The organism is uncultured Cloacibacillus sp. (assembly GCF_963926575.1).
Classification (GTDB): domain Bacteria; phylum Synergistota; class Synergistia; order Synergistales; family Synergistaceae; genus Caccocola; species Caccocola faecigallinarum.
Genome location: NZ_CAWUXW010000004.1, coordinates 170,323 through 226,793, shown reverse-complemented (window position 1 = coordinate 226,793; position 56,471 = coordinate 170,323). Strand labels below are relative to the sequence as shown.

Annotated in this window: 54 protein-coding genes (2 of these 54 only partly in view); 25 read left to right on the top strand and 29 right to left on the bottom strand. The window is 60.1% G+C overall.

Going from position 1 to position 56,471, the window contains the following annotated elements; translation table 11 throughout:
- The 3 genes from dnaN to ABGT66_RS11070 form a co-directional block, all read right to left on the bottom strand.
- Positions 1–1,130: the 5' portion of a DNA polymerase III subunit beta gene (dnaN, locus tag ABGT66_RS11080; RefSeq protein WP_300261207.1), read on the bottom strand. Its footprint begins 22 nt before the window's first position; 1,130 of the gene's 1,152 nt are visible here — the first part of the coding sequence; the start codon lies at positions 1,128–1,130; its stop codon lies off the left edge, out of view.
- 230 nt (positions 1,131–1,360) lie between these two features.
- Complete coding sequence (dnaA, locus tag ABGT66_RS11075) at positions 1,361–2,719, bottom strand: chromosomal replication initiator protein DnaA (protein WP_346690674.1); 1,359 nt, start codon at positions 2,717–2,719, stop codon at positions 1,361–1,363.
- 634 nt (positions 2,720–3,353) lie between these two features.
- Complete coding sequence (locus ABGT66_RS11070) at positions 3,354–4,073, bottom strand: LmeA family phospholipid-binding protein (protein ID WP_346690672.1); 720 nt, start codon at positions 4,071–4,073, stop codon at positions 3,354–3,356.
- Positions 4,074–4,336: 263 nt separating this feature from the next.
- Between ABGT66_RS11070 and ABGT66_RS11065 the strand changes: the two genes are divergently transcribed.
- From ABGT66_RS11065 to ABGT66_RS11030, 8 genes are all read left to right on the top strand, one after another.
- Positions 4,337–4,870, top strand: a complete 534-nt coding sequence (locus ABGT66_RS11065) for a chromate transporter (protein WP_294192243.1) — start codon at positions 4,337–4,339, stop codon at positions 4,868–4,870.
- Positions 4,867–5,400 (top strand): chromate transporter, encoded by a 534-nt coding sequence (locus ABGT66_RS11060; protein WP_294192242.1) that lies wholly within the window; start codon positions 4,867–4,869, stop codon positions 5,398–5,400. Before ABGT66_RS11065 ends, ABGT66_RS11060 begins: the two co-directional genes overlap by 4 nt.
- A gap of 477 nt (positions 5,401–5,877) precedes the next feature.
- Complete coding sequence (gene dctP, locus ABGT66_RS11055; RefSeq protein ID WP_346690709.1) at positions 5,878–6,837, top strand: TRAP transporter substrate-binding protein DctP; 960 nt, start codon at positions 5,878–5,880, stop codon at positions 6,835–6,837.
- Positions 6,838–6,938: 101 nt separating this feature from the next.
- Entirely contained in the window at positions 6,939–7,532 is a 594-nt protein-coding gene (locus tag ABGT66_RS11050; RefSeq protein ID WP_346690670.1) for a TRAP transporter small permease subunit, read from the top strand.
- On the top strand, positions 7,529–8,845 hold the full coding sequence (locus ABGT66_RS11045) for a TRAP transporter large permease (protein ID WP_346690669.1): 1,317 nt from the start codon (positions 7,529–7,531) through the stop codon (positions 8,843–8,845). Before ABGT66_RS11050 ends, ABGT66_RS11045 begins: the two co-directional genes overlap by 4 nt.
- A 166-nt stretch (positions 8,846–9,011) precedes the next feature.
- A complete protein-coding gene (locus ABGT66_RS11040) occupies positions 9,012–9,281 on the top strand; it encodes a hypothetical protein (protein ID WP_346690667.1) in 270 nt (89 codons plus the stop codon).
- Between the two features lie 219 nt (positions 9,282–9,500).
- The gene (locus ABGT66_RS11035; RefSeq protein ID WP_346690665.1) at positions 9,501–10,655 is read left to right on the top strand and encodes an aminotransferase class I/II-fold pyridoxal phosphate-dependent enzyme; all 1,155 of its coding nucleotides are present in this window, start codon (positions 9,501–9,503) and stop codon (positions 10,653–10,655) included.
- Between the two features lie 38 nt (positions 10,656–10,693).
- The gene (locus tag ABGT66_RS11030; protein ID WP_346690664.1) at positions 10,694–11,707 is read left to right on the top strand and encodes an ornithine cyclodeaminase family protein; all 1,014 of its coding nucleotides are present in this window, start codon (positions 10,694–10,696) and stop codon (positions 11,705–11,707) included.
- 114 nt (positions 11,708–11,821) lie between these two features.
- On the opposite strand, the gene ABGT66_RS11025 is transcribed toward ABGT66_RS11030, so the two are convergent.
- Genes ABGT66_RS11025 through ABGT66_RS11010 form a run of 4 tightly spaced genes read right to left on the bottom strand, consistent with a single transcriptional unit; the run spans position 11,822 to position 16,534 of the window.
- Complete coding sequence (locus ABGT66_RS11025) at positions 11,822–12,886, bottom strand: MBL fold metallo-hydrolase (protein ID WP_346690663.1); 1,065 nt, start codon at positions 12,884–12,886, stop codon at positions 11,822–11,824.
- A gap of 2 nt (positions 12,887–12,888) precedes the next feature.
- Positions 12,889–14,550 (bottom strand): iron ABC transporter permease, encoded by a 1,662-nt coding sequence (locus ABGT66_RS11020; protein ID WP_346690661.1) that lies wholly within the window; start codon positions 14,548–14,550, stop codon positions 12,889–12,891.
- Positions 14,551–14,565: 15 nt separating this feature from the next.
- A complete protein-coding gene (locus ABGT66_RS11015) occupies positions 14,566–15,561 on the bottom strand; it encodes an ABC transporter substrate-binding protein (protein ID WP_346690659.1) in 996 nt (331 codons plus the stop codon).
- 1 nt (position 15,562) lies between these two features.
- Positions 15,563–16,534 (bottom strand): ABC transporter ATP-binding protein, encoded by a 972-nt coding sequence (locus ABGT66_RS11010; RefSeq protein WP_346690657.1) that lies wholly within the window; start codon positions 16,532–16,534, stop codon positions 15,563–15,565.
- A 259-nt stretch (positions 16,535–16,793) separates the two neighbouring features.
- Here ABGT66_RS11010 and ABGT66_RS11005 point away from each other — a divergent pair, with 259 nt between their 5' ends.
- Entirely contained in the window at positions 16,794–17,465 is a 672-nt protein-coding gene (locus ABGT66_RS11005) for a hemolysin III family protein (protein ID WP_346690655.1), read from the top strand.
- 93 nt (positions 17,466–17,558) lie between these two features.
- Here the strand turns inward: ABGT66_RS11005 and ABGT66_RS11000 are convergent, their stop codons facing one another.
- The 3 genes from ABGT66_RS11000 to ABGT66_RS10990 are packed head-to-tail and all read right to left on the bottom strand — an operon-like array spanning position 17,559 to position 19,870.
- A complete protein-coding gene (locus ABGT66_RS11000; protein ID WP_346690654.1) occupies positions 17,559–18,362 on the bottom strand; it encodes an XdhC/CoxI family protein in 804 nt (267 codons plus the stop codon).
- Positions 18,363–18,381: 19 nt separating this feature from the next.
- Positions 18,382–19,431 carry a molybdopterin-binding protein gene (locus ABGT66_RS10995; RefSeq protein ID WP_346690652.1) on the bottom strand — a complete coding sequence of 350 codons (1,050 nt, stop codon included), beginning with the start codon at positions 19,429–19,431 and terminating at the stop codon, positions 18,382–18,384.
- A 7-nt stretch (positions 19,432–19,438) separates the two neighbouring features.
- A complete protein-coding gene (locus ABGT66_RS10990; protein WP_346690651.1) occupies positions 19,439–19,870 on the bottom strand; it encodes a Fur family transcriptional regulator in 432 nt (143 codons plus the stop codon).
- A 511-nt stretch (positions 19,871–20,381) separates the two neighbouring features.
- On the opposite strand from ABGT66_RS10990, the gene ilvN reads away from it, so the two are divergent.
- From ilvN to ilvD, 4 genes are all read left to right on the top strand, one after another.
- Positions 20,382–20,870, top strand: coding sequence for an acetolactate synthase small subunit (ilvN, locus tag ABGT66_RS10985; protein ID WP_300261256.1), 489 nt, complete (start codon positions 20,382–20,384; stop codon positions 20,868–20,870).
- Between the two features lie 65 nt (positions 20,871–20,935).
- Positions 20,936–21,946 carry a ketol-acid reductoisomerase gene (gene ilvC / locus ABGT66_RS10980; RefSeq protein ID WP_294192219.1) on the top strand — a complete coding sequence of 337 codons (1,011 nt, stop codon included), beginning with the start codon at positions 20,936–20,938 and terminating at the stop codon, positions 21,944–21,946.
- A gap of 104 nt (positions 21,947–22,050) precedes the next feature.
- Positions 22,051–23,736: a biosynthetic-type acetolactate synthase large subunit gene (gene ilvB, locus ABGT66_RS10975; protein ID WP_303146507.1), complete on the top strand. Its 1,686-nt coding sequence runs from the start codon at positions 22,051–22,053 to the stop codon at positions 23,734–23,736.
- Between the two features lie 23 nt (positions 23,737–23,759).
- Entirely contained in the window at positions 23,760–25,424 is a 1,665-nt protein-coding gene (gene ilvD / locus ABGT66_RS10970; RefSeq protein WP_346690648.1) for a dihydroxy-acid dehydratase, read from the top strand.
- Positions 25,425–25,553: 129 nt separating this feature from the next.
- Here ilvD and ABGT66_RS10965 read toward each other — a convergent pair whose 3' ends face one another.
- The 13 genes from ABGT66_RS10965 to ABGT66_RS10905 all read right to left on the bottom strand — a co-directional run bounded on the left by ABGT66_RS10965 (position 25,554) and on the right by ABGT66_RS10905 (position 40,683).
- On the bottom strand, positions 25,554–25,922 hold the full coding sequence (locus ABGT66_RS10965; RefSeq protein ID WP_346690647.1) for a hypothetical protein: 369 nt from the start codon (positions 25,920–25,922) through the stop codon (positions 25,554–25,556).
- Positions 25,923–25,944: 22 nt separating this feature from the next.
- Entirely contained in the window at positions 25,945–26,406 is a 462-nt protein-coding gene (locus ABGT66_RS10960; protein ID WP_346690645.1) for a GNAT family N-acetyltransferase, read from the bottom strand.
- A gap of 127 nt (positions 26,407–26,533) precedes the next feature.
- Positions 26,534–27,160 carry a cyclodeaminase/cyclohydrolase family protein gene (locus ABGT66_RS10955; protein ID WP_346690644.1) on the bottom strand — a complete coding sequence of 209 codons (627 nt, stop codon included), beginning with the start codon at positions 27,158–27,160 and terminating at the stop codon, positions 26,534–26,536.
- Between the two features lie 13 nt (positions 27,161–27,173).
- Positions 27,174–28,091 (bottom strand): glutamate formimidoyltransferase, encoded by a 918-nt coding sequence (gene ftcD, locus ABGT66_RS10950; protein WP_346690643.1) that lies wholly within the window; start codon positions 28,089–28,091, stop codon positions 27,174–27,176.
- Positions 28,092–28,259: 168 nt separating this feature from the next.
- Complete coding sequence (locus ABGT66_RS10945) at positions 28,260–29,750, bottom strand: TolC family protein (RefSeq protein WP_346690641.1); 1,491 nt, start codon at positions 29,748–29,750, stop codon at positions 28,260–28,262.
- A gap of 13 nt (positions 29,751–29,763) precedes the next feature.
- Positions 29,764–32,907: an efflux RND transporter permease subunit gene (locus tag ABGT66_RS10940; RefSeq protein ID WP_346690639.1), complete on the bottom strand. Its 3,144-nt coding sequence runs from the start codon at positions 32,905–32,907 to the stop codon at positions 29,764–29,766.
- A 3-nt stretch (positions 32,908–32,910) separates the two neighbouring features.
- The gene (locus ABGT66_RS10935) at positions 32,911–34,143 is read right to left on the bottom strand and encodes an efflux RND transporter periplasmic adaptor subunit (RefSeq protein WP_346690637.1); all 1,233 of its coding nucleotides are present in this window, start codon (positions 34,141–34,143) and stop codon (positions 32,911–32,913) included.
- A gap of 72 nt (positions 34,144–34,215) precedes the next feature.
- The gene (locus ABGT66_RS10930) at positions 34,216–34,839 is read right to left on the bottom strand and encodes a TetR/AcrR family transcriptional regulator (protein WP_346690635.1); all 624 of its coding nucleotides are present in this window, start codon (positions 34,837–34,839) and stop codon (positions 34,216–34,218) included.
- 455 nt (positions 34,840–35,294) lie between these two features.
- Entirely contained in the window at positions 35,295–36,581 is a 1,287-nt protein-coding gene (locus ABGT66_RS10925) for a TRAP transporter large permease (protein WP_346690634.1), read from the bottom strand.
- 5 nt (positions 36,582–36,586) lie between these two features.
- Positions 36,587–37,012, bottom strand: coding sequence for a TRAP transporter small permease (locus ABGT66_RS10920; protein ID WP_346690632.1), 426 nt, complete (start codon positions 37,010–37,012; stop codon positions 36,587–36,589).
- 55 nt (positions 37,013–37,067) lie between these two features.
- Positions 37,068–38,045 carry a DctP family TRAP transporter solute-binding subunit gene (locus tag ABGT66_RS10915; RefSeq protein WP_346690630.1) on the bottom strand — a complete coding sequence of 326 codons (978 nt, stop codon included), beginning with the start codon at positions 38,043–38,045 and terminating at the stop codon, positions 37,068–37,070.
- A gap of 153 nt (positions 38,046–38,198) precedes the next feature.
- Entirely contained in the window at positions 38,199–38,534 is a 336-nt protein-coding gene (locus ABGT66_RS10910) for a cupin domain-containing protein (protein WP_346690628.1), read from the bottom strand.
- A gap of 7 nt (positions 38,535–38,541) precedes the next feature.
- Positions 38,542–40,683 (bottom strand): AMP-binding protein, encoded by a 2,142-nt coding sequence (locus tag ABGT66_RS10905; RefSeq protein ID WP_346690627.1) that lies wholly within the window; start codon positions 40,681–40,683, stop codon positions 38,542–38,544.
- Positions 40,684–40,850: 167 nt separating this feature from the next.
- Between ABGT66_RS10905 and ABGT66_RS10900 the strand changes: the two genes are divergently transcribed.
- The 4 genes from ABGT66_RS10900 to ABGT66_RS10885 all read left to right on the top strand — a co-directional run bounded on the left by ABGT66_RS10900 (position 40,851) and on the right by ABGT66_RS10885 (position 42,411).
- Positions 40,851–41,495: an acetyltransferase gene (locus ABGT66_RS10900; protein WP_300261288.1), complete on the top strand. Its 645-nt coding sequence runs from the start codon at positions 40,851–40,853 to the stop codon at positions 41,493–41,495.
- Positions 41,496–41,504: 9 nt separating this feature from the next.
- Complete coding sequence (locus ABGT66_RS10895) at positions 41,505–41,669, top strand: hypothetical protein (RefSeq protein WP_346690624.1); 165 nt, start codon at positions 41,505–41,507, stop codon at positions 41,667–41,669.
- Between the two features lie 132 nt (positions 41,670–41,801).
- Entirely contained in the window at positions 41,802–42,080 is a 279-nt protein-coding gene (locus ABGT66_RS10890; protein WP_346690622.1) for a type II toxin-antitoxin system Phd/YefM family antitoxin, read from the top strand.
- Entirely contained in the window at positions 42,073–42,411 is a 339-nt protein-coding gene (locus ABGT66_RS10885; protein ID WP_346690621.1) for a type II toxin-antitoxin system RelE/ParE family toxin, read from the top strand. Before ABGT66_RS10890 ends, ABGT66_RS10885 begins: the two co-directional genes overlap by 8 nt.
- 22 nt (positions 42,412–42,433) lie before the next feature.
- On the opposite strand, the gene ABGT66_RS10880 is transcribed toward ABGT66_RS10885, so the two are convergent.
- The 3 genes from ABGT66_RS10880 to ABGT66_RS10870 form a co-directional block, all read right to left on the bottom strand.
- Positions 42,434–43,330: a hypothetical protein gene (locus tag ABGT66_RS10880; protein ID WP_346690619.1), complete on the bottom strand. Its 897-nt coding sequence runs from the start codon at positions 43,328–43,330 to the stop codon at positions 42,434–42,436.
- A 117-nt stretch (positions 43,331–43,447) separates the two neighbouring features.
- A complete protein-coding gene (locus ABGT66_RS10875; RefSeq protein WP_346690618.1) occupies positions 43,448–44,425 on the bottom strand; it encodes a hypothetical protein in 978 nt (325 codons plus the stop codon).
- A 133-nt stretch (positions 44,426–44,558) separates the two neighbouring features.
- Complete coding sequence (locus ABGT66_RS10870) at positions 44,559–45,899, bottom strand: MATE family efflux transporter (protein ID WP_346690616.1); 1,341 nt, start codon at positions 45,897–45,899, stop codon at positions 44,559–44,561.
- Between the two features lie 244 nt (positions 45,900–46,143).
- On the opposite strand from ABGT66_RS10870, the gene ABGT66_RS10865 reads away from it, so the two are divergent.
- Positions 46,144–46,683 carry a biotin transporter BioY gene (locus ABGT66_RS10865; protein WP_346690614.1) on the top strand — a complete coding sequence of 180 codons (540 nt, stop codon included), beginning with the start codon at positions 46,144–46,146 and terminating at the stop codon, positions 46,681–46,683.
- 11 nt (positions 46,684–46,694) lie between these two features.
- Here ABGT66_RS10865 and ABGT66_RS10860 read toward each other — a convergent pair whose 3' ends face one another.
- The 3 genes from ABGT66_RS10860 to rarD form a co-directional block, all read right to left on the bottom strand.
- Positions 46,695–47,240: a hypothetical protein gene (locus ABGT66_RS10860; RefSeq protein WP_346690613.1), complete on the bottom strand. Its 546-nt coding sequence runs from the start codon at positions 47,238–47,240 to the stop codon at positions 46,695–46,697.
- Between the two features lie 36 nt (positions 47,241–47,276).
- Entirely contained in the window at positions 47,277–48,125 is an 849-nt protein-coding gene (locus ABGT66_RS10855) for an NAD(P)-binding domain-containing protein (RefSeq protein WP_346690611.1), read from the bottom strand.
- A 314-nt stretch (positions 48,126–48,439) separates the two neighbouring features.
- A complete protein-coding gene (rarD, locus tag ABGT66_RS10850; protein ID WP_346690609.1) occupies positions 48,440–49,381 on the bottom strand; it encodes an EamA family transporter RarD in 942 nt (313 codons plus the stop codon).
- Positions 49,382–49,536: 155 nt separating this feature from the next.
- Between rarD and ABGT66_RS10845 the strand changes: the two genes are divergently transcribed.
- The 7 genes from ABGT66_RS10845 to ABGT66_RS10815 all read left to right on the top strand — a co-directional run.
- Entirely contained in the window at positions 49,537–50,736 is a 1,200-nt protein-coding gene (locus tag ABGT66_RS10845) for a M20 family metallopeptidase (RefSeq protein WP_294192170.1), read from the top strand.
- A 33-nt stretch (positions 50,737–50,769) separates the two neighbouring features.
- Positions 50,770–52,251, top strand: a complete 1,482-nt coding sequence (locus ABGT66_RS10840) for an AMP-binding protein (RefSeq protein WP_346690607.1) — start codon at positions 50,770–50,772, stop codon at positions 52,249–52,251.
- 5 nt (positions 52,252–52,256) lie between these two features.
- A complete protein-coding gene (gene citC, locus ABGT66_RS10835) occupies positions 52,257–53,297 on the top strand; it encodes a [citrate (pro-3S)-lyase] ligase (RefSeq protein WP_346690605.1) in 1,041 nt (346 codons plus the stop codon).
- Positions 53,294–53,806, top strand: coding sequence for a citrate lyase holo-[acyl-carrier protein] synthase (locus tag ABGT66_RS10830; RefSeq protein ID WP_346690604.1), 513 nt, complete (start codon positions 53,294–53,296; stop codon positions 53,804–53,806). Before citC ends, ABGT66_RS10830 begins: the two co-directional genes overlap by 4 nt.
- Positions 53,807–53,913: 107 nt before the next feature.
- Positions 53,914–54,396, top strand: coding sequence for a cytidine/deoxycytidylate deaminase family protein (locus ABGT66_RS10825; protein ID WP_294192163.1), 483 nt, complete (start codon positions 53,914–53,916; stop codon positions 54,394–54,396).
- A gap of 46 nt (positions 54,397–54,442) precedes the next feature.
- Complete coding sequence (locus tag ABGT66_RS10820; RefSeq protein WP_294192160.1) at positions 54,443–55,081, top strand: response regulator transcription factor; 639 nt, start codon at positions 54,443–54,445, stop codon at positions 55,079–55,081.
- A 1-nt stretch (position 55,082) separates the two neighbouring features.
- A protein-coding gene (locus ABGT66_RS10815) for a sensor histidine kinase (protein ID WP_346690602.1) crosses the window boundary here: on the top strand, positions 55,083–56,471 show its 5' portion. 9 nt of this gene lie beyond the right edge of the window; only the first 1,389 of its 1,398 coding nucleotides appear in the window; it begins with the start codon at positions 55,083–55,085; its stop codon lies off the right edge, out of view.

Below are 56,471 nucleotides of genomic sequence, written 5' to 3'. Positions count from 1 at the left end.
GCCTTAAGCTCCTCCTCCGAGAGGTTGATCGGCGCTATGAGGCAGAGGAAGTCGTCGCCGTCGCCGCGCCGCACCGACATGTGGCCCGACTGTCCGTTGAACGAAAGCTTGACCTGCGGGTCGCGCAGCACCTTGAGCGCTTCTAGGAAGAATTTCGAGTTGACCGCGATGCGCAGCTTGTCGCCCGTCGTCTCGGCCTCTATCTCTTCCTTCGCCTGTCCGAAGTCGGGCGCCTTGCCGCGCAGCACGAACGGACTCTCCGGCGCCATGTCGAGGACCACCATCCTGTTGAAGTCGCGCACTATGACGTCGACGCGTTCGAGCGCGGAGATGAGCTCGCCGCGGTCCGTCAGCACGTCGAGCGTGCTGTGCTTAGGGAGTATCTTCTCGTAGGGCGGGAATTTCGACTCGACGCGGCGCACCGTGAATTCGAGCGTCTCCGTCTTGAAATAGAACTGCGCTCCGTCGAAGAGCACCTTCACTTCTGTCTCCGGCGTCAGCGAGCCGAGTATCCTCTGGAGCTCCTTTATCCCCTTCATCGGAAGCAGGGCCGACTCGCCCTCCTTGCCGTCGAGCACTGGAGCCGCCGAGAGGGCGAGCCTCCTCGTGTCCGTCGAAACGATGTTGAGCCGCGACGAAATTATCTGCAGGTTAGCCGACGAGAGATAGAGCGGGAATTCCTCGCCAGCCGAGGCCGCGAGCGTGCCTTCGTCGAGAACCTTCGCAAGCTCGCCCGCCGGTATCGAACAGAAAACGTCGGCCTCGTCCGACGAGGGCAGAGCGGGGAACTCGCTGACCGGATAGGTCGAGAAGTTATATTTGCTTCTGCCCGCCTTGAGGACGACCTTGCCGCCGTCCACGTCGAGGGTGAACTCCTCGCCGGGGGCCTTTTTGAAGAGGTCGCTGACCATCTTTATCGGGAATACGGCCTCGCCCGGTTCGAGCACGGTGACGCCGGCCGCGCGGCAGATAACGGAGGTCTTTATATCCGTCGCCTGGAGTATCACCGATTCCGCCGACGCCTTTATCAATATCGACGAGAGTATGCTGACGGTGCCTCCCGCGGAAGTGCTTCTTTCGGCGAGGCTCCAGCTTCCGAGAAACTGTTTTTTATTTACCGCTAGTTTCATAGGTTAGACCTCCTAGTAATACATCTCTTTTATATTTAAAACCGTAATAGCAGTAATAGGCGCTGTGTAAATGTGTAAAACTCATATTTTTCCTTGTCCCGCGCCGTTTTTTCGTGTGGAAAAGTTTTTACGTTCGTCACAAACTTATACACATTATCCACATCGCATTTGTGAAAAACCCTGCGCGAAAAAACTGCCCACAAAATAGAGCACCTGTTTTTTCAGCTTTTTCAGAGCTTATTTACAATGTTATCCACAAAAGATCTGACCCTCATGTCGCTTTTGATCGTGTCTGAAATTCTTCTGCACGCGTGTATCACGTTCGTATGATCCTTCTTGTTGAACGCGTAGGCTATCTGTATCAGAGGTTCGTTCGTCTTGTTGCGCGCTATGTACATGGCGACCTGGCGCGCGAGCGCGACCTCGGCCGTACGCTTGTTCGATAAAAGGTCTTCAATCGTCAGGCCGAATGTTTCGGCGGTCAGCTGCTGTATAAGGCCAATCGTGACCTCCGTCCCGGGCGCGCTCTTTATTAGGTCCTTGAGCCAGAGCGAGGCGTTTTCGATAGTTATCGGCTCGTGGTTGAGGTCGGCGCAGGCGACGATTCTGTTCAGAGAGCCTTCGAGCTCCCTGATGTTGCTCGGGATGTTCTGCGCTATGAACATGATGACCTCTTCAGGAATGTTGCGGTATCCCTTCATCTCGACCTTTTTCTGAAGTATCGCGACGCGCGTCTCGAGGTCCGGCGGCTGTATGTCGGTGACGAGGCCCCACTCGAAGCGTGAGACGAGCCTGTCCTCTATGCCCTGTATGTCCTTCGGAGGGCGGTCTGAGCTTATGACTATCTGTTTCTTCGCGTCGTGAAGCGCGTTGAAGGTCCAGAAGAATTCCTCCTGCGTCTGCTCCTTGCCCGCGATGAACTGAACGTCGTCGATCATAAGAACGTCGAGCTCGCGGTAACGCGCGCGGAATTCCTGCGTCGTGTTGTTGCGTATAGAGCCGATCAGGTCGTTCGTGAACTTTTCGGCGCTCACGTAGAGTATTTTAGTTTTCGGGTTCGCGTCTTCGATATGGTGGCCGATCGCGTGCATCAGGTGCGTCTTTCCGAGTCCGACCTTTCCCCATATAAAGAACGGGTTGTAGGTGTTTCCGGGCGACTCGGCGACTGCCAGGCTCGCGGCGTGCGGAAGGCGGTTCGACTTGCCGACGACGAAGGTCGAAAAGACGTAGTTAGGGTTGAGGCCGTTCTTGCTCGCCGTCCTCTTGGGAGGCTGCTCAGGCTCATGCTGCGGCTGAGAGACCCTGCTCGGAATTTTTTCTTCCTTGCCTTCGTGGTTCTCCGACACAGAGAATCTCAGCTCCGAGGCGAAGCCTGTTTCGGCTATGAGCTTCTGCATTCTGTCCATGTACCTGTTTCTTATCTGCTCCATCGCGAACGGCGTCGCGACGTCCACGAGCAGCACGCCGTTCGCAAGCGACACCGGCATGCAGGTCTGAAGGTACATTTCGACCGTTTTGTCGTCTTTGCCTATTTTGTCGAGGCAGTATTTATAAAATTCGTTCCACACTAAATCCGCATCGTTAGCCATTCATGTCACTCCAAAAAAGAAGAGAAACGATTAATATTCTTCTTCAACAGATTGTATCATGAATCTATGAAAGGCAAGACAGTTTTTTGCTCTGCCCTACGCGGCACCGTTGATTTCTTAATCGTCGCAATTAGAGATAAAAAATACACAATACTTATTCACATATCCACATAGATAATCACAGTAAAATGTGCAGAAATATAAAATCTAGTCTGCAAGCCGTTTTACAGACGAAAATCTAAAAATCTGAAAATTTGACGAAGGCTGATATTCTGCTTTGAATGTAAAAATAACGTAAGAGCCGCCAGTTATGGCGTGTATTCTCAATTTGTGCATAAAAGATATACGTATGGTTGTTTTATAAGCGATTGGTGTAAACATATAATTGCGTTTATCTTGCGCTTGGGCAGGCGCTTTTATAGGTTCCGGAGCATGTTTATCAACTGCGCTGTGAAAGTTATTAACACGATGTGGATAAAAATTGTGTGTAAGTATGTGTAATTCCGAAAACTGGAAAATTAAGCTATTAAATAGAGTGAATAAAGATTGACTAACGCTGATTATAGCGGCGCAAAAAAATCCGGCTCTCAGCAAAGCGCGGGAAGGCCGGATTTTTTACTGCATTTGGTTTTTCTTACTTTTCCCAGCGCCAGCTTTCTCCTGTTTTGGCTTTGCCGGGATTGCCGGACATCGTCACCGCGTCGTTCGTCATCCTTATTCTGCTGAATTCTACCGGGAACGGTATTTCCGAGAACGAGAGCAGCGGGTTCACTCTGTCGGTCACGAGCTCAGTTATCGTGTCGGACTGGCGCTCGCCTTCGGCGTATATGACTGTGTCTTCAAGGTACACGCCGTCGCTTTTCAGCCCCAGCTTTCCTTCGGCTTTGAGGTCGAGGTCGAGCTTCAGCACAAGCAGCTCCGCCTCGAAGCGTCCCTTGGCCTTGTAGCCTTTCGGCGTGAAGTCGAAGGCGAGGCCGGAGAATCCGCTAGCCGCTTCGCCGCTCGCGAAGTATTCGTTGACGTCGCGCTCGGCGAGGGTTATCTCTCCCTTCGAGCTCTCTATGCAGCTTATTATCTCTTCGCCTGTTTCCGCGCTTTTCATCGCCTCCGGGTCTATCGCCGCGTCGAGCTTGATTTCCTTTATCTTTATTCCGGATATCACGGCTCCAGCGCATTCGGCCCACGCCCTTTTCCCGTCGTTTGACACTGTGACGCTTACGCGGTCGGGGCTGAACTCGTTCCTCAGCGCCTCGCCTATCTTGCGCGCGGCGTCAGCTTCGGCCGTTCCGGCGCTCGCTTCTCCCGCGATCATAATTGCGGCCGCAGCCAGCGCCAGTATTTTTTTATTGAACATTTACAGCACCTTCTTATTCTAAGATACGCCGATAATTTTACAATATAACGGGCGCTCGGGCGAGGCGGCGAATATCCGCGCCGCTTTCCGCTATTTTTTCAGTCGTTTGCACAGCGTAAAATAAGCAAAAAACGTTATCCAATTCGCAGCGAGTATTTTATAATCTGATATATCTGTTTTACAATGCCGTTTTATTCGTCGGTATCGGATTTTCAGAGATGTTATATAATATGTACGGGGTTGGTATAACAGAGGGTTGAAATATGAGCTTGTGGGAATTGTTCGTATTCTTTTTCAGAATAAGCGCGGTGACCTTCGGCGGCGGGATAGTCATCCTCGGCATGGTTCAGCTTGAACAGGAAAAACGCGGTGACATCGACCCCGAGGTTTTCGCCGACATGGTAAGCCTAGCGGCTTCTATGCCTGGGCCTATCGCGGTTTCTATCTCATGGCTCATGGGGAGACATTACAAGGGACTTGCCGGCAGCCTCGCGGCCGCAGCGGGCGCAGTCCTGCCTCCGTTTCTGATAATCCTCTTTCTGTCCCCGCTGATAATTAAATATTCGGACGTTCCGGCCGTAATGGGATTTTTCCGCGGCGTCCTCGCCGGGACGAGCGCGATAATCCTGCTTGTGATAATCGACAACGTTAAAGGCGCGCTCTGGGGCAAATGGTGGAACTTTGTCCCCTACCTGCTCGTCATCTCTACGATAGGAGTGTTCCACGTTCATCCGTTCGCCGCTATGGCGGGTGTGCTTGCTCTTCAGTACGCGCGTGAGAGGGCCGCAGCGAGATGACGAAGATTTTCGAGCTCGTATGGGCCTTTTTGCAAGTCGGGATAACGGCCTTCGGCGGCGGGCTTTCGACGCTGCCGCTGATAGAGTACCAGCTCGTCATTAAGAACGGCTGGATGACCGGCGACGGCTTCAACCAGCTGGTCGCGATATCGCAGGTTACGCCCGGGCCTATAGCGATAAACGCCGCGACCTTCGCGGGCTATCAGCAGGCGGGATTCTGGGGGTCGCTAGCCGCGACGCTCGCGCTCGTATCGGCTCCGGTGGCCGCGCTCTGCGTCATTCTCGCCGTGCTGAAGCGTGTTTCGCCGGACGGCAGCAAAAAGTTCAAAGCCATGCTGCGTCCCGTCGTCGCCGGGCTGCTGACGCTGTCGGTCGTCTCGCCGTTTATGGCGACCTTGGAAAACGGATGGAAAGCCGCCGCGCTTTTCTGCGCGGGCGTGCTTCTCATAAAATATTGTAAATTCGTCAAAGATTATCCGTCTGTGATGCTCCTCTGCTTCGGCGTATTCGGAGCGGTATTTTTGCAGTAAGAAATAAAAAATTTTTTCTGGCGCTGAAGCTCGGACGGGATAATAATTGCCGGTATATGTCTGAAAGTTTTATATATTTTATATAAATTTGTCAGACTGATCGTAAATGTAAGTATTTTTCGTACCTTGACAGAGGAATAGCGGATTTTACAGCTTTGTATTCACTGCCGCGGAGAGATATTTGAACTTTCGTTATTGAAATATCAACCTGCGTGCGTTGAATTTAAAAAGCGGCGTAAAATTGTGTAAAAAATATTTGACAAGCGGCGTCATTTATTGTAACGTAATTTGTACGCACTACTGTCAATTTACACAATTTTATACAGTGCGGGAAACTGTGCAGAAGGAGGGTTGTATAGTTCGGCTACACTGCCGGTGCAAGCAGCGTTTTCTTATCAGCTGACTGATGACATGATTCTGAAGGGAGAGTTTTTCATGAAGAGATTTGCGCTTATGCTCGCTGCAGTATTTATTTTTGTGGCCTTGGCAGGCCCCGCAACCGCCGCACCGATCGTCTTCCGCTTCGCCGGACAGTCGCCGCCGGAGCACATGGCGACTAAGACCATGGAGGCGATGGCGAAAGAGATCAACGAAGGAACCGACGGCCGCGTCGAGATAAAGACTTATCCGGCCGGACAGCTTGGAAACTATACGCTCGTTATGGAAGAGATGATGCGCGGGACGGTCGACATGGCCTGCATGTCGCTCGCGACCGACTTCGACCCGCGCCTCGAAATGACCTACGCAAACGGATTCGTCACAGGATACGATTCAGCGAAGAAGGCTCTGACGCCCGGCGCATGGTTCCCGACCAAGCTCAACGAGTTCCTTAACTCCGTAGGCGTCCACCTGATCGGCTCCTACGTCGAAGGCTTTATAGGCATCGCTTCGACGAAGCCTCTTATCGAGCCGCTCAACCCGAAGGTGGACAAAGGCGTGCTTACGCGCGTTCCGAACATGGTTTCGTACATGACCGGGGCCAAGGCTATGGGCTTCCGCCCGATTACGATACCGTATCCCGACGTTTACCAGTCGATGCAGACCGGCGTCTGCGACGCGGCCGACGGATACCCGACGGCAGCCGCCTACACGATACTCGGCGACGTAGTCAAATACTGGTACGCGACGAACTACTCCATGGAATATCTCGGAATAATGGTCAGCGACAAGTCGTGGCAGAAGCTGACGCCGGAGGATCAGCAGGTCTTCCGCGACGTGGCTAAGAAGTACACGCTGCTCTCGATAGACAACGCCCAGGCCGAGGACGAGAAGTACATGGACCTCATGGAAAAGCGCGGCGTCAAGGTCTTCAGATACACCGAAGAAGAGCTCCGCCCGATCAAGGAAGCCTGCATGGCGACCTGGGAGGAAATGGGCAAGGCAGGAGTCGGCGTCGAGCTCATGAAAGAGTTCCGGGAGAAAATGAGCGAGCTGTAAGCTCTGGAGAGAGAGAAAATCAAAATACGCACGCAAAATTTTCCTGAGGGGACGGCTATGCGTCCCCTCGGGGATTTTCGTGTCTGAAAGGAGTTTATTAAATGTCTGACGAAAAAAAGACCGAAGCCCAGGCCAGCTGCGCCTGCGCCGAAGAGACGGAAGTTGTCAACGTAAGGCAGCCGAAATGTCTTTTTGACAAGATCACCATTTCTTTCTATTCGGTCGTATGCTTCGTGATGTCGATACTGCTGATGGTCATCATCACGGCCGCGACCCTGATGCGCTACATCTTTGAAATGGACCTCTACGGCTACGAGGAATGGGTCAAGATATTCGCCTTCTGGCTCTATTTCATGGGAGCCGGATACGGAGCCTTCGCCGGTACGCACATCTCCGCCGACCTCATCAGCTCCTATCTGAAGGACGGAATATTCAAGAGGACGCTCACCTTCGTGAAGTGCCTTATCACGCTCGGCGTCACGCTGCTCTTCACGAAATACGGCTGGGACTACTTTATATTCGGTTTCCTCGGACCCCTCGGCACCGGCGTCGCCATTCCGCGCACCGTCGCTTGGAGAATCCCGCTCTGGACCGCTTATGCAGCGATATTTCTCGGCCTGCTCTCCATGTCCTATTACTTCCTCTGGGATACGATAAGGGCTGCGCAGGCGCTTTTTGGAGGTAAGAGCAAATGATTTATGTAGCGCTTGTAATACTTATTTTCTGCCTTACGATAGGCGTTCCCGTTCCCGTCAGTTTCATGTCCTCCTGCGCGTGGCTGATCTTCTTCGGCGGCGCGAACGGAGCCGGATATCCCGCGACGCAGCTCCTGCCTTACGGTTTCACGCAGATGAACTCCGTTTCGCTGATAGCGATAGCGATGTTCATCCTCGCCGGCGGCATCATGGAGCGCGGACGCATCGCTGAAAAGCTCATCGACATGGTCGACGTCTTCGTCGGACATATCCGCGGCGGACTCGGCATCGTCGCCGTCATCTCCTGCGCCGTGTTCGGCTCCATCTGCGGAGCCGCCTGCGCGACGCTCTCCTGCATCGGCGCCATCATGTTCCCGCGCCTCAAGCAGGGCGGATACCCGATGGGCCACGCCTGCGCGCTTATGGCTAACGCCTCGCTGCTCGGACTCCTCATCCCGCCGAACGCGACGCTCATCATCTTCGCCTGGATAAGCGGCATCTCCGTCCTCTCCTGCTTCCTTTCGACGGTCGGACCGGGCTTCGTCACGATAGCGCTGCTCAGCGCCATCAACGTCTGGATGCTCCGCAACAACAAGGAAGTCTTCGTCGAAGTCAAGCGCACCCCGAAGGAGCGCATGGACATGTTCATGAAGCGCGGACGCCTCGCGATTCCGGCGCTCGTCATGCCCTTCATGGTCCTCGGCGGAATCTACGGCGGCGTCATGACGACGACCGAAGCCTCCGCCCTTGCAGTCTTCTACTGCATCCCGATAGGACTTTACGTCTACAAGGGACTTTCCTGGAGAGGGCTCTTCAACATCGTAGTCGAAAGCGCCATCACGACGGGCGTCATCATGGTCATGCTCTACTCCGTCTCGATGCTATCGCGCCTCTACATCCTTGAAGACCTGCCGGGCCGCGTCCTGCACCTCTTCTACTCCATCTCGACGAACCCGATCGTCGTCATGATGATGATCAACCTCTTCCTCGTACTCATGGGAATGCTGATGGACGACATCAGCGTCGTCGTCCTTACGACGCCGATACTGCTCCCGATAATCCTCGACCTCGGCTTCAACCCCGTTCACTACGCGGCCATCGTCGGAGTCAACACGGCCCTCGGATGCATCACGCCGCCGGCCGCCCCGGTCCTCTACCTAAGCGGACGAGTGGGAGGAGCGCCAATCAACGAGATAATGAAGCCGGCCCTCACCTTCATGCTTCTCTGCTGGGTGCCGGTCCTCATCGTCACAGCCTACATCCCGAAGGTCTGCCTCTTCCTGCCGCACGTCGTCCTCGGTGTGCCTTGGTAAGATAGCGCGGACAGACCGCACGGAAACAAAAAAAACATGGCCGTCCCTTCGCGGGCGGCCTTGTTTTTTTTGCCCGCGCTCCGCGCTTCCGCATTCCCGCGCTTTTTCCGCGGCGCGGATAAGCTATAATATTTCCCGAAAACAAGGATAAAAGGGTGTGGAAAAAATGTTCTTCAGAGACCTCTTCGCATCGCTCTGCTTTATATTCTTCGGCCTCGCGCTCGCGACGCAGCATCCGTATCTGTTCTTCGGCGCGATGATGTGCGGCTGCCTCGCGCTCACCGCGAAGAAAAAACAGTGGCCGAACCCGTCATGGTCCGACGCCATCTACGACAAATTTGAAAACTGGGTCTACGACAAGGCCGAAGGGCCGCAGCGCGAATTTGCCGACGGCGAGAAAATAAAGCCCCTGCCTCCGCTCGACGACAAAAAATAAAGCCGCGCCGTCAACTCCGTTCGGCCTGATAAAATTCCGCGCCGTCCGCGCGAGCCGCAAACATTCAGCGGCATCGTCCGGACGGAGTTTTTTATATGCTTTTGCCGTAATTTTTGCTCGCCGCGCTATTGAAATAAGCCCCAGTATAGTGTAAGAATAAAGGACTGAATCACGATTTTTCTGCATAATCACGGACGTTGACGAAAGGGGACGCGGACGATGGACATAGCTCGCTTTGAACTTGAATTCTGGCTCAATCCGCTCGACGACAAGGCGGAGTATAACTTCGGCTCAAGCTGCTGCAAGCCCGTGACGGTCGGCGAAATGCTCGAGCTGACCGGGACGGACAGGGAGGAGTTCTTCCGCGAGGTCGAGGGCATGAGCCTCCACTACGGATACTTCGACGGGATGCCGCGGCTCAAGCGCGCGATAGCGGCGCTCTACGACGGGAGCGTCGCGCCCGAGATGGTCATTTCCGTCCACGGCGGCACCGGCGCGAACTCGATAGTCTGCCAGGCGCTCTGCGGCCCCGGCATGAACGTCGTCTGCGTCCTGCCGAGCTATCAGCAGCACTACTCGATACCTGCGGCGCTCGGCTCCGAGGTGCGCGTCTACAACTGCGGAGAGGGCGAGGAATACCGCGTGGACCTCAAAAAAATCCGCGCGATGGTAGACGGCGGAACGAAGATGATATGCCTGACGAACCCCGGAAACCCGACCGGCTACTGCTTCACGAGGGAAGAGCTCGAAGAGATTGCCGCGACGGCGCGCGAGGTCGGGGCCTACGTGCTTTGCGACGAAATATACCGCGGCCTCAGCGGGGAATACATGCCCTCGATGTGCGATATTTACGAAAAGGCTATAGTGACGAGCAGCACCAGCAAGGTTTTCTCAAGCGCTGGAACGCGCGTCGGCTGGATAGTAACGCGCGACCTCTCGGTAAAAGAGGCGATAATGAACTGCCGTTCGTACAACAGCATCTGCGAAGGGCCGATAAACGAGCTCATCGCCGCGATAATCCTCGAACACAAAGATGTTTTCTACGAGCGCAACCGCAAAATAGTAGGCGAAGCGCGCGCGGCGCTGAACGAGTGGCTCAAGGGGCAGCCGCATCTTCGCCTCGCATGCGACAGCGCGGGGCCGACCTCGTACATATACTATGACTACGACGTGCCAGCGCAGAAATTTGCCGAAGACCTGCTCGCGAAGAAGAGCGTCCTCGTCTGCCAGGGCGGCTGCTTCCAGCAGGAAAAGAGCTTCCGCATCGGCTACGGCTTCGGCGACGTCGAATATTTCAAGGCCGGGCTCGCGCGCCTCGGCGAGTACCTCAAGGAGCTCGACGGCGAGGAACGCCGCCGCGAGCGCACGCGCTAGATAAAATTTCGTAAAACGACAGAAGGAGGCATAAATCCATGAAAATGATGTTCCTGAGCCGCGCCGACATAGAAAAGGTGCTCGACATGAAAAGCACGATAGAGGGCGTGCGCGAGGTCTACCGGCTCAAATCGCTCGGGCGGACGGCGGTCTGGCCGCTCATCTCATACGATTTCGACGACCCGCACGGCGTCATGGACATAAAGTCCGGCTGCGTCTTCGGCGAAAACGTACACGGCCTCAAGATGCTCAACAGCTTCCCCGGCAACGCGCGGCGCGGCCTGCCGGTATTCACCGGCGTCCTCATGATATTCGACTCGGAAACCGGCATACCGCAGGGCGTCATGGACGCCTCCTTCATCACCTGCATGAGGACCGGCGCGGCGGGCGCTCTCGGCGCGAGCCTTCTCGCGCGGCCCGAATCGCACAGGCTCTTCATACTCGGCGCGGGCCGTCAGGCGATGTTCCAGATAGCCGCCTCGCTGCTGCTCATGCCGAAAATCGACGCCGTGCGCATATCCGACCCGCTCGACGCAGAAAACGCGCGCCGCTTCGCCGCGGAATGCCGCGAGCGCCTCGCGCATGACTTCGGCATAGACACATCGGCCGTCGCCTTCGAAGCGGCGGAGAACACAGCCGCGGCGCTCGCCGAAAGCGACATAGCGATAACCGTCACGCCCGCGCGCTCGCCGGTAATCAAAAAAGAATGGGTGAAGCCCGGCCTGCACCTGAGCTGCGTCGGCGCGGACATGCCCGGCAAAGAGGAGATAGAGCCGGAAATCTTCACTGGCGCGCGCATCTTCACCGACGACACGCCGCAGTGCCTGAGATGCGGCGAACTCGAACTCGCCGCCGCAAAGGGCGCCGTCTCCGAAAAAGACATAGCGGGCGAGCTCGGCGACGTAATCGCCGGAAAAACCGCGGGCCGCACCTCGCCCGAAGAAATCACAATCTTCGACGCGACCGGCATAGCGATGCTCGACCTCGTGACAGGCAAAAAAGCGCTCGAACTCGCGAAGGAAAAGGGATTGGGACAGTACGTGGAGCTGTAACCGTGGAAATTAAGAAAATCCCGTAAAACAAGCCGCCGCCGTCTGTCAGAATTGACGGCGGCGGCGGCTTTATATTGTCTTGACCTGTCGGACGGCGCAGCGTCCGCCCGTTTTTTACAGAACGATTTCCGGCTCCGCGGAAAATTCCGGCGAATGGTACGGAATAGTTCTTTCAAAGTTATTTTCCCGTATCAGCCTGAGATACTGGGCGCGATTGAGATGTACCGGATAGCGCAGCAGCTCCATTTCGCCGCTCGCTATCAGCGCTTCGCTGAACGAGCCGCGCTCGACCGTGCCGGTCATCACGCATCTGCCGCCGAGAGAAATTACCTGCTCGGCCGTTCTGCGTGCCTCTTCGGAGCGAAGCTGCGGATCGCAGACGAACGCTATCCCGTTTGTCTGTCCGCTGTAAATCTGCGGCTCGGCGTTGATTTTAACGGGACGATACCAGAAGCCTCCGGCCCGCTGCGCCGCGAGATTTTCAATAAAAAGCTTGTCCGCGTAATAATCCGCGCCGCTCAGTCGGTCCGAAAGCAGCTTCAGCAGCTCCAGCCCGCGGCCGTACTTCGGCACGGGGAACAAAACCAGCCCGTGCGCCGCCAGCAGCTTCTCCGTTTCGTCTATTATGCGTTCGCACGAAGCCTCGTAGGGCGTTTCGTCCATGCCGTAGGCGCAGTCAAGCACCGCCGCGCCGGCCTGCTCGCCTCGGATTGCGTCGCAGATGTATGTCATCGAGTCCTCCGTATAGTCTCCGGAGAAAAGGACGGACTTTTCGCCCTCTGAGAAACGGTACCAGACGCTTCCTGCGCAGTGCCCGCTTCTTCCCCAGCGGACGGAAAGCGCGGCAAACCCTCCGCGTCCGCCCGGGCATATCGTTTCGAGCGTGAAGGAGTTCGCGGCTTTCGTCGGGAGCTGCCGCAGCGTTTCTCCCGCTGCGAAGACGGGGCCGGAAAAGCCGCGCTCCGCGAGCCACGGCAGCGCTCCCGTGTGGTCCGCGTGAGAATGCGTCAGAAACACCGCGTCAAGCCCATCGATTTGCTCCTGCGAAAGACGCGGGTATCTGTCGTCCGGGCTTTCGGCCATAACGCCGCAGTCCACGAGGAAGCAGACGCTCTCGCCGCGCACATAAAAGCAGTTGCGCCCGTGTTCGCCTACGCCGCCGGCAAAATAGAGTTCCATCTTTAAGCTCCTTTGCGCTTTCCTATAAAGCGATTGAAGGCAAGCAGCGCCGTCGTGGTGATCAGCACGCAAAGCACCGCCATAGCCATGCCGAGCGATACGCTGCCCTGCTCGAACTCGCGGTTGATGTACGTCGAAACGACGAGCGTGTTCGGAGGCGCGATGAGGCTCGCCGTTACCAGTTCGCGGAAGGCGATTATGAAAATCATCATCCATCCGGCGAATACGCCGCGCGAAATCATCGGCAGCGTCACGCGGCGGAACACGTAGCCCGGAGTGCCGCCGAAGACGCGCCCGGCCTGTAAAAGGCTATCGTTGATCTGCGTGAAGGCCGAGGTGACGTACTGCACGGTGTACGGCACGTAGAGCACCACATATGCGAGCACCATTATTCCGATAGTGTTGTAAAGCGGCACGAGCTTGTAAATAGCGTTCCAGAACAGCATGATGCCGATTACCAGCACGATGCTCGGCAGCATTTCCGGCAGCAGAGCGACGCATTCCAGAGCTTTCTTAAAAAATCCCGTCGACCTGCGCACGGCGACCACGACTGCTGTGCCGATGACGGAACAGATCGTCGCCGACGATACCGCGAGAAAGAGGCTCTTCCAAATAGAGCTCAGAGCCTTAGGTGTAGTGAGCAGCTCGTGATAATGCGCTAGGGTGAAGTTCCCAGCCGCGAGGCCGTAGCCCCTGAGCTTGATGAGCGACGTGGAAATGATGGAGAAATACGGCACTCCGATGGCGACGGCGACGACGAACGCCACCCACAGCCACGCCGCGGCCTCGCCGAGCCGCGAGAGGCGCGTCCGCGCGGGGCGGCTGCCCTTACCGCCGACCAGACGGTAGCTCGAACGGCTCGTGATGTAGTTCTGCAGCATCCACATAGCCATGCAGATACAGACGAGAATAGATGAGAGGCTCGCCGAGCTGCTGAAATCGATGGGCGCGGTGGTCGAATAGCGGTGGATGTCAGTGGTGAATACGTAAAATCCGATGCGGCGTCCCAGCGTGTACGGCGTGCCGTACTCGGAAAGCGTCTTGACGAAGACCAGCAGCGCGCCGATAGCGTAATTGCCAGTGAGCAGCGGCGCGAATATTTTGCGCGTCCGCATCGCGGCGTCCGCGCCGAAAACGGCCCCGCTCTCCTCAAGGCTCGCGGGTATGTTCAGCATCGCGTTCTTGAGCATCGTCATGAGGAACGGGAAAACGTGCAGGCTCATGACGAGTACGAGCCCGCCGAAGCAGAAAAAGCTCTCCGACCATGCGCCGGTCGCCGGGAAAAGCTGCTGAAACAGGCCGCGCTTCTGCATGAACAGAATCCAGCCCATCGACGCGATGTAGGGCGGCGTCATGAACGGAATCATAAAGACGATGTCCAGCCATCCGTGCCTCGCAAGCTGCGTGCGGGCCAGAATGAAGGCCGTCGGCACCGCTATGACGGTGGAGCAGAGCACCACGCATATGCCGAGAAGCAGGGAGTTGTATATAGTCCGGACGTTTTCAGCGCTCGCAATCGTTCCCCATGCCTGATATAAGTCAAGGCGGCCATCTACGATGACCGCCTCGGCGAATACCGTGACAAGGGGGCAGAGAATCAGTCCGGTGAGGAGCGCCAGCAGAAGCGCGAGCGGCAGACTCTTTTTCACGTTGATTTGGTTCATGCCCCTCCGTCCGCCTTACTTGCAGAGATTGTTGAGCTTATCAGCCGTCTCGGAGGCGACGCCCATCATCTTGTCCCAGTCCGTCGGGATCTGCGGGATTTCGTCAAGGTTCGTGCGGTTCTCGCACTTCACGTCGCTGCGGCCAGGCAGCAGATAGGCGTCCGCCACGAGCTTCTGAGCCTCGTCGCTGAACAGGAAGTCGACGAACGCCTTCGCGTTGTCCATGTTGGGCGCCGTCTTGAGTATCATAGCGGGACGCGGGTTGACTACGGTGCCGGAGGCGGGGTAGTAGATTTTGAGCGGCTCGCCCTTCGCCATCGAAGAGTAGGCGTTGTAGTCGACGCCTGCGATAAGGATGCCCTTCTCGCCGGTGGTGACCGCCTCAAGCGCGGCTCTGTTGGCTCCGGGAACCGTCAGCCCGTTGGCGGCCCAGCTCTGCATTATCGCTTCGCCCTTGTCGAGGCCGGTGACGAGCCCCGCGAGGAAGTCCTTGCACGCGCCGGATTTTTTGGGGTCGGGGATGGCGGTCATATCCTTATATTTGGCATCCGCAAGCTCAGTCCAGTCGGCGTTCAGCTCGGGAACGACAGTCGTGTTGTAGATGACGCCGACAGCCGAGGCGCTGTAGCCGAAGAGCGTCGAATCGCCGTCGATCCAGCCTTTGTTGACCTTGCCGGCGTTGGCCGGCTTGTAGCTTTCAAGCTGACCGCCCGCCTTCATGCTCAGGCCGTCGGACCACGAGGCGAGTATCACGACGTCCGCCACGGGATTAGCCTGCTCGGCCTCCAGACGGGCGAGGATCTCTCCGGTCGTTCCCTGGAACTGCTCCACATCGACGCCGGTCTTCTCGGTGAAGGCCGCGGCTATTTTGTCGGCGAGTCCTGCGGGGCTCGGCATATAGACCGTCACCTTGCCGGAGAGCTGCTTCGCTTCCCCAGCCTGCGCGGCGCACACGGCGAAGCCGAGGCAAAGGCAGAGAGCGGTAATGAGACATACAATACGCTTTTTCATCTTACATAACCTCTTTCATTTGGAAAGTAATGATTTTCTGCGGGTCTATGTTAATGGACATCTTCTGGCCGGGCGTTACCTTGCGTCCGCTGCGCAGCGTCCACGTAACATCGTGGTAAGGGACTGTGACTTCATAGGAATCTCCGAGATACTGCACCTTCTGCACCGGAAGGTCGTAATGCAGCGTGCCCTCCATATGTTCGTTTACCGCCGCCTCGGGGCGGAACAGCTCAGTCTCGCTCAGCCAGTTGGATTTGCCGACGAAACGCGCGACGAACGCCGTGGCGGGACGGTGGTAGATGTTTTCCGGGGTGTCGTACTGCTCCACCACGCCGCCGTTCAAAACGGCGATGCGGTCGCTCATGCTCATGGCCTCCGTCTGGTCGTGCGTTACGAAGACAGACGTAATACCGAGCGCCTCAGTCAGCTCGCGGAGCTCGTGGCGCATCTCCTCGCGCAGCAGGGCGTCCAGCGCGGAAAGCGGCTCGTCGAACAGAATACATCCAGGACGCACCGCAATCGCGCGTGCGAAGGCCACGCGCTGCTGCTGGCCTCCGGACATCTGATGAGGATAGCGTTTTTCAAAATCCTCGAGATGAACGGTGCGCAGAGCTTCCAGCACACGATTTTTCAAATCATCAGTGTCGTTCCTGGCGCGCAGCCCGAAGGCGACGTTTTCGAAAATCGTCATGTGAGGCCATAGCGCGAAATCCTGAAAGACGAAGCCGAGATTCCGCCTCTCAGGCGGAAGATTTATCCCGCGTTCGTGCGAGAACACGCATACGTCGTCAAGCCATATCTCGCCTCCGTCCGGCGTCTCAAGACCCGCAATCATACGCAGCAGCGTAGTCTTGCCGCAGCCCGAAGGGCCGAGCAGCGTTGTGAAACTGCCGTCTTCCACTGTCAGCGTAGTAGGCCGGATGACCTGCCTGCCGTCAAAACTTTTCGTGACTTGATGAAATTTTATTTCCACAGCGTCCCTCTTCTCTATGATGCACACACCATGAAGTGTAGGACGGCAATGTAAGGATTGCGGTACATTTATGTAAAGCAAACGTAAAATATGCGCATTGCGGCGCATAGTTGGAAAATATCGCCTTTGACGGGCGGCCGTAAGTGCGCCTTTGATTGCGCGGCGCTTTGCCTTAGAGTAATTTCCCCGCCTTTTTCACGTCGCGGCCCTCGGCGGCGGCGTTATAATATTTTCGTATATTGGAACGAAGGGTCTGATTTTGACGAAATATACGGAAAAGCAGCCGAAAGACAAACGCGAAATAACGAGCTCGATGACGCACCTTGCCGGGGCGCTGCTCGCGGCGGCGGGGCTTGCGAAGCTCGCTTACGACGCGTGGAGCCGCGAGGAGGGGACGGGGGCGCTCGTCTCGGTCGCCGTATTCGGCGCGAGCATGGTGCTGCTTTACTGCACGAGCTCGCTCTATCACTGGTGCTGCGCCGTCCACGCACGAGCGGCGGCTTTCATGCAGCGGCTCGACCACATGGCGATTTTTCTGCTCATCGCGGGGACTTACACGCCCGTCTGCGTTCTGCGGCTCGGATGGCCCGCAGGGTACGTGATGCTCGCGCTCGTCTGGGGCGTCGCGGCGGCGGGGTTTCTGCTGAAAATCTTCTGGATGGATGCGCCCGTCTGGCTCTCCTGCGCGGTATATATCGCGATGGGCTGGCTGGCGGCCTTCTTTATCGTGCCGCTGTGGCGCGCGATGTCCGTCGCCGAGATGGTGTGGCTCGTTGCCGGCGGCCTGCTCTACACCGCGGGGGCCGTCATCTTCGCGCTCGAACGCCCGCGCCTCAAGTTCCGCTGGTTCGGCCCGCACGAGCTTTTCCACCTCTTCGTAATGGGCGGCTCGCTCTGCCACTACATCACGATAGCGGGTTGCGTGGCGTAGGTGCGGCTAACGTTCCTACAGTATTAAAAACCCCCGAAGCGAATGGAAAAATTCCTTGCCTCGTGGGTTTTCGTTTGTTTTGAAAAAATTCCGCTACCTCGCCGCGGTTTCGCCGCGCAGCCGTTTCACGTCCGCGCCGTATTTTACGGCTATTATCTCGGACATTATGGAGACGGCGATTTCGTTGGGCGTTTCGGCCTTTATCGGGAGGCCGATGGGCTGGTAGATGCGGTCGAGGTGCGCGGCGCTTACGCCTTCTGCGAGGAGCTTGGCGCGCACGGCGGCGATTTTGCTGCGCGAGCCGATCATGCCGTAGTAGGCGCCGGGCCGGCCTTCTGTGACGCGGACTGCTTCCGCGTCGAGCGCGTGTCCGCGCGTCATTATGACTACGTAGCTGCGGCTGTGGAGCTTTACGCCGTTTTCGTAGATTTTGTCTATCGGGCATACGACGTTGCGCGCCCACGGGATGCGCTCGTCGTTGGCGAACTCGGGCCGCTCGTCCCATACTGTGACGCGGAAGCCCGCGAACGCGCCGAGTTCGGCCGTCGCGCGTCCGACGTGGCCCGCGCCGAAGATTACAAGCTCGTCGCCGAGGCCTACGACTTCGATGAATACGCTTGCTTCGCCGCCGCAGACCATGCCGTCGGCCGCGGTGAGGCTTTTGTGCCAGAGGCGCGAGGCTTCGCCGCTTTTCATGAGCTCGAGCGCCTGCTGTATCGCTTCGTATTCGATGAGGCCGCCTCCTATCGTCCCCGCGATTGTGCCGTCGGGACGCACCCACATCGACGCGCCGCGGCTGCGCGGCGTGGAGCCGCTTTCGTCTATGACGGTGCATATAGCGCCGAAGCCGCCGTTCTGCACCTCCTGGTTGATTTTGTTCAGAAGTTCCGCGTTCATGCCGCGCGCCTCCGTTTGTTTAACTTCCCGCCGCGAAGGAGCAGGCTGGGTAGTGGCAGACGGCGCAGTGCTCGCAGAGGCCGCCGACGCCCCAGCGGCGGACGAGGTCGCCGGGCTCTATTCCCGCGAATATGAAGGGCAGCAGCTTGTCGAGCGCGGTGCGGTCGTCGAAGGCGACGCAGGCGGGCGCGCCTATGACTGCGACGTCGCGTCCGTCCTTCGGCGATTTCGCCCAGCCGAGCATGAGCATCGCGCCGGGGAGCGCTGGCGTGCCCTGGAAGGCTATGCGGCGGCAGCGGGAGCGTATCGCGCCCGGGGTTTTGTCGTCTGCGTCGACGCTCATGCCGCCGGTGCAGATTATCACGTCGGCGTCTTCGTCGAGAAATGCGCCTATCGCCTCGCTTATAAGCTCGAGCGAATCGGTGCAGAAGCGCTGGCCCATGAGCGTGCCGCCGCCGAGGCGTTCGAGCTTTTCTAGCAGCTTCGGACGGAAGGCGTCCTCAACGCGCTTGTCCACGATTTCCTTGCCGGTCGTGACGAGGCCGACTTTGAGCGGGCGGAATGGCAGCACGGCAAAGGGCTTGCTGCAGCGCACGACGGCGACGGCGCGCTCTACGCGGTAGTCCTCGAGCACGAGTGGGCGGATGCGGAAGCCAGCGACGACCTTGCCCTTGAGCACGGGACGGTTCGGCGCGAGCGCCGAGAGCACCCAGTCCGGGTCCTGGTTGACGCGGTTGACGGTCTCCGCGAGGTAGCAGAGCATCCCCGACGTTTCGGCGACGAGGTTGCAGCGTCCCTCGGCGGGCGGCGTGACGCGGAGGTTCTCGCCGCAGAGCGCCTCGCCGAGCTGCATCGCCGCGTCGTCCTCGTGTACGTCGCCGGGAGAGAGCTCCATGACGGAGAGGTTTTCGCGCCCCATGCTGCGCAGCGTCTCAAGGTCCGCCTCGGTGATTATCTGGCCTTTTTTGAAGCGCGCCGATTTTTTGCGGTTCTTCGCGTCTATCTGCGTCAGGTCGTGCGCTAGCGGCAGCCCGACGGCCTGCTCCAGCGGAATCTGCGTTATCTTCATTGCTGCGTTATTCCTCCATACCGGTTTTTTTCTGCACGGCGCATTCGGCGCACCGTCCGTAGACTACGAACTGCTTGCCCTCGACCTCGACGCCCGCGGGGACCTTTACGCGCGGCATCTTCTGGTCCGCGAGGCAGAACATGCGGCCGCATTCGAGGCAGAGGAAGTGCGGATGGTCGCCGGGGCATCCGTCCGCGCCTTCGCCGTGCGCGCAGAAGCGCCACACGCCGTCGATGCCCTGCACCTGGTGGACGATGCCAGCCTTGCGCAGCGTCTCGAGCGTGCGATAGAGCGTGACGCGGTCGAGGTGCTCTTCGATTTTTGAAAGTATCTCGGCGTGCGAGAGCGGCGAGCCGCAGGCGAGAAGGAGCTCGAGTATGACCCTTCTCTGGCGCGTCGTGCGCAGCCCCGCGTTTTTCAGCGTTTTTTCTATATCCAAAGCGCGTTCCTCCGATATTTTTAAGATAAGCGAGCCGCTATCATTATATATTTATTCGCCGATGAAACGCAATTATATTGCGTAAAATTGCGTGCGCCGCGCGCCGTCGGGCTTTTGTAAGAGTTCAATGTAAACGACGTAATTTTTATTAAGCGAAGCGCAACGCGGCTTTTCATATTCGTACCGAAAGCTGAAAACAGCGCGCCTGCGCTAAGCAAAACGGCGGTGATTTTTATTTCGCCTTGTTGACATTTGTAAAAACTGCTTTTATTATGTTATGTGCTATGCCATGAAAGGCGTTGATCTTTCAATCCGGCACGAGGGGAAGGGCGCTGTGATGCGCGGTAATAACTTTATATCCAACGTTATTAACGTAGTCGTCGTTATTATTAGCAGCGGGTCCCCCGAAGTGACCGGCGCTTAGCGGCTGTGTTAATTTCGGACCGGGGCCCGCGAGGGGTTCCGGTCTTTTTTATTATTTGAAGTATTTGGAAGAAAGGGCGTTTTCAGAGTGAAGAGTACTTTCAGCATCATATCCGAAGACAATCCGGGTGTGCTCATGCGTATCGCGAACCTCATATGCCGCCGCGGCTACAACATAGAGAGCCTCAGCGTCGGCCGCACGGACGTGCCGGGGCTTTCACGCTTCACCGTCATCATCGAGGGCGAGGAGGGCGCTTACGAGCAGATACGCAAGCAGCTCATGAAGCTCATCGAGGTCGTCGAGGTGCGCAATCTTACAAAGGAAGGGCCCTTCGTCGAGCGCTGGCTTTCTCTCGTGAAGGTGCTCGCGCCCGTCGACCGCAGGCCGCACATCCTCCAGACGGCGGAGATTTTCCGCTGCCGCGTCGTGGACCTCGGCTCCGACGCGATTACGCTCGAGGTGACGGGCGACCGCGGCAAGGTGGAGGCATGCCTCGAGGCGCTCAAGCCCTACGGCATTCTCGAGACGGCGGGCTCGGGCCAGGTGGCGCTTTCGCGCACCGGCTTCGCCAACTAAGGTTATCACGGGCTTTAACAGCTTTGCGATATAAATAAAAACAAATTTTTAAGGAGTTGTTTCAAATGGCAAAGGTTTATTACGACCGCGACGCAGATCTCAGCTTCCTGAACGGCAAGACGATAGCCATCCTCGGCTACGGCAGCCAGGGCCACGCCCACGCGCAGAACCTCCGCGACAGCGGAGCCTCCGTCATCATCGGGCTGCACGACGGAAGCCGCTCGAAGGCGAAGGCCGAGGCCGACGGCTTCGAGGTCTGCACGGTCGAAGAGGCGGCGAAGAAGGCCGACTTCATCATGTTCCTTATCCCGGACCACATCCAGGCCGACACCTACAAGACGAAGGTCGCCCCGAACATGAAGCCCGACGCGAAGCTCCTCTTCGCGCACGGCTTCGCCATCCACTTCGGCCAGATAGTGCCGCCGGCGTCGCACGACGTCTTCATGGTCGCGCCGAAGGGCCCGGGCCACACCGTCCGCTCGATGTATAAGGACGGCAAGGGCGTTCCCTGCCTCATCGCCATCCAGCAGGACGCCAGCGGACACGCGAAGGACTACGCCCTCGCCTACGCCTCCGCGATAGGCGGCGGCCGCGCGGGCATCATCGAGACCACCTTCCGCGAAGAGACCGAGACCGACCTCTTCGGAGAGCAGGCGGTCCTCTGCGGCGGACTCACCGAGCTCATGCAGCAGGGCTACAGAACCCTCGTCGAGGCCGGCTACCAGCCCGAGATGGCCTACTTCGAGTGCATCAACGAAATGAAGCTCATCGTCGACATGATCTTCGAGGGCGGCATCAGCTGGATGCGCTACTCCATCAGCGACACCGCGAAGTTCGGCGACATGACCGCCGGCCCGAAGGTCATCGGCGAGGAATCGCGCAAGGCGATGAAGCAGATACTGAAGGACATACAGGACGGTACCTTCGCGCGCGAATGGATACTCGAGAACCAGACCGGACGCCCGCGCATGAGAGTCTGGGCGAAGGCCGCGCAGGAAGCTCCGAACGAGGCCGTCGGCAAGGAACTCCGCAAGATGATGCCGTGGATGGAGCAGAAGGAAATCCCGAGATTCTAATCAAAAGCACTCTCCGTGCGGGCGGGCGCGCCCCGTCCGCGCGGCTTCGCGGAATATCCGCCGCGTAACGAAAAACAGACGACAAGCAAAAAGGAGCGCTGTCAATGGCGAAAATGAACGGGGCTCAGATGATGGTCAAGGCGCTCGAGGACGAAGGCGTAAGCACGCTCTTCGGCATCCCGGGCGGAACTGTCATTCATCTATACGACGCTCTTTACGATTCAAAACTAAACCACATTCTGATGCGCCACGAGCAGGCGGCCGCGCACGCCGCGGACGGCTACGCGCGCGCGGGCGGGAGGCCCGGCGTCTGCATCGCGACATCCGGCCCCGGCGCCACGAATCTTCTTACCGGAATAGCGACGGCGAACCTCGACTCAGTGCCGCTCGTCGCGATAACGGGCCAGGTCGCGCAGTCCGTCATCGGCACGGACGCCTTCCAGGAGGCCGACATGATAGGCGCGAGCCTGCCCTTTGTGAAGCACAGCTTCCAGCTTCACTCCGTCGACGCGATACAGTCGACCGTCCACAAGGCTTTCTACATCGCGGCGTCGGGACGTCCAGGGCCCGTGCTCATAGACTTCCCCGCCGACGTTCAGAAGGCCTCGGGCGACTACCAGTATTCCACGCAGCTCGACTTCATGGGCTATCATCCCGAAAACAACTACAACGTAGCGCGGCTCGACGAGGCCGTCTCGCTGATAGAACACGCGGAGCGCCCCGTGATATTCGCGGGTGGCGGCGTGGTCTGCTCCGGCGCCTCGGAGCTGCTCACCGAATTCGCGCTTAAATACGAGATACCCGTGACGACGACGCTTCTCGGCAAAGGCGCCTTTCCCGAGTCGCACCCGAGCGGGCTCGCGCTCGGCATGGCCGGCATGCACGGACACCCCGTCGCGAACCGCGCGCTCATGGCGGCAGACGTGGTCGTCGCGATAGGCTCGCGCTTCAGCGACCGCACGACCGGAAACCGCCAGAGATTCGCCGCCGACGCGAAGATAATACACATAGACCTCGACCCCGCCGAAATAGACAAAACCGTAGAATCCGACGTCTGGCTCATCGGCGACGCGGGCCGCGTGCTCGAAGCGATAATGGGCGCGATGCGCAAAAAAATCGCCGACCACAGCGAATGGAACAAAACCCTCGCCGACATCCGCCGCAAAGAGCCGATGCCGCACAGCTCCTACGAGGGCGAGATAGCGCCGTGGCAGGCGCTCGAGGCGTTCTGCGAAATCACCGACCACAAGGCGATAATCACGACAGAAGTCGGACAGAACCAGATGTGGGCGGCCCAGCACTGCAAGGTCGAGGCTCCGCGCCGCTTCCTCAGCTCCGGCGGCCTCGGCACGATGGGCTTCGGCTTCCCCGCCGCGATAGGCGCGGCCTACGCCTGCCCGGGACAGACCGTCTGCTGCGTAGCGGGCGACGGCAGCCTCATGATGAACATACAGGAGCTCGACACCTGCGCGAGATACAACATCCCCGTCAAGATAATGCTCCTCAACAACGCATGCCTCGGCAACGTCCGCCAGTGGCAGTACCTCTTCTACAACTGCCGCTACTCGAACACCATCTACACGCGCAACCCAGACTTCGTCGCGCTCTCGGAGAGCATGGGCGTCCCAGCCTTCTCCGTCTCCTCGCCCGGCGAGCTGCGCCCCGCGATAGAAAAAATGCTCGCGGAGCCCGGCCCCGCGCTGCTCGACGTAAGAATTCCGCAGGGAGCGATGGTTTTACCGATGGTGTATCCCGGCGATTCGATAGATAATATGGTAAGCACGTTATAAAACTTTCTCAAGAAGGTGTGGAAATGAACAGCGACAAAGCGAAAAAAGGCTACATGCGCAGCCCCCACCGCTCGCTCCTCAAGGCGGCGGGCTACACAGACTGGGAGATAGAGCGCCCTTGGATAGGCATAGCCAACGCCTATAACGCCATCATCCCCGGACACGTCCACCTGCGCAGCATCACCGAAGCGGTCAAGGCCGGCATCTACGCCGCGGGCGGACTCCCGATAGAGTTCCCCGTCATCGGCGTATGCGACGGAATCGCGATGAACCACGAGGGAATGAAATTCTCCCTCGCGAGCCGCGAGCTCATCATGGACTCCATAGAAGTCATGGCGCGCGCGCACGCCTTCGACGGACTCGTCCTCGTGCCGAACTGCGACAAAATAGTCCCCGGCATGGCGATGGCAGCCGCCGAGCTCAACCTGCCCTCCGTCGTCATATCCGGCGGCCCGATGATGGCGGGACAGAACAAAGGCAAAGTCCTCGACCTCAACAGCGTATTTGAAGGCGTAGGCATGCGCTCCGCCGGAAAGATCGACGACGCGGCCCTCCAGGAAATCGAAGACAACGCCTGCCCCGGCTGCGGCTCCTGCTCCGGCATGTTCACCGCCAACACGATGAACTGCATGATGGAAGTGCTCGGCCTCGCCCTCCCCGGCAACGGCACCGTACCCGCGGTACACGCGGGACGCATCCGCCTCGCGAAAGACGCGGGACGCGCCGTCATGGACATGGTGAATAAAAACATCCGTCCGCGCGACATCCTCACGATGGACGCCTTCCGCAACGCCGTCGCCGTAGACCTCGCGCTCGGCGGCTCCACCAACACCTCGCTCCACCTCCCCGCGATAGCGTGGGCGGCGGGCCTTGAAATGTCCCTCGACCTCTTCAACGAAATCGGCGAAAAAGTGCCGCACCTCTGCTCCATGAGCCCGGGCGGCGCGCACCACATCGAAGACCTCTGGCGCGCCGGCGGCGTCCAGGCCCTCATGCACGAGCTGCTCGACGCGGGCCTCATCCACGGCGAGACAATCACCGTCACGGGCCACACCACCGCCGAAAACGTAGCGAACGCGAAAATCTCCGACCCCGAGGTAATCCGTCCGCTCGACAGGCCGCACCACAAAGAGGGCGGACTCGCCTTCATCAAAGGCACCCTCGCCCCGCTCGGCGCGATAGTCAAGCAGGCCGCAGTAGCGCCCGAAATGCTCGTACATAAAGGCCCCGCGCGCGTATTCGACGGAGAAGAAGCCGCGAGCGCCGCGATAATGAACAACGAAATCAAAGACGGCGACGTCGTAGTCATCCGCTACGAAGGACCGAAGGGCGGCCCCGGCATGCGCGAAATGCTCGGCCCCACCTCCGCGATAATGGGCCAGGGCAAAGGCAGCACCGTCGCGCTCATCACCGACGGACGCTTCTCCGGCGCTACGCGCGGAGCCTCCATCGGCCACGTATCGCCCGAAGCCGCGATCGGCGGCCCGATAGGCCTCGTCGAAGAGGGCGACGTCATCTCCATCAACATCCCGGAGAAACGCCTCGACCTCCTCGTCCCCGAAGAAGTCCTCGCCGAACGCCGCAAGAAATTCCAGCCGCACGTTCAGCCGACCGACAGCCCGTTCCTCAGCCGCTACCGCGCCTTCGCCACCTCCGGCGTAGAAGGCGGCGTGCTCAGAGAACAGTAAAACAAGCCGTAAACCCCAACAGGAACCGCCCCGAACCGCACCTGCGGCCGGGGCGGTTTTTCGATGCTTTCGTATCCGACGATGAAGCGCTGTGGTGAAGCGCTCCGTCTTTTTTGCAGAGCTAAGCGGCTATTGTAGAAACTCGCTCTGCCTTTGTCCCCCGATATACTCCGTGCCTGCGTCGAACAGAGCTTCGTCCGCCTCGGCGTTTTCTCCGACTTTGTAGATTTTCGCCGATTCGGCGATGAGGCTCAGGACGGGGGCGCCGTCTGTGTCGAAGAACTCGTATCCGATAAGCTCGCCGTCGTCTGTTGTCTCTCTGTATTCGGCTATGTCGTTGAATACGGCGTGGCTTTCGCGGATGTTTTCGACGCCGTCATAGATGATTACGAGTTTTTTCGCGTCCCAAGTTCGGAAAGAGATTTTTGCCGTGCCGCAGCCGATGAGGATGCTTGCTATGTGTCCGTCGTATGGGGAGAAATTTTTCAGTTCTTCCATATTTTGCTCGTGCCTCTTCGTTTCAGCACTCCGCCTCGTAGACGCGCATTTTCACGCCGTCGTCGCCGGTTGCGTCGGCTGTGTGACGCCAGCCGTAGCGTTCGTAGAACGACGTGTGTTCTGTGACGAGGTAGAGTTTGGGGATTCCTGCGCGGCGCATGGACTCGCGCGCGAAGTCGAGCAGCTTGCCCGCGATTCCGCGGCGGCGGTGTTGTTCTTCGACGAAGAGCGCGCATAAGTTGGGCGAGAGGTCTTTGCGGTCGTGGAAGTCGTTTTTGATTATTCCCGCGCCCGCTGTGATTTTTCCGCGCGCGTCCGTGACGGCGAACCACTGCGGGACGGGCGCGCGGCTTTCGGCGGATTCCCTCATGCTTGTCTCGTATTCTTCCGTGGGGATTTCCCATTTAGATGAGAACCATTGCGCCGCGCTCGGGATTAGTTCGGGCGTTTCGCGCAGGTTTGTTATTTTTATGTTTTCGTCCATCTTTTTCGCCCCGTTCGGTCGTTTTCGATTCAGAGCATAACATAAAAACGGGGCCTCGCGTGAGGCCCCGCTGTGTGCGTTTTCGCTGCGGCGCGGATTTTGCGCCGCGTCTTGCCCTTGCGGGCCGTTACATGGTTTTGAGTATCTCGGCGTAGATTTCGTCGGCGAGCGGGAGGGCTTTGTCGAGGAGGGCCTGTCCGTTCGCGCGGTATTCGGCGGCGAAGGCTTCGTCGGTGATGCCGGAGATGTTGATGAGCACGTTGAGCCACGCGCCCTGTATCGCGGCGCGGAGCGCGAGGGCGGAGCAGCCGAGGTCGCTCGCGGCGCTGGCGTTGAGGCGGCCGACGAGCGAGCGGGTGAGTTCGAGGGTTTCGCAGGCGAGCTGCATCATTTCAAACGGGGTCTTGGTGCAGCCTTTGAGCGCTTCCTGCATGGCGGCTTTGCGCGCGGCTTTCTCGACGTCGGTCTCTTTCGGCATGGCGAAGACGGCGCTGACGGCGTTGAAGGCTTCGGTGTCGCGGTCCATTACGTCGACGAAGCGCGCTTTGAGGTCGTTGGCTTTTTCCATCGACTCGGCGGCGAGGTCCTGGACGTCGGCGTATTTTTTCTTGCCTATGGTGAGGGCGCAGACCATCGCGGTGAGGGCCGCGCCGACGGCGCCTTCGAGAGCGGAGGCCGAGCCGCCGCCGGGGGCGGGGGCGTCGGAGGCCATTACGTCTACAAACTGGGCGACCTGCATTTCTGCGAGTTTCATATTTTTCGCTCCCTTATTTCTCTTCCATGTCGATGATGTGATATTCCATCACCTGGTTATGGCAGTCGAAGTTTTCGAGCTTGAGGTAGTACTCGGCGCAGTCGAGGAGCGCCTTGGCGGGGGTGAGGCCGACGAGCTCGCTGCCGACGATGTAGGTGCCGTAGCGCTTCGCAAGGCTGTCCACCATCTCGTATACGACCGTGAGCGGCGTGACTTCGTAGTTGACCATGTTCATGGAGACCTGCGCGATGCCGCGGTCTTCGAGCATGAAGCCCATGGCTTTGCAGCACTTGAAGCCGCCGGAGGAACCGCGGATGACTTTCGCTATTTTCTTCGCGATGTTGACGTCGGAGGTGGCGAGGTTGATGTTGAAGGCGACGAGCGGCATTCTGGCGCCTATCGCGGTGATGCCGGCGGTCGGGTGGATTTTGCGCTCGCCGAAGTCGGGCGCCCACTCGGGCTGGAGGAGCTTCTCGGGCATGCCTTCGAACTGTCCCTTGCGGACGTTGGCGAGGTTCACGCGGTCGGGCGACGTGGCGGAATCTTCGTAGAGGAAGCTCGGGATTTTAAGCTCTTCCCAGATGCGTTTGCCGAGGCGCTTCGACATCTCGACGCACTCTTCTACTGTCACGTTGACTGTCGGGACGAACGGGATGACGTCGGTGGCGCCCATGCGCGAGTGCTCGCCGTGGTGCTTCGTCATGTCTATGACTTCGGCGGCTTTTTTCGTGAGCTGGAAGGCGACTTCTTCGATCGCCTCGGGAGAACCTATGAGGGTGAAGACGCAGCGGTTGTGGTTGCCGTCGGTCTGCGCGTCGAACAGCGTGCAGCCGGGTACGCTCTTCGCGACGTCGACGAGCGCGTTGTAGGCGGCTTCGTCCTTTTCTTTGCTGCAGCTGAAGTTCGGAATGCACTCGACAAGTTTGGTCATGTTGTGTCCTCCTAAATATTTTGTAGGCGCGCCGCGCGCGCCGCAGAATGGACCGCCGCGGCGGTCTCTCCGTTGCTTCTTAGATTGTATCAAATCGCCGTAAAATAGATATAAAAAAGGAGCCCCGACTGAGGCTCCTTTTCGCGTTTTTTGTTTTTGCGTTTCGCACTATTTTTTCTTCGCCGCAGCTTCGGCTATCGCGCGCTCTGCTTCGTCGAGCGGCTTCCAGCCTCCGCCGAGAGCCTTGAAGAGGCGGACGGCGTTGGTGGATATCTGTCCGCCGCTGACGACGTACTGCTCGGAGAGCGAGGCCAGCGCGCTCTGCGCGTTTATGACGTTCGTGAAGTCAACGAGGCCGTTGGCGTATTTCTCGTTGGCGAGGTCGAGCGCGGACTGGGCCGCTTCGACGCCGCTCTTGAGGCGTGCGTTGCGCTCGTATTCCTGCACGTTGTCGGAGAGCGCGTCGCGCACTTCGCCGACCGCCGTGAGGACGGTCTGCTCATAGGCGGCGAGCAGCTGTTCCGCGCGCGCGCCCTGAACTTTGATGTTCTTCGTTATCGCGCCGGCGTGGAATATAGGCCAGCTTATCTGCGGCAGGAAGCTGTACATCTTGCCGGGGCCGTTGAAGAGCGAGCCTTCGTGCGCCTGCGTGCCTATCGCGCCCGTTAGGTAGAATTTCGGCCAGAGGTCGGCGCGCGCGGCTTTCTTGCGCGCTATCTGCGCGGCGAGCTCGCGTTCGGCCTGCCTGATGTCGGGGCGCTGGCGTATGGCGTTGGCCGGTATGCCGATGAGCGCGGTCGACTCTATGCGCGGCACGGGCTTGTGCTCCGCAAGTTCTTCCTCGAGCGTACCGGGGATTTCGCCGGTGAGTATAGCGAGCGCGTTTTTCGTCTGCTCTATAGAGGCCAGTATCGTCGGTATCGTCGCGCGCGTCTGCTCCAAGGTGTATTTCGCCTGGTTCAGCGAGAGGTCGTCGGCGAGGCCAGCGTCTACGCGCGACTGCTGGATGCCGACGGTCTCCTCCTGGAGGCCGACGTTGTAGTTCGCTATGTCGAGCTGCTCCTGGAGCGTACGCAGCGAGATGTAGTCCATCGCGACCTCCGCGGCGAGCGAGCTCCACGTCGAGTAGAGCATCGCGTACTGCGCTTCGAAGGTCCTGCGCTGCGCGCGCACGGAGGCGCGCTGTCCGCCGAAGATGTCTATCTCCCAGGTCGCGTCGAGGCCGAGGCCGATGTACTGTAAAGCGCTGCCGCTTCCGCCTGCTTCAGGCGATGTGCGGACATTGTTCCACGAACCGTTGGCGTCGAGCCACGGGAGGAGGTTAGCCTCGCTTATGCCGAGCTGGTATCTCGCCTCTTTGACGCTGGCGCGCGCGCTCGCGAGGTCGCGGTTCTTCTCAAGGGCGCGCGTGATGAGGTCGGTCATCGTCGGGTCGCCGAAGACGTCCCACCAGCTGGCGAGCTTCTCGGGCGTCAGCTCTTCGGATACGTTCTGCTCCACGAAGGCGACGGGGTAGAGCTGAGCGAGCTCCGTCCACGAGCCGTTTTTCATCTGCACGTCCTGCGACGTGGGCTCGGTCTTCGCCTCCGCGGAGAAGGCGGCGGAGGCCGCCGCCATTATCGCGAGCGCGGATATTGTGAGTATTGTCAGTTTTTTCATTATCGCGCGCCTCCTAGTTCGCCTGTGCCTCGGCGTTCTTGTTTCTGCCGATGCGCGACTTTACCTTTTCACGCAGTCCCTGGAAGGCGACCCAGAGCCCCGGTATGAGGAAGATACCGATGCAGGTAGCCGCCATCATTCCGAAGAAGAGCGTCGAACCGACGGCCTTGCGGCTCGCGGCGCCCGCTCCCGAAGCGACGAGCATCGGGGCCGCGCCGAGGACGCAGGTGAAGGCCGTCATGAGGACTGCGCGGAAACGTTCCGTCGCCGCGACCGCCGCCGCCTGTATCAGCGGCAGGCCGTGCAGCTCGCGCTGTTCCTTCGCGAACTCGACGATGAGTATTGCGTTCTTCGAGGCGAGTCCGACGAGGAGGAGGATTCCGAGCTGTCCGTAGACGGAAAGCGGGATTCCCATGATGCGGAAGCCGACGAGCGCCCCGAGCATAGCGGTAGGCAGCGAGAGTATGACGGAGACCGGCGTCGACCAGCTTTCATACTGCGCGACGAGGAAGAGGAAGGCGAAGATAAGCGCTATTACGAGCACCATCGTGATGCCGCCCTGCGCGTGCTCTTCCTGGTAGGTCATTCCGGACCATTCGTAGGTGTAGCCGTCGGGGAGGACGCGCTCGCCTATCTCGTGGACGCGCGCGATGCCTTCGCCCGTCGAGTAGCCCTGCTTCATGACTATCGTGATGGCCGCGGTCGGGTAGAGGTTGTAGCGGTCGAGCGAACGCGGCGCGAGCGTCTTCTTGACCGTCGCGACGCTCTGTATCGGGACCTGCTCGCCCGTCGAGCTGCGCACGAATATCTCGCCTATGCGGTCGATGCTGTTTCTGTAGTTCCACTCAGACTGGAGCATGACGCGGTTGACCTGCGTGCCTATGTTGATGTCGTTGATGTAGGCCGAGCCGAAGTAGGTCTGGAGCGTGCTGAATATCGTGCTGACGGGAACTTCGAGCAGCTCCGCCTTCTGGCGGTCGATGTCGACGAAGAGGTGCGGCGTGTCGGCCGTGAAGGAGCAGAAGGCGTAGTTGACCTCGGGCGCCTGGTTCAGCTCGCGCAGCACTATGCCCATGACCTCGGCGAGGCGGACGGGGTCGTTGTCGACCGTCGATTCAAGCCTCATGTCGATACCGGTCGCCATACCGAGCCCCTGGATAGGAGGCGGCGTGACGACGTTGATCTGCGCCTGCGGGTACTTCGCCGCTATGGCGTTGACCTTCGCGACGAGCGCGGAGAGCTGCTGGTCTGGCGCCTTGCGCTGTCCCCACGGGTCGAGCGGGATGATGAGCGAGGCGACGTTTTCGCCTTCGCCGCCGAGGATGTTATGTCCGTAAATGTCCATCACGCTGTCCACGCCGGGAAGCGTCATGACCTCCTGGACCATCGGCTTGACGACGGCCTCGGTGCGCGGACGCGAAGCTCCTTCCGGAAGCTGTACGCCGGCGAATATAACGCCCTGGTCCTCGTCGGGAAGGAAGGCCGTCGGCGAAAGCTTAAGCACCGTCCAGCAGCCGAAGGCTACGGCCGCGAAGAGCAGGAACGGCAGTATCCTGCGCTTCGCTATGACGATAGCTCCCGCGACGTAGCCGCGCGTAGAGCTCGCGAGCGCGTCGTTGAACCACTTCAGCGGCCCTCGCTGCACAGGCTCCTGCTCGCGCAGCATATGGGCGCACATCATCGGCGACATCGTCAGCGCGACGACGAGCGAGAAGCAGACCGCGAATCCGATGGTGACGGCGAACTGCTTGTAAATCTGTCCCGTGATTCCCGTCATGAAGGCGACGGGGACGAATATGGCGAGGAAGACGAGCGTCGTCGCCATCATAGGCCCAGTGACGTCCTTCATGGCCTGTATCGTAGCGGTCTTCGGGTCGCACTTGTCGCGCTCCATAAGGAACTGGACGCGTTCGACGACGACGATGGCGTCGTCGACGACCGTACCTATGACGAGGACGAGTCCGAAGAGCGAAAGCGTGTTGATGGTGTAGCCGACCGCGAGCAGCGCGGCGAAGGTGCCGAGCAGCGAGACCGGGATCGCGACCGTCGGGACGAGCGTCGTGCGCCAGTCCTGAAGGAAGAGGTAGCAGACGAATATGACGAGCGCGAGCGTCATAAAGAGCGTCATGATGATTTCCTTAATCGTCTCCTGGACGTACTCGGTCGAGTCGTACTGCACCTCGAGCTGCATATCGTCGGGCAGGTTCGCGCTTATCTGCTCCATAACCTCGCGGACGCCGGACATGACGTTGAGGGCGTTCGAGCCGGAGGTCTGCGACATAGCTATCATAGCGGCCGGAGCGTCGTTGACGTTCGCGTTGAAGTTGTAGGTCTCGGAGCCGAGCTCTATGCGCGAGATGTCCTTCAGCTTGACTAGGCCGCCGTCGGAGGCGGTGCGGACGATTATCTCTTCAAATTCCTTGACCGTCGAAAGGCGTCCCTTCGCCATCAGCGTGTAGACGAGCGGGCTGTTGATGTCGCTGCCCGGGCGCGCGCCGATGGAGCCTATCGAGGCCTGCTTGTTCTGGCTCTGTATAGCCGCCGCGACGTCCTCTATAGAGAGGCCGAGCGAGGTGATGCGCATCGGGTCGAGCCAGACGCGGATGCTGTACTTAGCGCCGAAGACCTGGACGTTGCCCATGCCAGCGACGCGCTGGAGGCGGCTTCTGATGTTCGCGTAGGCGTAGTTCATAAGCTCAAGCTCGTCGTAGGTGCCGTTCGGCGAAGTCAGCGCGAGGAAGCCCAGCGTGTCGGAGAACGACGTTTCGACCGTGATGCCTTCGTCGACGACCTCCTGCGGCAGCTGCGGCTGAACCTGCGAGACGCGGTTCTGGACGCGGACGAGCGCCATGTCGGAGTCGGTGCCCGTGGCGAATGTGACGTAGAGCGTATATTCGCCGTTGTTGCTCGAGGTCGAGTCCATATAGATCATGCCCTCGACTCCGTTGACCTCCTCTTCGAGAGGCGCGGCGAGGGTGTTCGCTATCGTCTCGGCGTCGGCTCCGCGGTAGGAGGTGTTGACGCGTATCTGCGGCGGCGCGACCTCTGGGTACTGCTCGACCGGCAGCGAGAAGATGGATATTATGCCCGCGAGCGCGATGACGATGCAGACGACCATCGCAAATCGCGGACGTTCGATGAAGAATTTAGAGAACATTTTTTAATTTCCCTCTTTCGGGGCCTCTCCGCCCTGCGCTGCGGCTTTCTCAGCCGCGGGCTTCTCATCGGCGGAGGTCTCTATGCGGACCTTCGCTCCGGGACGCAGGCGCTGAAGTCCGGCGACGGCGACGTTCTCGCCCGCCTCAACCCCGCTCGTGACCTCGCGCAGCTCGCCGAACTCGCGTCCGAGCGTCACGCGCGCCTGGCGCGCCGTGTTGTCGGCGTTGATGACGTAGACGTAGTCGCCCTGCTCGTCGGCCATGACCGCGGTCTGCGGGACGGCGTTGACTATATGGCTCTTGACGGGCTTCGTAAAGACGCGGACCATTTCGCCCGGAATCAGCATTCCTTCCTTGTTCGCGAAGCGCAGGCGCATCATTATCGTTCCGGTCGTCTGGTCGACCCTGTTGTTCTCAAAGTCGCGCTTGCCGGGGACGTTGTATTTCTCGCCGTTGCTGAGAATCAGGCTCGTGTTGTAGACGGAGCCGTCCTCCTTGAATAGCGAAAGCTGGTCGAGGTAGTCCCTGTCGGGCAGCGGGTAGGAGACGCGGATGGGGTCCATCTGGACTATCGAGGCGAGCTCCGTTATCTGCGGCGTCACGTAGTTGCCCTTCGTGTAGAGCGCCCTGCCTATCTTTCCAGTTATCGGCGAGGTGATGCGGCAGTAGCCGAGGTCTATCTGCGCGAGCTTGAGAGCCGCCTTCGCCTGCGCTACCGCGGCCTTGGCTTGGAGGAAGTTGCCCTCCGCCGTATCTCTGTCCGTCGCGGAGACCGCGCGCTCGCTAGCCGCCGTTACGCGCTTGTAATACTTCTCTGCGGTCACTAGGTTCGCCTCCGCCTGCTGAAGCTCTGCCTTGCGGAGCTGCACCGTCGCCTCGTACTGCTTCGGGTCTATCTGGAAGAGAAGCTGTCCCGCCTTGACGACGGAGCCTTCCTTGAAGCAGACCTTCGCTATCTCGCCGGAAATCTGCGGCTTCACGGAGACCGACTGAATCGACTCCACGCGGCCCACGTACTCCGAAGGCACGGACGAGGCGTCGAACTTCTCGACCTGCTTGACGATGACCACCGGCTCCGCGGCCGCCTGCTGCACCGGCTGCGACGAGCCGTCCTTCCAGGCCCTGTAGCCGAAGAAGACGACGGCGATCACCACGACCGCTGCGGCTATCTTCACCCACGGAGACTTCGGATTGCCCTTGATCTCCACGTTCTTGTTTTCTCCATTTCCCTGCATTTTTCAGTGCCACCTACACTTTCCGTTTTTTGTTTATCTGTATTCCCTCGTTCTGGCAGGGATTGCCGCCTTTTACGCTTCGCTCTTCACCGAAAACTCTTTCGTGAGCGCGTCGAACAGAATGTCGAGGCTCTCCGGCAGCTCATCGGGCAGCGCGCCCGCGAGCTGCGATATTCCGAAGCCGTGGAAGATGCTGACGAGAAGCACCGCGGCCTTGTGCGCGGACAGCGACTTGCGTATCTTTCCGGCCTTCTGGCGCGTCACTATGTACGTCTCCATCTGCTTGATGTCGCGGGTCCTCGCCTCGTGAAGAATCTCGTCGACGCGCTCGCGGATGTCCTGCGGCCACTCGTGGCGGCGGATCATAAGCTCGTGCAGCTTCTTCCACCGCTCCTCGCTGCGCAGGCGCTCAAGCACCTCTTTCACATATCCGCGCAGCGAACCGACGGCCTCGGGCGAAGCCTCGCACAGCCCCATATACTTGTCGCAGTCGCCGGCGCAGAACTCCTCGATTATCTTGATGAGGATGTCCTGCTTGTTCTTGAAATGCCAGTAAAACGCGCCCTTCGACAGACCGATGCGCGCCGTTATCTCGGAGACGGAAGCGTTCGCGAAATTCTTCTCGCTGAAGATGTCGAGCGCCGATTCCATAATGCTCATCCTCGTGCGCATCGCTTCCTCCTTAGTCCTCCGCATTTGATTTTCCCTCCCTTTTCACCCGACGTGATAAAAAACCGCGATAAATTATATATACATACGCGTCAGTATGTCAATAAAAGCGCGGCGTTTTCCGGCGACAATTCGACCTTCATATCGTACCGCGCGAATGTGGCCGAAGCGTGTGGAATTTATGGAGATTTTGTGAAAACGCGGCTCCCCGCCCGACGCGCGGCCTCGCGTCTGAGCTTTGCGCGCGCGCCTTCACGCGCGGGCGCGGCTCTCGCTTTAGGGAAAAGGCGGCTATTCGCCGAAGCTTCGGCAAATTCGCGAACGCGCCGGAAACCGCGCGAAAGCCCCGCGCCACGACGCGGCGCCGCCGAATACACGCCGCCTCCGTGCGTTTACGGGAAGGCGCGCAACGCGCCGAACGCGCAAAAAAGCGGGACGCCCGCGCGCCCCGCTTGTGTTGATACTTTGTCGGCCGTGTCGCTCTATGCTCCGGCGGAGGTCACCAACATATTGGGCAGCCACGTCGAGAGGCCGGGGAATATGATGACCAGCACCAGCACGATGAACATGGAAGTCAGGAAGTACGGGATGTAGCGGAACGAATCCTCGTACGGTATGTCGGCAACCTTGCACGCCGTCATGAGGTCGACGCCGAGCGGCGGCGTGTTGGCTCCTATCGCCATGTTGACGCAGACCATTACGCCGAGGTGTATCGGGTCGACGCCTATCTGCGTCATTATCGGCATGAATATCGGGATAATTATAAGGATTATCGCCGTCGTCTCCATAAAGGTCCCGAGGATGAGCAGCAGCAGGTTGAAGAATATCAGAACGGCCCAGTAGTTGTCGGAGATGCCGAGGATGACCTCCGCTATCTTCTGCGGTATGTTCTGCGAGGTGAGCACCCAGCCGAAGAGGCTCGCCGCCGATATGATGAAGAGGACGACGGCGCTCGTTTTGCCGACTTCGAGGCATATTTCAAAGAAGCGGCGCCACGACAGCTTTTTGTAGACGTATTTCGAAAGTATCAGAGCGTAGAAAGCCGCGACCGCGCCGGCCTCCGTCGCTGTGAAAATGCCTTCGAGTATTCCGACGATGATTATCGCAGGCGTCACCATCGGCAGGAACGCGCCTTTGAAGGCCTCCCACTTTTCGCGCGCGTCGGCCTTCGGCAGACGCGGGTAATTTTCTTTCTTCGCGAAGTAATAGGAGACGAGCATAAGGCCGCCGCCGGAGAGTATTCCGGGGATGAAGCCCGCTATGAAGAGCTTGCCTATCGAGGCTCCCATCGTCACTCCGAGGACGACCATGACGATGCTGGGCGGTATGATGGTCGCGAGTGCGCCGCCGCATCCAAGCAGCGAGGCGCTGAAGGCCGGCTTATAGCTCTGCCCTTTCATGGCGGGGAGCATTATAGAGCCGATGGCCGCGACGTCTGCGACGCCCGACCCCGAAATCGCGCCGAAGAACATGCAGGAGACGACCATGACCATCGCCATGCCGCCGCGGATGTGTCCGACCATGCTGGAGGCGAATCTCATGATTCGCGGGGTTATGTCGCCCTCGGCCATGAGAGCGCCGGCGAGGAGGAAGAGCGGTATCGCGAGCAGAGTGAAGGAGTCGACGCCGACCACCATGCGCTGCGCTATGACGAGCACCGGCAGCGTGGATTCCACCAGAAGGTAGAACGCGCCGGAGACCGCTATCGAGTAGGATATCGGCACGGCTATGGCTATGCCTATTATTAAAACGGCAGCAAGAAGCAGCATGACTATCACTCTTTCCCTGCGAACAGTTTGTAAATATTATGCAGAACGACGGGAATCATCAGCGCGCAGCCGACCGGGAATGCAAGGTAGAGTACGCCCGCCGGTATCTGGAGCGTCGTCGTCGTCATGTTCCACGTCCTCTCTACGAGCTTCACGCCGCCCGCAGTGCCGACGCAGACGAAGATGAGTATCGCGAGCTCGCGTATGAAAAGCACGAGCTTCTTCGCCGCGGGGCTGTGTATCCTGTCGAGAACGATGTTTATCTCCATGTGGTCGTTCGTCAGCAGCGCGGCGGCCGAGCCTATAAAGGTTATCCAAACGAGGAGCGTCTGGCAGACCTCGCCGCCCCACGCTATTGACTGGTGCATTATGTAGCGCGAGACGACTTCCATCATTACGACGATGAATACGACCGTGACCGCGATGATCACAAAAAGCTCAAGCGGGCGGTACGCCCGCTTGAGAGTATCCTTTTTCTCTGTTTCGTTACTGTTTCCCATACTCACGCACCATGTCCATCAGCTCTTTGCCGAACGTCTTTTCATAGCTCTGCCACACGGGCTGGACGGCCTGCTGGAAGGCGGCTTTGTCTACATCGTTGACAAGCATTCCGCTCTCTTCGAGCTTTTTCAGGAATTCGTCCTCTTCCTGTATGGTCTCCTTACGCTGGGCTTCGCCCCATTTCTGCGCGAGCTGTTTCACGGTTGCCTTGTCCTCGTCGGAAAGCTGGCTCCAGAGATTGCTGTTGACGCAGAGAATCGCGGAGCCCCAGATGTGTCCCGTCTTGGAGAGATATTTCTGGACTTCGTTGAATGCGTTGGAGTAGATGATGGCGTAGGGGTTTTCCTGTCCGTCGACGACGCCCTGCTGAAGCGCGGAGTAGAGCTCGCCGAAGTTAATGGCCATCGGCGCCGCGCCGAGGAGCTTGAAGGTGTCGAGGCGCATCTTGTCGGGCGTTACGCGGATTTTCAGGCCTTTGAGGTCTTCGGGCTTTACGATGGGCTTTTTGTTGTTCGTGATGTGGCGGAAGCCGTTCTCCCACCATGCGAGTCCTTCGATGCCCTTCTCGTTGAGGAGCTTGAAGAGGAATTCGCCGAGCTTGCCGTCGAAAGCCTTGTAGGCCGCTTCATGCGTCGGCCATGCGTAAGGCAGAGCCTCTATGCCGAATCTCTCGTCTATCGACTGGAAGGAGCCGCCGCCGATAAGGCCGCCGTCGATCATTCCGAGCGTCAGCCCCTCGACCATGTCCTTTTCGTTCCCGAGCTGGGCGCTGGGATAAAGCTGAATGACTACTCTGCCGTCGGTGCTCTTCTTCACATCGTCGGCGAAGCCGCTGAGGTTCTTGTGCCACGAATGGTCGCTGTTGAGCACGTGGCCTATCTTGATGACCGTTTCGGCCGAAGCGGCCTGGGCGAGCATCACGGCGCACAGCGCCGCGCACAATGACATAACGATTTTCTTCATTACACGAAGCCTCCATCAATAAATGTTGGAGTAATGATAATGTTCTTGCTTTATCGTGTCAATGAATATTATTATGCGATAAAAATAACCTTTGGTTACGTTTTTGTGCCACTGCGTTGAATTTTAACGGCGGCGCGCCGTTTGAGCGCGGCGCTATTCGGCGACGACGGCGAAGAATATGAGCGGCTCGCCGCCGTTGTTCCTCAGCCCGTGCGACATGCCCTTTCTCGTTACGAATATGTCGCCGGGAAGGGCCGGTGTATCTCCGTCGTCAGATGTATAGACGCCGTTTCCGGAGACTATGGCGTAGACTTCTTCGTCTGTCTCGTGCTTGTGCAGCCCTATCGAAGCGCCGGGCTCGAGCTCTATCCTCGACGCCATCGCCAGCGGCGCGGCCTTTTCCGGCAGCGGCGCGCGGAATATCCTGGCGCAGCCCTCTCCGCCGCGCATGGCGGAAGCGGTGGTGAAGTCGTCGCTCTGCTTTATCATCGCCGGCTTACTCCTCTGCGTTCATGTTCTTCAGCATCTCGTCGAGTTCGACGTAGCTTGTCTTGCCGTTGCCTAGCAGGGGGATGCTTTCCATGTAGATGAGTTTCTTGGGAATCGCTATTTCGGCCATGCCTATTGCGGAGAGCTTCTGGCGCAGGTCTTCGCGCTTGATGTCTGTGCGGGTCGTGACGGCGGTTAGGGTCTCGCGGTTCGCGCCGTGGATCATCGTGACGGCGTGCTGGCCTTCGGGCCATATCTCGAACATCGCCTCTTCGACGGCGGCGAGCGATATCATCTCTCCGCCTATCTTCGCGAAGCGCTTTGCGCGGCCCAGTATCGTCACGTAGCCCTCGGAGTCGAGCTTCACTATGTCGCCGGTGTCGTACCAGCCGTCCTTCGGCGGTTCGAGGACGCCGGGGTTCGTCGCGCGCAGGTAGCCCATCATGATGTTGTCGCCCTTTAGCCAGAGGCGGCCTCCCTCGGCGACGCCTTCGACCGGCTCGAGGCGGTATTCGAGACCTTCTACGAAGGTGCCGACTGTGCCGCTCTTGTGGTGCGCGTAGTAGTTGTTGGAGACGATGGGCGAGGCTTCGGTGACGCCGTAGCCTTCGGTGATGCGGATGTTGAAGCGTTCGAACCACGTCTGCTGCGTCGCGGGCTTGAGCTTTTCGCCGCCCTGCACGAGCAGGCGCACCGTCGCGAAGTCGTAGTTGTCGGCGGCGGCCTTCGCGTATCCGGCGAGGAAGGTGTCGGTCGCGAAGAGTATCGTTATGCGCTCGTCGTAGCATATGTTCGCGATGGTCTTGTAGTGCAGCGGCGACGGGTAGAGGTAGACGAAGAAGCCGAGCGAGACGGGCAGGAACACTCCGACGAGGCCGAAGGAGTGGAATATCGGCATCGCGTTGAGGACGCGGTCGGAGCGGTAGAAGTCGACGCGCGTGAAGGTCTGCGCGTGGTTCGTGTTGAGGTTTTTGTAGCTGAGGACGACGCCCTTCGGCGCGCCCTCGGAGCCGGAGGTGAAGATGATGACGGCGGGCTTTTCGACGGCCTTCGGGTCTGCGGGCTTCGAGCGCAGGAACGGGGCGCGCAGCGCCGCGGATAATTTTTTGCCGGTCGTGATTAGCGGCGCGACGTCTTCAAGCCAGAATATGCGTATGCCCGCTTCTTCGATTGCGTTCGAGAGCGCGTCGAGCTTGCCGAGCTCGATGAATTTGCGCGAGGAGACGACCGTCTTGATGCAGGCGGTGCGGCAGCTCGTGACGATGGCGCGCGGGCCGAGCGAGAAGTTCAGCATCGCGGGGATCTTGTCCATCTTTTGCAGCGCGTATATCGAGATTACGCCGCCGAGCGAGGTCGGCAGCAGCACGCCGACGTTCTTCCCCTCGAGGTTCTGCGCGCGCAGCGCCTCCTCGATGAGCAGCACGCGCGTGATGAAGCCGTTGTAGGTGACGGGCTTCGCGCCGTGGTCGCTGAAGAGGCGCGTCGAGCCGCCGAATTCGCTGCGCGCGTCGAGCAGGATGTCCCAGAGCGGCTTTTCCTTGCGGCGCGCGTAGAGCGATGCCTCGTCCATTATGCGCTCGAGCGCGCGTCCCGCCGCGGCGGTGCGCTTCGAGCCGGAGAGCCCCTCGGGTATCTTGAGCTCCTTGACGGGGGAGACGGTTATCGTGACCTTCGAGAAGAAGCGCAGCCCGCGCTTGTGCTGGATGCGCGAGAAGGGCGTGTTCTCCGTGCCCTTGATGTGTATCGGCAGTATCTTCGCGTGCGTGTGGTCCGCTATCTGCGCGACGCCCGCGGAGACCTTCATCGGGTTGCCGATGGTCGTCGGCTGAAGCTCGGGGAAGATGACGCAGCGCCCGCCGTTTTTGAGCAGGTTGAGGAAATATTTAAGTGTCAGCGGCGCGTCCGCGTCGAGAATGTGCGTGTCGGCTATCGGAAGGAAGAAGCGCGCGAAGCGTTTTTTTGTGAGCCTGCGCTCGATCGCGAAGGGGACCTTCTCGGGCAGGAAGGCGGCGAGGATCAGCGGGTCGATGAAAGAGACGTAGTTCGGCGCGATAAGCACGCCTTCGCCGGCGTTCTTCCAGTTTTCCCAGCCCTTTACCTCAACGCGGAAAAAGAGGCGCAAAATAAGCTGAACGATGAGTCTGCGCAATAGAATCCCCCCGAAGGACAGGCGCGGCAATAGTGGAAACGCGAGTCCGATATAATAGCCGATTATACCATGATATCAGCGGTTTTTGCCCGTTTACGCCCACTTCCGTAAAATTTGAGTTACAATAAATATGTCATCTTCAATATGAAAACGGAAGGGTGGTAACGATGGAGAGAAAAGAAAACGTCTTTCTCATAGGGGCCGGAGACCACGCGAAGGTCGTCCTTTCGACGCTCGAGGCGTGCAACATCGGCTGCGCCGGAATTTACGACGACAATCCGAAGCTCTGGGGCAAATCGCTCTGGTGCATCCCGATACTCGGGCCTGTCTCCGACATGCCGGACACGCCTGAGACGATGGCGATAATCGCGATAGGCTCGAACGAGGTCCGCCGCAGGATGGCGGCGCGCTTCAAGAACGTCTGCTGGCCCGCGCTCGTCCACCCGCTCGGAATAGTAAACAGCTCCGTGCGCCTCGGCGAAGGGACGATAATCTTCGCGGGCTGCATCGTCGAGTCCGACGCCGTGATAGACAAGCACACGATAGTCAACTCCGCCTGCTTCATCGGCCACGACACGCACGTCGGCAGCTTCTGCCACCTCGGCGCGCGCAGCGCGCTCGGCAACAACGTCTCGGTCGGCGACGACGTCTTCGTCGGCATGGGCGCGATGGTCAAGCCCTACGTCAACATCGGCTGCGACGTGCTCATCGGCATGGGCAGCTCCGTGCTCAAGGACCTCCCCGTCGGCGGCACCTACGTCGGCACGCCCGCGCGCAAGATAATGCCGCTCGTCATCAAGGAGCCGGAATAGCTGTAAGCGATGGAACGCGATAAGCGTCAGGATGACGAGCTCAAGGCGGCGCAGATAAAATATCTGAAGACGAAAACGGCTTTTCTCCGAGCGCGGATGCTGTGGCCGCTTATCGTTATCGCGCTCGTCGCGGCAGTCGTCGTTATCAACATAGCCTTCGGGCCGGATATGTAAGACGCCGCCCGCGGCAAAACAAATAATACGGAAGCCCGTGCATCTGCGCGGGCTTTTTTGTCGACGGCATGAGGCTGCCGCATGCGCGTGAATTTAGCGCAATTATGCTAAAATCAAGACGGGGGTGAGGCTATGAACATGATACGGCCCGTTTCGGACCTTCGCAACAACTTCGCGGACATTTCAAGAACAGTACACGAGACCGGAGAGCCCGTGTTTCTGACGAAAAACGGCTACGGCGACATGGTCGTGCTGAGCATGGAGGCTTACGAGAACCTCCGGCTCGAAAGCGAGATATATTTCAAGCTGCTCGAAGCCGAGCGCGAAGCGGAGGCGACGGACAAACGCTATTCGTCGAAGGATGTTTTGAAAGCGATGAAGGCAGCGGCGGGAGCGGAGCCAGTTGTATAAGCTCGAATATCTGCCGTCCACATTGCGCGACATGACGGAAATCGCGCGGTACATAAGCGCGGAGCTGAAATCGCCAGCCGCGGCGGAAAAGCTGGCAGAAGAACTTATCGAAGCGGCGGAGCGTACAGCGGCCTTTCCCTACGCGAACCCTGTCTACGTCCCCATCCGCCAGCTGAAGCGCGAATACAGAAAGCGCGCAGTTAAAAATTATCTTATTTTCTATTACGTTGACGAAGAACGCAAAACCGTGACCGTCGCCCGCGTCATATTCGCGCGGCGCGAACTCTGCGCGGCTCTCGGAAAAGAGCGCCGCGTGGCCGAAGAGCCGTAATTTCCGTAAATTCAGGCGGCGTTTACAGCAGCAGCATCACCGCCGTCACGACTATGCCCGACGAGAAGCAGACGGCGGCGATGATGAGCAGCATGACGGAGCTGCTTTCTTCGGTCACTTTGCCGGTTGCCGTGTCGCGGTAGAGCGTAGCGGCGTCGCCTGCTTTCAGGTTTCTGCGCCCAGATGTGTGCGACTCGTAATATTTTTTGAAGCCGCGTTCCTCGTATTCGAAGAGCGCGTATTCCTTGTCGCCGTCGCCGTCGCGGTGCAGCCTGTAGCCCGCGAAAGCCGCGCGGATCGGGCGCAGCTTCCCGGCATCGGCGCGGCGGCGCGTGCTCGTGTAGCGCCTGACGAGCATTACTGCGCCGGCGAACATCGGCAGGCCGAGCAGCGGACGCCAGAACAGCGGTATTTTCGGGAAGCCGTCGAAGTCGTCGGACCAGATGCCGATGAAGATGGCGAAGGCGGCCAGGTCGGCTATGAACGCGAGCGCGAGGAAGGCGCGCATCCTGTCGGCGAGCCCGTACGCGGAGACGGCGCGGACCGTCGCGGGGTCGAAGAGTATGTCGATCTCGCTGCCTACCTCAGGGGCGTTGTTATCGCGTTCGGGCGGCATTGTAGCGTCATAGCTGTGCCCGTCGCAGCTGAACGTGACGGATGCGATGTGCGTCGGGGTCTCGGAGACGTCCGCCGATATGGGGCGCTCCTTCGTCTCTACGGAGACGACGCGGGCCTTAAGCCTCCGCCAGCTACGGTATTTTATCTTCCTGAAGACGATGATTGCGAATATGCACGCGACCGGCGCGGCGCAGACGACTGCTGCGACGGCGAACAGGTTCATACTGGAGAGGATGAGCGCGGCAATGCCAGCGATTGGCACGGCGCAGATGGACGCGGCGACGATAAGCAGTTTCTTCATACTTTTTCCTCCGTTTTATATGCGCGCCGTGGCGCGCGGATTTTTCGATATTTTGCAGAGTTGTACGAAGTAGACGGCGAAGAGGCGTAACGGTTTTGTAAAATCCGCCGCGCCGCCTCAGCAGAACAGGGCGACGGCGCTCAGCAAGCCTGAGACCATCAGGCCGGCGGCCAGCAGAACGACCCCGACAAAACTGTATACGAAGCCTTCCTCTTCCGACATATCCGACGCTCTGCCCGTTTTCTCGTCAAGGTAAAGCGTGACGCGGTCGCCGGGGCGGAGTTTCTTCGTTTGCAGGAGGACTTCCGCATCGGGCAGAGTACGGCCCGTTTTTGCTTTATATTCCTTATAGAACGCGATGAGGCGTCCGTCCGGCTCTTCCGGCTCTTCGCCCGCTCTGTGCCTAACGTTGGATTCCGTACGCTTCGTGACGCCGCCGCAGTTGTATTCGTAAACGTTGACGGTATAGTCGCAGTCGTCGTCGCTGTCCCGGCAGTACCTGTATCCGACGAAGACGCCGCCGATGGGGCGCAGCTTTTGCGAGCGTTTCATGCGTTTCGCAGCGCAGCCGCGCAGGAGGAAATATATCCCGACGCCCGAGAGCGGCAGGCCGAGCAGCGTCCCGAGGCTGAACGTAAACTCCGCGCCGTGCTCCTCGGGGCTGTCGTATGAAAACGCGAACAGTATGGCGAGCAGGACGAAGATGTTCACGCCTATTATTAAGAATATTATCCCGAGGCCGGTCCTCTCCGTATCGGCCTCGTCCGCTGCGACGGCGGCTCCGCTCTTCGGGTCGAAGAGTATCTCCATCTCCCTTCCCGCCTCCGGCGGGCGCGTCCTCGTCATTACCGGCAGCTCTTTTTCGTATCTGTGCCCGCCGAAGGAGAACGAAACGGATGCCGCGTAGGCGGGGGCTTCGTCCGTCCGGCCGCCTTCGAGCGTCTCGACTGAGACGACGCGCGCCCTAAGCCGGCTGTATCCACTGTGCAGATTTCTCTTTTTCAGTATCGACAGTATCACCGACGCGAATATCGTTTCCACTATCACGAGAGTCATAAGCGAGATTATTGTGTTTTGTTCAAACCCGAACGGCAAAACAACGTCCCCCTTTCACGCGCCTGCGCCCGTATTGTAACGGGAGCGGAAGCGCGGCGCGCGGAGGCGCGGGGGACGCTGCGACTGGTTTTACAAAAATTTTACTTCCTTATTATATAGCGTTAAGGCTCCGCTATTTCACCGCGAGCGCCTGCGGGCTTTTGAGCCAGCGGATTATCCAGATCAGGAAGCAGGCGGCAATTATGCTGCCGCCGATGTCGCCGCAGGGGAAGGACATCCATACGCCCTTGAGGCCGAAGATGCGCGGCAGCGTCAGGAGCGGCACGAACATGCAGAATACGTGGCGGCAGAACGAGAGCGCGAGCGAAGCCGCGCCCTTGCCGAGCCCCTGGAGCGCGGAGTTCGTGATTATCGTGATTCCCATGAAGGGTATGCCGAGGTAGCCGATGCGCATTCCCGGCACGCCGAGGCGCAGCAGCTCCGCGTCGTCCGTGAAGAGGCCCATCAGCTGCGGCGCGAAAATTTCCGCCAGCGCGCCGCTGACGAGGTAGAAGCCGACTGCGATCATCAGCGCGAAGCGTATCGCCTTGACGACGCGCTCCGGCTTTCCGGCGCCGTAGTTGTAGCCGACTATCGGCTGCGTCGCCTCGCCGACCGCCATCGCGGGCAGGAAGATGAGCGAGTCGAGGCTCAGGAATATCCCCATCGCGGAAAGCCCCGCGTCGCCGCCGTATTTGAGGACGAGCTGGTTCATTATGGTCATGTAGACGACGAACGAAATTTCCATGAAGAAGGGCGCGCTGCCGACGGAGAAGATTTTCGCAATCATCTCCGGCCTCGGCAGGCGTATGTGGCGCGCGCGTATGCGCAGCGGCGCGTCTTTGCGGCGGAAGAAGGCGAGGCCGAAGGCGGCGGAAATAGCCTGCGCAGCTATCGTGCCGTAGGCCGCGCCCGCGACGCCCATGTCGAGCGTGACTATGAAGAGCGCGTCGAGCGCGACGTTTGCGAGCGCGCCGACGATCTGCGTACACATCGCGTATTTCGGGCTGCCGCTCGCGCGCACGAGGAAGTTCGCGCCGAAGCCGAAGAGGGCGAACGGCGCGCCGAGAAGCACTATTTTCAGGTAAGGCCGCGCTGTTTCGAGCACCTCGCCGGTGCCGCCAGCGAGGCGCAGCATATCGTCCGCGAAGAGCAGGCTCGCGGCTATGAAGAGCGCGCCCGCGCAGCCGAGCAGGACGAAGGTCGAGGCGAGCGCGCGCTCCGCCTCCTCGATGCGCTTCGCGCCGAAGAGGATGGCGACGCGCGACGAGCCGCCTATGCAGATGAGCAGAGCGAAGGCTATCGTCATGAGCATCGGCGGGAAGGAGACCGTTATCGCCGCGAGCCCCGCGGGGCCGACGTAGTGGCCGACGAATATCCTGTCCACGATGTTGTATATCGCGCCCGCGACCATGCCGACGACGGCCGGCAGCGCGAAGCGCATCATCAGCTTCGGCACGGGCTCGGTTTCCATAAATGTGCGGTCTGTTTCCGTCTGCGCGTTAATGACGCAACACTCCTTCGGCGGTGCAAGTCTCCCGATTATATCAGAACGGCGCGGGAAATAAAGGGAGGGGCGCGCGGGTGTCTTACGTTTGTGGACTGAAGCAGTGAGCGGAAGATTCTCAGGGCGCTCTGTTTATTGTCAATGATAATAAATAAAGCAGTTGACGTAAATTATCTTTTGGCTTATCATTCGCGCCATGAAGATAAAGTCGATGGCTGAGATTTCGTTGTTCGCTGTTCTGTCCGCGGTCGGCGCGAGGATTATGATTCCCGTGCCGTTCGTGCCCTTCACGCTCCAGACGCTCGTCTGCATGCTCGCGGGCTTCGCGCTCGGCGCGCGCAAGGGCGCGGCGTCGCAGCTTCTCTATATGCTGATGGGGCTCGTCGGCATCCCCGTATTCACATCGGCGGCGGGGCCAGCGGCGGTATTCATGCCCTCGTTCGGCTACATTCCTGGCTTCGTCTGCTGCGCGTGGATCTGCGGCACGCTCGCGGAGCGCATGCGCGCGCGGTACGGCGAGCCGGGCTTCGCGCGTTACTTCGCGGCGGCCCTGCTCGGCGTCGCGGCCACATACGCCGTCGGCGTCGCATATCTGTACGTGATTCTCAACTTCTGGGTTCAGCAGGAGGGCGCGACCTTCTTCAAAGTGCTTTCGATAGGCTTCCTCAGCACCGCGGGCGGCGACGTCGTGAAGGCCGCTGTCGCAGCGACTGCGGCGGTGAAGCTGTCGCGCGCTGGGATCGGGAAATAAAGCACGGAGCCTTACGCAAGCTCCGCGTCTAAAAACTGTCTCTGTTTTCCGTCTTCATCGATAAACGAGAGCGCTATGTAGTCGAAGCCGTCGCGTTTGACGGCTTCCCATGGCATGACGCGCCCGTCTATGAGTTCGACGTTTCCTTCTCCGTCTATGTCGAAGGTCTCTTTTTCGTCCTCATAGTCGATGCTGTAGCCGAGTTCCAGAATCAGCTTCGACGGCGGGATGCCGTACCTTTTGAGCGTGCGCGAGGCTAGCGCCTCCGCGTCGTACTCGTCGCAGAACATCGCGTCGTAGCCGTGTTTCGCGCCGTCGAATATTAAAAATTCTTCGCCGCTTCGCGCGTCCCTGGCGAACACCATGCCGGGGGCCTCTTCTGTGTCCGCTATGAACGGCTGCGCTTCGCCTTCGACGCGCGTCAGCTCGCCGTAATACCACACTTCGAGCAGCTCCCCGCCGGTTTGCGAGCAGAGCGTCATCGTCGTGAGCCGTTTCTCGGCCCAGTCTTTTATGCGGCCTTCAAGCCACGTGGGATATTTTCTCTCCGCGTCCATAGATTTCGCCTTTGCGCCGGATTTCCGCGCGCCTGCCTACGCCGCGTGCGCGGCGAAGCGTTTGGCGAGTTCGGCGCTTATTTCGGCGCAGCGCGCGAGGCCCGCGGCTATCGAGCCCGCGAGCGTCGAACCGCCGCGCAGCGCGGTCGTCATCGCTTCGGTGACGCCGCCCTTCGTCGATACGTTTTCGAGCGAGCTTTCGCTCTTTTCGGCGCGGTGCGCCTCGACGACGCGGCCTATCCACGGCGCGAGGCCGCGGCAGACGGGATAGCGCTTCGCCATCGCGGCGAGCGTTGCATCCGTCTCGGCTCCGCTGAGCTCGACGTTGAGAAGTATGGGGGGCAGGCATATCGCGACGGTGAAGGCGTCGAGCTCGCTTTCGCACGAGAGGTCGAAGACCTCGAGCCCCGCTGCGCGCAGCACCGCGTGCGGACGCGCCTCGGATGGGAACGTCGCGCCGACGCCTATGCCGTCGGTTATCGTCTCGGGGCCGCTGCACATCACGCGGCAGAGCTCCGCGCCGAAGACCTTGTGCAGCGTCGCAAGCGAGATGCCCGCCATGAAGGACATGACGAAGGCCCCCTCCTTCAGCCGCAGCCCTTCGAAGGAGCCGAGGTCCTGCGGGCGCGCGGCGAGCAGGATGAAGTCGGCGCGCGAGACGAGCGTGCGCGTGTCGGTCATGCACGAGGCGAGCCCCATGCGCTCGGCGCGCGCGAGCGTCGCGGCGCTGCCGCCGCACGAGATGAGCAGCCGCTCCTTGGGGAAGCCGTTCGCCGCGAGCGCGGCGGCTATCGAAGATCCGAGGTGTCCGAAGCCCGCTATCCCTATCGTCTTTCCGTCGAGGAGTCCGTTAGTGTATTCAGCGCAGTCTGCAAAGTTCGTCATTTCAAAAATTCCCTTCTAAACCTTAAAGCCATGCGGCGGCGGTCTCCTTGCGTCCGCGCCGCGAAGAGCGTGCCTTCTCTCTCCGCTCAGCGCGGAGAGAGAGGTCAGTTAATTAGATAAGCGTGTTTGAAAAGGGGGCGCGTCCGCGCCCGAAGGAAAAGGTTTAGAAGCTGGACGGTCGAGGCAGGGTGAGCGCCGCGCAGATCGCGGCCTTAGCTTTCAACGTGATTTGTTTGTGCAGCATTTTCTTCACCCTTCTTCCGTCCGAAACAATTTTCGGCAAGTATGATATATTGCAATCGCCTAACTGTCAATTATTTTTTGTAAAGATTTGTGCGCGTGAACGTAACGGTATTGCTGCGGTTCGCCGCAGCGGCGCGTTCCCTGCGCGCGGCGAGAGCGGCGTCGGCCAGGTAGAGAGCTATCGCGCACCACACGAGGCCGAAGGCGGCGAGCCTGTCCCAGCTCATCGGCTCGCGGTACAAAAATGTGCCGAGGACGAACGTCATGGTCGGCGAGACGTACTGTATAAAGCCGATGGTGACGAGGCGGACGCGCCGCGTGCCGTAGGCGAAGAGCAGAAGCGGCGACGAGGTCATCGCGCCCGCGCCCGCGAGCAGGAGGTTCGTCCGCATGTCGTAGGGGTAGGCCGCTGCGCCCGCGCTTTCGAGCCACGCAAGCCACGCGAAAGCGAGGGGCGCGACGGCGAAGGTTTCTATGGAGAGCGAGACGGACGGGTCGGCGGGGATTTTCTTCTTGAGCACGCCGTAGAGCGCGAACGAGAGCGCGAGCCCAGCGCCCGCGGCGGGGACGGAGCCGTGCGCCGCGACCTGCACCGCTACGCCGGAGGCTGCGAGCGCGAGCGCCGCCTTCTGCGCGCCGCGCATCCGCTCGCCGAAGAAGAGGCAGCCGAAGAGCATCGAGAGCAGCGGGTTCATGTAGTAGCCAAGGCTCGTTTCGAGCACCTGTCCGGAGTTGACGGCCCAGATGTAGAGCCACCAGTTGAAGGTGATGAGGAAGCCGCCGCCCGCGAGCCAGAGCGAGGCGCGCGGCTCTCGGCGGACGAAGGCGAAGGCCTCCCGCCATCCGCGCGCGGCGAAGAGCACGAGCGCCATGAAGACGGCGGACCAGACGACGCGGTGCCCGAGTATCTCGAGCGACGGCACGCGCTCGAGCAGCTTCCAGTAGAGCGGCATCGAGCCCCACCAAATGTAAGAGAGAAAAACCGCCGCGGCTCCCTTCTGCGGCTCCGTCATGTCCATCGCCTCCCGACGCGCATATTGTACTATTTCCCGCGCCGCCGCGTCAGATGCGGGCGCGCGCGGCTTCGGATTTTTCATCAAGCGCGTTTTGTGATAAACTATCAAAAAAATCGGGTTAGTGGCTTCGTTTTACGGAAGGAAGAGCGAGCATGAGGGATCAGACGGAACTTTCAGCGTTGGGAGCGTCGCTCCTTGAAGGGGCGGAACGGATTTACAGCGACATGCAGGATTGGCGGAGGGACTTCCACCAATTCCCCGAGCTCGCCTTCGAGGAGAACATCACCGCCTCGAAGGTCGCCGGAGTGCTGAAATCAATCCCGGGCATGGAGGTCATCACGGGCTACGCGATGCCGACCGCCGTCGTGGGCGTCCTCGGCAGCGACATACCCGGCTCAGCGCTCATGCTTCGCGCGACTATGGACGGCGTCGCCGCCGAGGAGCAGACGGGGCTGCCGTTCTCGTCATGTATGCCCGGCGTCATGCACGCCTGCGGACACGACGCCGAGATGGCGGCGCTGCTCGGGGCCGCGGCGGTGCTCGCGGAGCACCGCGACGAGCTGACGCAGCGCGTCGTATTCCTCTTCCAGCCCGCCGGCGAGGGCCGCAGCGGCGCGAAGACGCTGACCGAGAACCACATTATAGAGAAATTCGACATAGGCCGGTGCGCCGCCGTCGCGTGGACGCCCGAGCTCCCCTACAGCGAGCTTTACACGAAAAAGGGCGTCATGACGGCGCTCTCCGACAGGATACATATCGACATCCGCGGCACCGCGGGCCACGCCGCCGAGCCGCACATGACGGTGGACCCCGTCACGATAGCCGCGAACATAATCATCACGATACAGGCTATGCTTTCGCGCGAGGTGGACCCGCGCGAGGCCGTCGTCGTATCGTTCGGGCAGGTCGAGTCCGGAACGGCCTACAACGTCATCCCCGAGCAGGCGAACCTCTGGGGCACCCTGCGCGCCTTCAACCCCAAGACGCGCGACTTCGTCCAGAGCCGCATAGAGACCGTCGCCCCCGCCATCGCGAAGGCGCTGCGCGGCCTCGCGTCGGTCGAGTACACCCGCAACTACGCACAGATTGAAAACAACCTCGATATGCTGGAAGACATCCTCCGTATCGGGGTTCCTTTTTTCGGGGAGGACGGCATAAACATGCTGGAGCGCCCGCTGCTCTCGGGCGAGGATTTCTCGTTCTTCACGCACAACGTGCCCTCGGTCTTCATGCTGCTAGGCACGGGGCTCGAGTATCCGCTCCATCATCCGCGCTACGACGTTCCCGAAAGCATGCTTCCGTTCTCCGCCGCGTGGGAGGCCTACATGGCGCTCACGCTCTCGGGAAATTAAAATAGATTTCTATACTTCTGGAGTTGATATATTTTGTCTTCCAGCAGGCTTGAAACGATAATACGCGATAATCTCAACCGGCTGCCCGCCGAGCCGTTCATCTGGTGGCAGAAGACGTGGTGGTCGCGCGGCGCGTTCCTCGAGCTCATCGAGGAATGCGAGGAGCGGCTGAAGACCAGCAACTTCAAGCGGGGACAGCGCCTCGCGCTGCTGACGCCGAACAGCCCGATACTTCTCGCAACGGCGGTCGCCGTCTGGCGGCTGGGCGGCGCGGTCGTCCTCATAGACCCGCGCTCGGGCTACACTCCGCTGATACGCCAGCTTCACCACGCCGACGTCTTCGCGGTGCTCACCTCGCGCGGCTGCGACGAGCTCGTGCCGCTCATATCCGAGGACGGCATCCCATGCTCGGCGATAAGCCTCGACAGCCTCGAAGACAACATACCGGGCCGCCCATGCGACGAGGAAGACCCCGACACCGCGGTAATCTTCTACACCTCCGGCATCACGGGCGAGCCGAACGCCGTGCCGCTCACTCACGCGAACCTTCTCGCCTGCATAGAAAGCTGCGTAAACCATATAGACATGCTCGACGAGGACGACGTCATCCTCAACGCGCTGCCGAACTCGAACGCCTTCGGCTTCGTCTGCGGCGCACTGCTGCCGCTCGTGAAGGCGGCGCGCCAGGTGATTCTGCCGTCGTTCATGCCCGTCGAGGCCTCGATGGACGCGATACGCAAGGCCGAGGTCTCGATAGTCATGGCGGTGCCGACCGTTATCGCGATGATGGTCTCCGCCGTCATGCGCGGGGCCGCCGCTCCCACGAAAATCAAGTGCGTCCTCTCGGGCGCGGACAGGCTGCCCTGCGCGCTGCGCCGCCGCGCCGAGCAGGCGCTGAACACACACGTCATACAGGGCTACGGCCTTACGGAGGCCTCGTCGGTCGTCGCGCTCACGCCGGGGCTCGACAAGTCGAAGCCCGAAAGCGTCGGCACGATAATCTCCTGCGTCGAGGCGCAGATACGCAGCGACGCGGGCGAGGTCATGCCCGCCGGCAGCGAGGGACAGCTCTGGATACGCGGCGCGAGCGTCGCGGCGAGCTACTACCGCAGCCCCGAGCTCACCGAAGGGCGCTTCGACGCGGACGGCTGGTTCCGCACCGGCGACATAGGCCGCTTCGACGAGGACGGCTATCTCTACCTCGTCGGGCGCACGACGGAGGTAATCTTCGTCGGCGGCTTCAAGGTCTACTCGCGCGAGGTCGAGCGCACGCTCGAGGAGCACCCCGCCGTAAAGGAGGCCGCCGTCATCGGCGTGCCGCGCTCGATAAGCGGCGAGATAGTCAAGGCCTTCGTCGTGCTCAGGAACGGCGACAAGGTCTCGTCCAAGGAACTCATCGACTACTGCAAGCAGAAGCTCTCGTACTATAAAGTGCCGCGCATCATAGAATTTATCTCGCAGATGCCGCGCTCCGCCATCGGCGAGATAGTAAAGCGCAAGCTCTCGAAGGACTGACAAGGATGTACGGCGTAACGTGCCGCGTGACGAAAAAGCTTGACCGGTTCGAGCGCCGCGCGGTGGAACGCCTGCTCGCCGAGGCGGGCCTCGTCTTCGAGGGCGCGCCGGACTGCACTGCGCTCGCCGAGGACTGCGACGAAAACATAATCGCGACGGCGAGCCTCGATGGCTCCGTCATAAAAATGGTCGCCGCGTCGTCCGAGTGGCGCGAGGCGGGCCTTTCCGGACAGGTCATATCGGCGCTCATGAGCGCCGCGCGCGCCGAAGGGCGCTATAAATTCTTCATCTACACAAAGCCCGAGGCCGCGCCGAAATTTTCCGCGCTCGGCTTCCGCGAGCTCGCCGCGTCGAAAAACTCCGTCCTCATGGAATGCGGCGCGCCCGGCGTGAACGAATACCGCGCCATGCTTGAGGCGGAACGCGCGAAGAACGGCCCGCGGGCCGGGGCCGCCGTCATGAACTGCAACCCGTTCACGCTCGGACATCAATTCCTCATAGAAGAGGGCGCGAGCCGGTGCCCGGTATTCTACGTAATAGTCGTCGAGGAGGACGCCTCGGCCTTCCCGTTTGCGGACAGGCTCGCGCTCGTGCGCGAAGGCACGGCGCACATCCCCAACGTCCGCGTCATATCGAGCGGCAGCTACGCAGTCTCGAAGGCGACCTTCCCGACATATTTCTTGAAGGACCGCGGCGAGCTGCCCGTCGCCGCCGAGCAGGCGGAGCTAGACGCGCGGCTCTTCGGACGGCTCTTCGTCCCAGCGCTCGGCGTGACGCGCCGCTTCGTCGGGACGGAGCCCTTCTGCGCCGTCACGGCGCTCTACAATGAAACGCTGAAAAAAATTCTTCCGGAATACGGCTGCGAAGTCGTGGAAATCGCAAGAAAGGAAAGCGGAGGCGCGCCGGTCTCGGCCTCGCGCGTCCGCGCGATGACTGCGGAGGGCGCGGAGGGGCTCGAAGCGCTGCTTCCGCAGGTCACGCTCGATTATCTGAAAAGCCCGCGCGGCGAAGAGGCCGCGGCGAGGCTCAGGAGGGCTGCGCAATGACGCCTCTCGAAGAAGTTTTGTCCGGACGCGACGAACGCGCCGCATGCCAGAAAAGAATGCTCGCCTCGCGCGAAGGGGCCTTCGTCTGCCAGATAGGGCTCAACGTCCCCGGCTTTCCGAAGCGCGTGCCTGGCGACATAACGATAATAAAAGACTGCCGCCGCTTCCTGCTCGCCTGCGCGGGGGCCGCGCCCTTCGAGGAGCACTACCTCGACAACGGCGCGGGGCTCTGCTGGCAGGGGGCCTTCGACGGCAAAAGCTACGACGCGGGCGCGCTCAAGCGCGCGGCCGTCGAAGCGGAGAACAGCATGGAGGCGGGCCGTGTCCTCGACATAGACGTGCACACCGCCGAAGGCCAGCTCTCGCGCCTCGACATGGGGCTGCCGCCGCGCCGCTGCCTCGTATGCGGCGAAAGCGCGAAGGCCTGCGCGCGCGCCGGGACTCACGACCCGGCCGAGCTGCGCGAGCTCGTGATAAGGATAATAAAAACCGCGGCGGCGGGAAGATAGACGGAAAACGGCGCAAAACAGGGGATTTTTGCATAAATCCGCGCCGGGGCGCGCGTATTTCAACTTTATGACTATATAATAAAAAATGTGAAAGGCGGTGACGCGGCATGACGGGCAGACCGGAATGGGACGTTTACTTTCTCCTCATGGCGCAGGTGGCGGCGAGCAGAAGCACATGCCTGCGGCGGCGCGTGGGCGCGGTGCTCGTGCGCGATAAACAGATACTGAGCACCGGCTACAACGGCGCGCCGCGCGGCGTCAGCCACTGCGAGGCCGTCGGCTGCCTCCGCGAGCAGCTCGGCATAGCGTCGGGCGAGCGCCACGAAATCTGCCGCGGCTCGCACGCCGAGATAAACGCGATAGCGCAGGCCGCGGCGGCCGGCACTTCGACCGCGGGCTCGTGGCTCTACTGCACGCACGAGCCGTGCGTCTACTGCACGAAGGCGCTCATCAACGCCGGCTGTGAAAAGGTTTTCTATCTTTATCCCTATCCCGACGAGCTCGCGCGCGCCATCATGGCGGAGTCGGGAGTTGAAAGCGTCTGGGTGGATCCCGCGACGCTGCCGCGCGACATTTTTTCGATTCAATAGGGCGGACGGCGGGCGGGCCGGACGCCGGAGAGGAGAGCTGAACAGGATGTCGATAACGATAGTTTTAGCCGACGACCATCCGCTTACGAGAGAGGGCATGAAGGGCTATCTCTCCAAGGAGCCGGACTTCGAGGTCGTCGGGGAGTACGCCGACGGAGAATCCACATGGGCGGGGATAAAGGCCCTGCGCCCGCAGGTCGCGCTGCTCGACATACGCATGCCCGGCCTCGACGGAATAACGATAGCGCGCATGGCGCGCGACGCGGGCATCCAGACGGCGGCGCTGATGCTCACGTCTTACGACGCGAACCAGTACGTGCTTGCGGCTCTGCGCGCGGGCGCGCGCGGCTATCTGCTCAAGACCGCGACGATGGACACGCTCTCGAAGGCGATACGCATCGCGGCGCGCGGCGGCTTCTACCTCGACAGCGAGGTTGCGAGCGCCGTCGAGGGCGGCGACAACTTCGTGCCGGAGCCGGTCTCCGTGCGCGAGCGCGAGGTGCTTCTGCTCGCGGCGCGCGGCCTCTCGGGCAAGGAGATTGCGGCGAAGCTTTTCATCAGCGAACGCACGGTGCAGACTCACCTCGCCTCGATATACGACAAGCTCGGCGCGAAGAACAAGACGGAGGCCATGCTGCTCGCGATAAAATACGGGATAGTCACCATCGAGGAACTCATAGACTGAAGTGAAGAAGAAGCGCGGACTTCTCCATCAGCTGATCATAGCGATCTTCATCCCGGCCTTCCTCGCGCTGATACTCGCGTGGGTGGTCTACAACCAGTTTGAGAGCACGATGCGCGCCGTCTCCGGCAACTACGTCGAGAACCTCGTCGACAGCGTCGCGGCGCGCCTCGACTCTCAGAAATGGAACATCCGCGCGGGCGGCAGGGGCGTCGCGGAGGGCGACGCGGCGACCATGAGTCAGCTGCTCAGCGAGATGGACATCCCGGGCCTCTTCGCGGTGTTCAGCAAGAACGGCGCGGTCATCTACGAGTCGCCGGGCGAGATAGAATTCCTCCACAAGTGGGAGGATTCGTTCAACTCGCGCACGCCGGTCAAGATACACGACAAGATAGGCTCGTACTACACGGGCGTGCGCTACGACATACCGAACGAAAACATCTACATCATAGGCGCGGTCTCGTGGGAGATGCTCTTCGGCACGATGGTGCTGCTCGTCTCGCTGTGGCCCTTCGTCATGGCGGCGCTCGCGGCCTTCACGCTGCTTGCGATATTCCTGCTCTACTACAAGGTCATACTGCCGCTGCGCCGGCTCGACCGCGAAATACTCTCGCTCTCCTTCGGCCGCGACATGCCCGCGCCCGACGCGCCGGGGGCCGTGCCGGAGCTGCGCCAGCTGCGCTCGACCTTCGCGCTGCTCGCGCAGGCCGCGATTGAAAAGGAAAAGCTCCAGCGCGACTACGTCACCGACATAGTCAAGGTGCAGGAGGACGAACGCGAGTGGATTTCGCGCGAAATCCACGACGGCCCTCTGCAGGACGCGACGGCGCTCGTCCAGCGGCTGCGGCTGCTCAAGACCGACCTCGCGGACAACCCGGAGGTCGTCTCGAGCCTTTCGGGCGCGGAGCGCGTCGCGATGATCGGCGTCAAGGAGCTGCGCGAGCTCTGCAACGACCTGACGCCGCCGTGGCTCGACCTCGGCCTGCGCCATTCGATGACGGAACTCTGCAACAGGATGTCCGCGCAGCTCGGCGTCGAGATAGAGCTCGACATATCGGGCGAGTGGGACGAGGACGAGGAGGTTCAGCCGCAGCTCTGCCTCGCCTTCTACCGAGTCGCGCAGGAGTCGATCAACAACTCCGTCCACCACGGCAGGGCGAGCGACGTTCAGGTCTCGCTCGCGCGCGAGGCGGACAGGATAGTGATGACGGTCAAGGACAACGGCGACGGCTTCGCGGTGCCGGTCTCGGGCGACTTCAGGGAGCTGCGCGTGCGCGGCCACCGCGGCCTCTCAAACATGAGCGAGCGCATCCGCCTCGCCGGCGGCACGATAGAGATAAAATCGACGGTCGGAATAGGCACCGTCATACGTTGTGAAGTGCCCGCGCAGAGG

Bases quoted from the DNA above. Each gene is read 5' to 3' on its own strand.
- dnaA (WP_346690674.1), bottom strand. From the start codon at position 2,719: ATGGCTAACGATGCGGATTTAGTGTGGAACGAATTTTATAAATACTGC.
- ABGT66_RS11070 (WP_346690672.1), bottom strand. From the start codon at position 4,073: ATGTTCAATAAAAAAATACTGGCGCTGGCTGCGGCCGCAATTATGATC.
- ABGT66_RS11065 (WP_294192243.1), top strand. From the start codon at position 4,337: ATGAGCTTGTGGGAATTGTTCGTATTCTTTTTCAGAATAAGCGCGGTG.
- ABGT66_RS11060 (WP_294192242.1), top strand. From the start codon at position 4,867: ATGACGAAGATTTTCGAGCTCGTATGGGCCTTTTTGCAAGTCGGGATA.
- ABGT66_RS11050 (WP_346690670.1), top strand. From the start codon at position 6,939: ATGTCTGACGAAAAAAAGACCGAAGCCCAGGCCAGCTGCGCCTGCGCC.
- ABGT66_RS11045 (WP_346690669.1), top strand. From the start codon at position 7,529: ATGATTTATGTAGCGCTTGTAATACTTATTTTCTGCCTTACGATAGGC.
- ABGT66_RS11040 (WP_346690667.1), top strand. From the start codon at position 9,012: ATGTTCTTCAGAGACCTCTTCGCATCGCTCTGCTTTATATTCTTCGGC.
- ABGT66_RS11035 (WP_346690665.1), top strand. From the start codon at position 9,501: ATGGACATAGCTCGCTTTGAACTTGAATTCTGGCTCAATCCGCTCGAC.
- ABGT66_RS11030 (WP_346690664.1), top strand. From the start codon at position 10,694: ATGAAAATGATGTTCCTGAGCCGCGCCGACATAGAAAAGGTGCTCGAC.
- ABGT66_RS11025 (WP_346690663.1), bottom strand. From the start codon at position 12,886: ATGGAACTCTATTTTGCCGGCGGCGTAGGCGAACACGGGCGCAACTGC.
- ABGT66_RS11020 (WP_346690661.1), bottom strand. From the start codon at position 14,550: ATGAACCAAATCAACGTGAAAAAGAGTCTGCCGCTCGCGCTTCTGCTG.
- ABGT66_RS11015 (WP_346690659.1), bottom strand. From the start codon at position 15,561: ATGAAAAAGCGTATTGTATGTCTCATTACCGCTCTCTGCCTTTGCCTC.
- ABGT66_RS11000 (WP_346690654.1), bottom strand. From the start codon at position 18,362: ATGAACGCGGAACTTCTGAACAAAATCAACCAGGAGGTGCAGAACGGC.
- ABGT66_RS10995 (WP_346690652.1), bottom strand. From the start codon at position 19,431: ATGAAGATAACGCAGATTCCGCTGGAGCAGGCCGTCGGGCTGCCGCTA.
- ilvC (WP_294192219.1), top strand. From the start codon at position 20,936: ATGGCAAAGGTTTATTACGACCGCGACGCAGATCTCAGCTTCCTGAAC.
- ilvB (WP_303146507.1), top strand. From the start codon at position 22,051: ATGGCGAAAATGAACGGGGCTCAGATGATGGTCAAGGCGCTCGAGGAC.
- ilvD (WP_346690648.1), top strand. From the start codon at position 23,760: ATGAACAGCGACAAAGCGAAAAAAGGCTACATGCGCAGCCCCCACCGC.
- ABGT66_RS10965 (WP_346690647.1), bottom strand. From the start codon at position 25,922: ATGGAAGAACTGAAAAATTTCTCCCCATACGACGGACACATAGCAAGC.
- ABGT66_RS10960 (WP_346690645.1), bottom strand. From the start codon at position 26,406: ATGGACGAAAACATAAAAATAACAAACCTGCGCGAAACGCCCGAACTA.
- ABGT66_RS10955 (WP_346690644.1), bottom strand. From the start codon at position 27,160: ATGAAACTCGCAGAAATGCAGGTCGCCCAGTTTGTAGACGTAATGGCC.
- ftcD (WP_346690643.1), bottom strand. From the start codon at position 28,091: ATGACCAAACTTGTCGAGTGCATTCCGAACTTCAGCTGCAGCAAAGAA.
- ABGT66_RS10945 (WP_346690641.1), bottom strand. From the start codon at position 29,750: ATGAAAAAACTGACAATACTCACAATATCCGCGCTCGCGATAATGGCG.
- ABGT66_RS10940 (WP_346690639.1), bottom strand. From the start codon at position 32,907: ATGTTCTCTAAATTCTTCATCGAACGTCCGCGATTTGCGATGGTCGTC.
- ABGT66_RS10935 (WP_346690637.1), bottom strand. From the start codon at position 34,143: ATGCAGGGAAATGGAGAAAACAAGAACGTGGAGATCAAGGGCAATCCG.
- ABGT66_RS10930 (WP_346690635.1), bottom strand. From the start codon at position 34,839: ATGCGGAGGACTAAGGAGGAAGCGATGCGCACGAGGATGAGCATTATG.
- ABGT66_RS10925 (WP_346690634.1), bottom strand. From the start codon at position 36,581: ATGCTGCTTCTTGCTGCCGTTTTAATAATAGGCATAGCCATAGCCGTG.
- ABGT66_RS10915 (WP_346690630.1), bottom strand. From the start codon at position 38,045: ATGAAGAAAATCGTTATGTCATTGTGCGCGGCGCTGTGCGCCGTGATG.
- ABGT66_RS10910 (WP_346690628.1), bottom strand. From the start codon at position 38,534: ATGATAAAGCAGAGCGACGACTTCACCACCGCTTCCGCCATGCGCGGC.
- ABGT66_RS10900 (WP_300261288.1), top strand. From the start codon at position 40,851: ATGGAGAGAAAAGAAAACGTCTTTCTCATAGGGGCCGGAGACCACGCG.
- ABGT66_RS10895 (WP_346690624.1), top strand. From the start codon at position 41,505: ATGGAACGCGATAAGCGTCAGGATGACGAGCTCAAGGCGGCGCAGATA.
- ABGT66_RS10890 (WP_346690622.1), top strand. From the start codon at position 41,802: ATGAACATGATACGGCCCGTTTCGGACCTTCGCAACAACTTCGCGGAC.
- ABGT66_RS10880 (WP_346690619.1), bottom strand. From the start codon at position 43,330: ATGAAGAAACTGCTTATCGTCGCCGCGTCCATCTGCGCCGTGCCAATC.
- ABGT66_RS10870 (WP_346690616.1), bottom strand. From the start codon at position 45,899: ATGGAAACCGAGCCCGTGCCGAAGCTGATGATGCGCTTCGCGCTGCCG.
- ABGT66_RS10865 (WP_346690614.1), top strand. From the start codon at position 46,144: ATGGCTGAGATTTCGTTGTTCGCTGTTCTGTCCGCGGTCGGCGCGAGG.
- ABGT66_RS10860 (WP_346690613.1), bottom strand. From the start codon at position 47,240: ATGGACGCGGAGAGAAAATATCCCACGTGGCTTGAAGGCCGCATAAAA.
- ABGT66_RS10855 (WP_346690611.1), bottom strand. From the start codon at position 48,125: ATGACGAACTTTGCAGACTGCGCTGAATACACTAACGGACTCCTCGAC.
- rarD (WP_346690609.1), bottom strand. From the start codon at position 49,381: ATGACGGAGCCGCAGAAGGGAGCCGCGGCGGTTTTTCTCTCTTACATT.
- ABGT66_RS10845 (WP_294192170.1), top strand. From the start codon at position 49,537: ATGAGGGATCAGACGGAACTTTCAGCGTTGGGAGCGTCGCTCCTTGAA.
- citC (WP_346690605.1), top strand. From the start codon at position 52,257: ATGTACGGCGTAACGTGCCGCGTGACGAAAAAGCTTGACCGGTTCGAG.
- ABGT66_RS10830 (WP_346690604.1), top strand. From the start codon at position 53,294: ATGACGCCTCTCGAAGAAGTTTTGTCCGGACGCGACGAACGCGCCGCA.
- ABGT66_RS10825 (WP_294192163.1), top strand. From the start codon at position 53,914: ATGACGGGCAGACCGGAATGGGACGTTTACTTTCTCCTCATGGCGCAG.
- ABGT66_RS10820 (WP_294192160.1), top strand. From the start codon at position 54,443: ATGTCGATAACGATAGTTTTAGCCGACGACCATCCGCTTACGAGAGAG.